Genomic DNA, 57,671 nt, shown 5'->3' with positions numbered 1-57,671 from the left:
TTCCTTATACTTTCCATCAATTTGCCATTGCACCTGATGATCGCAGTGAATTACATCAGCGAATTGAGAAAAGGTTTAAAATAATGCTCGACCAGGGGTTTGAAAATGAAGTTTCATCCCTATATAAACGTAAGGATTTACACCCAGACCTGCCTTCGATTCGTTGTGTGGGTTATAGACAAATGTGGGATTACATTGCTGGCGAAATTGACTATGATGAAATGGTCTTTCGTGGTATTGCAGCCACACGGCAGTTAGCCAAGCGACAACTCACTTGGTTAAGAGGTTGGCCTGAAGTAACTTGGTTGACCACGGGTGATGAAGAAAACTTGCAACGTGTAGTAAGTTCGCTAAGCTAGTAGTAGCTGGAAGTTTTTTAGCTTTGTTAAATTAGTTCAGCTACTTAATTATAATAACACCTAGAACGAAGGAAAATAACATGGCAAAAGGCCAGTCGTTACAAGACCCATTTTTAAATGCGTTACGTCGTGAGCGCATTCCAGTATCAATCTTTTTGGTTAATGGCATTAAATTGCAGGGTAAAATCCAGTCATTTGACCAATTTGTTATTTTACTTGAAAACACCGTAAATCAAATGGTGTATAAACACGCTATTTCAACTGTTGTTCCAGCGCGTTCTGTTAACTTCCAAGGCGTTCAAGGAAGTGATGATTCAGAAGAGCAAGAATCTGGAAATTTTTAAACTTAGGAGCGTAATGCTTGTTTGACCGTTATGAAGCCGGCGAACAGGCAGTTTTAGTTCATATCGACTTACCTAAAGAGGGGGATCGCGAAGATCTTCACGAATTAGAGTTGTTGGTATCTTCTGCTGGTGTTAGTAGTTTGGCGATTGTGCAAGGCAGTCGTCAAGCACCACATCCGAAACTTTTCGTCGGGACCGGAAAAGCAGAAGAAATAGCTGAAACTGTCAAAATCCACAATGCAGATGTCATCATTTTCAACCATCAACTTAGCCCGTCACAGGAACGCAATTTAGAAAGCGTTTGCCAGTGCCGCGTTCTTGATCGTACGAGTTTGATCTTAGATATTTTTGCGCAGCGAGCGCGTACTCACGAAGGTAAACTTCAGGTTGAGTTAGCTCAGTTACGCCACATTTCTACTCGATTGATCCGTGGTTGGACTCACCTTGAAAGACAAAAAGGCGGGATAGGTTTACGTGGCCCAGGTGAAACCCAGCTCGAAACCGATAGACGATTACTGCGCGCAAGAATTAAAAACATTCGTGCCCGTTTAGATAAAGTTGCTGTTCAACGTGAGCAGGGACGACGTGCGCGTACGCGCAATGAAATTCCAACTGTGTCACTGGTAGGTTATACCAATGCGGGTAAATCAACGTTATTTAACCGTATTACAGACTCAGATGTGTATGCTGCTGACCAGCTATTCGCAACCCTAGATCCAACCTTACGTAAGTTGGATATCGGCGATATAGGTCCAATTATTTTAGCTGATACGGTAGGTTTTATTCGTCACTTACCACACGACCTTGTTGCAGCATTTAAAGCAACCTTAACAGAAACTCGTGAAGCTGATTTACAGCTACATGTTATCGATGTGGCAGACCCTCGTCGAAAAGAAAATATTGAGCAAGTACAATCTGTTTTAAAAGAAATAGAAGCAGATGAAGTGCCGCAATTATTGGTTTATAACAAAATTGATGCGCTAGATGACGTTGCGCCACGTATAGATAGAAACGACGAAGGTCAACCGGTACGAGTCTGGTTGTCGGCGCGCACTGGCGTTGGTTGTGAACTGTTAAGTGAGGCAATTAATGAGTTACTTGCCAAAAAGATGTTTGCTGATGAGCTAAAATTACCACCACAACATGGTCGTATTCGCGCAGCATTATTCAACTTAAATGCAGTTCATCAAGAATGTTTTGATGAGCAAGGAAACTGGTTATTATCGGTACGCTTGCCAATGGCAGAATGGAATCGCTTGAAAAAAGAGATGGGACAAGACCTCGACTCTTTCGTAGTGACTGATTAAAAATCACCAGCATTTGTCTTTTTTAGTATGAGAAATGCTGCAGATTTGATAGATTTAACCTAATTCATTTAGATAACAATGGAGTATAGCTATGGCCTGGAATGAACCGGGTAATAATGGCAATGATAAAGATCCGTGGAATAATAAAGGCGGAAAAGATCAAGGCCCACCTGATTTAGACGAGGTAATGCGTAAGTTCGGCAACAAGTTTGGCGGTTTATTTGGTGGTAATAAGCCAGGTAAAAACGGCGGTGGACTTGGTGGCGCAGGCATTTCTTTCATCCTTATTATTGCCATCATTGTATGGGCATTAAGTGGTATTTACACGGTAAAAGAAGCTGAGCGCGGTATTGTTTTACAATTTGGGCAATACGATCGCATTGCAGAACCTGGCTTACGTTGGAAAATGACCTTCATTGAACGCGTGATCCCTGTTGATATCGAAGCGGTACGCTCGTTATCTGCTAAAGGTTTTATGCTTACCGAAGACGAAAACGTGGTAAATGTAGAGTTTGAAGTACAGTACCGTGTTATCGACCCACATCTTTACAAGTTCAGCGTTACTGATGCTGACCACAGCTTACAACAAGCACTTGATAGTGCATTACGTTATGTAATTGGCCACGTAAAAATGGACCAAGTACTAACAACAGGTCGTGAGTTAGTGCGTCAACAAACGTGGGATGAGCTTAACAAAATCATCGAGCCATACAATCTAGGTATTATTGTAAGCGATGTGAACTTTAAAGATTCACGTCCGCCGGGTGAAGTAAAAGACGCGTTTGATGACGCTATTGCTGCACAAGAAGATGAAGAGCGTTTCATCCGTGAAGCAGAAGCCTATGCTCGTGAAATTGAACCTCGTGCCCGTGGTCAAGTTACTCGTATGACGCAAGAAGCAGAAGCGTACCGTGAACGTATTACATTAGAAGCACAAGGTGAGGTAGCGCGTTTTGAAAAGCTATTACCTGAGTACCAAGCTGCTAAAGAGGTAACTCGTAAGCGTCTTTACATCGATGCGATGGAAGAAGTGTTAGGCAACAGCTCTAAAGTGTTAGTTGATGTTGAAGGTGGTAATAACATGATGTATTTACCGCTTGATAAAATCATGGAAAAGCAAGGTACAGCAACACGTGTTGCATTACCAAGCTCAAGTGATATCAAAGACCTTCGCAATAAAATAAACACGTCGCGTAACAGCACGGTAAATTCAAGCAATGACCGTTTCGCAACTGACCGTTTTAATGAGGGGAGATAAGCAAGATGAAAAATTTTAGTTTAGTAATACTTGCCCTTGCAGTTGTGCTGTCTTTCTCAGCGATTTTTGTTGTGCAAGAAGGCGAGAAGGCAATCGTACTGTTATTCAGCAAAGTTGAAAAAGACAGTGATGATAAGGCTGTAGTATACGGCCCTGGTTTACACCTAAAAGTGCCTTTCTTTAGCCAAGTACGTCGTTTAGATGCACGTATTCAAACGCTAGATGGTGCACCTGACCGTTTCGTAACAAGTGAGAAAAAAGACTTAATCGTTGATTCTTACGTTAAGTGGCGCATTAATGACTTTAGTGCATTCTACCTGCGTGCCCGTGGTGATAAGCAATACGCTGAAACACTACTTAAGCAAAAGGTGAACAACGGTCTGCGTACTAATTTCGGTTCTCGTACTATCAGAGAGATCGTTTCTGGTGAGCGTAGTGAGCTGATGGAAGAAGCATTAGTTCAAGCGTCTGAAAGTGCACAAGAGCTAGGTATTGAAGTACTTGATGTACGCGTTAAGCAAATTAACTTACCACAAGAAGTGAGTAGTTCAATCTTCCAACGTATGCGTGCTGAGCGTACTGCGGTTGCAAAAGAGCACCGTTCTGAAGGTCAAGAAAAAGCTGAAACAATTCGTGCAGAAGTCGACCGTCGTGTAACAGTAATGCTTGCAGACGCTGAGCGTAATGCGCGTACTGTTCGTGGTCAAGGTGATGCCGATGCCGCAGCTATCTATGCTAACGCTTATAACAAAGATGCAGAATTCTTTGGTTTTATGCGCAGCCTAGAAGCGTACAAAAATACCTTTAAAAATAAGCAAGACGTGATGGTGATTTCACCTGATAGCGACTTCTTTAATTATATGAAAGGTACAAAAGCACAGTAATTAATATTTGTGTGATAAAAAGCCCTGCAGTTTGTAGGGCTTTTTTTGTTTCTGCACGTGATTAATTTTTATCCTTAACTATTTTATAAACCCCTGTTCTGCATGTAGTTGTTTAAGTAATTAAGATGATATAAATTCAGGCGCAGAAAAAATAAGCTAAACGGGGTGATCTTTCACCTCGTTTTCTGATAAAATCTCGTCCTAATTTTTTCTAAGTGAATTTGCAATGGGTAAAAACGTTGTTGTACTAGGCACCCAATGGGGTGACGAAGGTAAGGGTAAGGTAGTTGACCTCCTTACAGACAAAGCATCTTTAGTAGTTCGTTATCAAGGTGGTCATAACGCAGGCCATACTCTGGTAATCAACGGTGAAAAGACGGTTTTACACCTTATTCCATCGGGTGTATTACGTGACAATGTTAAGTGTGTGATCGGTAACGGTGTTGTTTTATCACCAGAAGCATTAATGAAAGAAATCGGCATGCTAGAAGAGCGTGGCGTACCAGTACGTGAGCGCTTATTAATCAGCGAAGCATGTCCATTAATTTTACCTTTCCACATTGCATTAGATTTAGCCCGTGAAAAAGCACGTGGCGATAAGCCAATTGGTACTACAGGTCGTGGTATCGGTCCAGCTTATGAAGATAAAGTAGCACGTCGTGGTTTACGTGTAGGTGACTTATTCAACCCTGAACAGTTTGCTAGCAAGCTTAAAGAAGTATTGGAATACCATAACTTCACATTAGAGCATTACTACAAAGCTGAACCAGTTGACTTCCAAAAGACATTTGACGATGCAATGGCTATCGCAGATATCTTAAAAGCAATGGTTGTTGATGTTACTGAGCTTCTTGATCAAACGCGTTTAGCGGGCGACAACATCTTATTTGAAGGTGCGCAAGGTACATTACTTGATATCGACCACGGTACTTACCCGTACGTAACATCATCAAACACAACGGCTGGTGGTGTAGCAACAGGTGCTGGTTTTGGTCCATTACACCTTGATTACGTGCTAGGTATTATTAAAGCTTACACTACACGTGTAGGTTCTGGTCCATTCCCTACAGAGCTTTACGACGGTCTTGATAAACAAGATCCAGTTGGTAAGCACTTAGGTGATAAAGGTCATGAGTTCGGTGCAACGACAGGTCGTTTACGCCGTACAGGTTGGTTAGATGCAGTGGCAATGCGCCGCGCAGTGCAAATCAACAGCATCTCAGGTTTCTGTTTAACTAAACTAGACGTTTTAGACGGTTTAGAAACATTAAAAATCTGTACTGGTTACCAGTTAGAAGATGGCACAGTAACGAACGTTACACCATTAGCAGCTGAAGGTTACGAGAAAGTAACACCAGTATACGAAGAGATGCCAGGCTGGTCAGAAAACACAGTAGGTGCTACGTCAGTTGATCAATTACCGCAAGCGGCACTTGATTACATCAAACGTATTGAAGAAATCACTGGTGTTCCAGTTGATATCATCTCTACTGGCCCAGATCGTGTAGAAACTATGGTATTACGCAGCCCGTTTGCATAATCGTCATAGTGACTGAAAAAGCTGCCTCGGCAGCTTTTTTTGTGCCCAAAATTCACTCTGGAATGATAATTGTATATTATTTGCTAAGACTGACTTTATTTAAGTGATTTTGATGCGTGTTTTATTGCCTTTAACATTACTCTTCTCAAGCCTAAGCATGGCTGAAGAGCCTATAACAGCAGTGCCTCTGTACACAGAGAGCGAGTTAATTGGCTTGATCAATAAAAATGCACACCTAGCACGTGTAAAGGCAGATGATTGCCAGTTAGTGCAAGATATCGAGGCACGAGCCAATAAAATGGCACTACCATCATATCAGTTCCTGTATGGCGATATGCTAGCTTATGCAGTGTGTGTAGACCGCAATGTAGAGTTAGGGGTTTATTACATGCGTCAGGCTGCTCAACAAGGGCTAGGCGCGGCATTAGAGCAACTTGGTCGCTACTACGATGTAGGCCAGTTAGTGCAGCAAGATAAAGCGATGGCGGTAACCTATTTACGAGAAGCATCAGCCCAAGGCAACTTAAAGGCACAAATGCGACTGGTTAACCTATTTAATCAAGGTTATGGCAGCCCGCGCGATTATGAAGATGCCTACCGTTGGTTATTTCATTCAATGGTTGCCGATAAAGCAACTCACAAGAAAGTCGAAAGTTTACTCGCTAAGCTTGCCGAAAAAATGCCAGACAGCGTCGTTGCACGCGCCCGTTTACCTATGTAGGCAAATAAAAATACATGCAAATAAAAAGGCCAGCTAATGCTGACCTTTTTTTATTTCTCTTCTTTAGTTTCTTTTGGTTTGCCGCTGTTCGGGTCTTTTAGTACCGATAATTTAGGTGGCTGTAGTGCCACAATACGTTCACCTACTTGAGGTGTTTTTTCCATATTTGTAGTGAACGGGCGAATTTTAATAGGTGAATCGTCATCATCACTTTTCTCACCATTTAAAATAAACAGCGGGATAGCTTCGCTATTAACGTCTTTGTATTGCTCCCAACTAAACTCTTCTGAAATACGTGTTGCACTGACTTTGCCGCCTTTGGCAATTAAGCTACTTAAGCGCGCATAAGCGCCATTGTCGCCAAACAGAATTTGTCGCGATAAGAAGGTCGCACTGTCTTTATTTGCTTTAGCGTGGTTGGTTGAAGAACGCAGTGAAAATACATCTTTTTCGTCAAGTAAATGCGAGAAATACTGCACGCCTAATGCGTTGTGGTGACGGTTAGGCGAAAGCGCGAGTACGCTACGAATCGTCGTTAACGGTAAATAACGCTCAGCATGCTCTGACTGCGGATTACCATAGTAACAAGGTAAGCCATCCATGCGTGCCATTTTGCAGTTCTCCCATGCAGGATCAGACAAGTGCACCGGAATGTTTTGATCTTTTAAACCGCGTGCGATGGCTCTTGCTACATGGTTAGCACCAATAATCAAAATTGTATTTGGTGCAGGTTGGCGCACTTTTAACAGCTTTGCCAATGGTGTTGCCGTTAAGCTTTGTAGTACTACAGTGACAATGATCACCGTGAATATGAGTGGTACCATTTTTTCAGCATCGGCAATGCCAGCTTCCACCATACTTAACGCGAATACAGAGCCTACCGCAGCTGCAACAATACCTCGCGGAGCAATCCAAGCCAGCACTAAACGAGACTTGATAGGTAAGTCGGTTTTAAAAGTCGATATTGCAATACACGCTGGGCGAGCCACAAAAAGCACGATGGCTAAGAAAATAAACACATCGCTATGTAACATCATTAAATCTGATAGCTGTAGGCGGGCTGCAAGTAAGATGAATAACGATGAAATCAAGATCATCGAAAGGTCTTCTTTAAACTCAAGTACAGAGTCAATTTCAAGTTCGTCTTGGTTGGCAAGCCAAATACCAAACACGGTAACGGCGAGTAGGCCAGATTCATGGCTTAGGTGGTTTGAAACCGTAAAACTGATGAGTACTAAGGCAAGAATACCAAACTTGTGTAACTCAAACGGCAGCCACTCTCTACGAATAAGCAGCGTTGTAAGCCAGCCTGCAACCACACCAATGGTTAAACCTACACCGAGAGTTTTAAATAACGCGATAATGGTATGACTTAGTACCTCGCCTTGGCCTACCAGCATGACAGCTTCAAAAACCAATACAGCAAATAAGGCTCCAATAGGGTCTATTACTATGCCTTCCCAGCGTAAAATGCGGTCTATGTCTTGGTTTGGTCTCATAGAGTTTAATAACGGTGCAATAACCGTAGGGCCTGTTACAACAAGTACCGCACCAAGTACAGCGGCAACACGCCAATTAAGTTCTAGGATCCAATAGGCACTTAAACTTATCACCAAACATGTTGTGATCATTCCGATTGAACAAAGGTTACGAACTACCTTGCCAATCCCTTTAAGTTCTCGAAAGTGCAGAGTGAGTGAACCTTCGAATAAAATCACTGCCACACTTAAAGAAACCACTGGGAATAATAAATCTCCCAACAATGCATCTGGTTCTAGTACGCCACTAAAAGGCCCGAGAATTAAACCTGTTAGTAGTAAAAATAAAATAGCCGGTACACGAAACGCCCAAGCTACCCATTGTGCTAATACTGAGCACAAGGCGATCCCTGCTATAAAAATTGCTGACATAGAATGAATTATCCTTTAGTTACTACAATTTAAAATGCCAACGCCTTAGATAATCGCGTCATTAGTTGCTGACATTATTAAAATAATGCTTGCCTATTAAAGCCTACTCACCGTCATGGATACAAGCAAACTCGTTGCTTCAAATACGATTTTAGTCGTTATTAATACTTTTTGGGTGTGTTTATGAAATTAAACCCTGCTAGGGTCGTTAAAAATTATTACACAATAAAATTGCGCGCCTAAGGTACTGTTAATAAATGTGTATTTTCTATGTTTATGGTAAGTATAAAAGTTATGACTACTTTTTGCACTTGATCTTTGCCCCTGATTTCCCGTATTATAGTTCGTGTTCAAACAATTTGATATCTAAATAGTTATTAGCTTTAGAGACACTCTTTATAGCTTAGCTTTCTGAAAAGATACTTGTTTGCGACATTATTAGTGTTTTATACACTTTGTTTTCTAATTAAATAGAAATGAGCTCTAAGTTGTTCAGTGCATATTTATTACGTGTTGAATAGAATATAAGTTCATTATCTGGTCAATGTTTAGCTCCCATCGTGGCAGCTAAATCTCGGTCATACAATCTACACCCTATCTGTTGGTGTACCAGATTGTATAGGCTCTATGTATGTTGTTATTAATAAAAGCCGCACACAGCTTTTTACAGCGATACATAAACAACACTTATCTTTTTTTATCAACTTATGGTTTATAACCGTTTGGTCTACTGACTGAATAAAAGTTGTGCTATATCTAATCGCAGTACTTGCGTGGCGTAGTCGTGTGCATAGATAAGTGGTTTGGCAAAGTGATAATAGTCAGTGCGTTTAGTAAAGCTAAGCGCGAGTCTTTTAATCAGTGGCAAATTGGCACTGAACAGATAGTAAAATGGAAAGTTGAACAGTTATGCAAAAGTTAAATTGGCGACGTATAGTACTAAAAGTAGGTAGCGCATTAATCGCACCCGAACAAGACGGGTGTCGCTCTCGTTATTTACTGACCATTGCACAGTTCATCGTTCGCTGTCGAGCGCAAGGTATCGAAGTAATTTTAGTATCATCGGGTTCGGTAGCTGCTGGTTCGCATTTATTCCCTGAACAAGAAAAACGTTCAGTGACGATGAAAAAAGCAATGGCTGCTGCCGGTCAGACAGAAATGATGGCAATGTGGGATCGCTTCTTCGATTTCCCATCAGCACAGATTTTATTAACTCATGGTGACTTACGTGACCGTGAGCGTTACACAAGTATCCGTGAAACCGTTTTCACCTTACTTGAGCATGGTGTATTACCTATCATTAATGAGAATGACACGGTAACTACCGACGATTTAAAAGTTGGCGACAATGATAACTTGTCGGCAATGGTAGCCGCAGCGGCGGACGCAGATGCATTGATGATTTTTTCGGATGTTGATGGTCTTTATGACAAAAACCCGAATTTGCATGAAGATGCAGTTCTATTACCTGAAATTGATAGCATCGATGAATCAATTTACGCCATGGCCGGTTGTGCAACCAGTGCCGTTGGTACAGGTGGTATGAAAACGAAAATCGAAGCGGCTGAAAAAGCCACTTCACATGGTATTACAACCTTTATTTTAAATGGTTTTAAAGAAGAGACATTTAACCGACTGCTTGCGGGTGACAACCCAGGTACTATCTTCACACCATACGAAAAACCAATGCAAGAAGCAGTGCATTGGATGACTCACACCGCTAATGAGCAAGGTGAGGTTGTCGTTGAAGGTTCATTCGATGAATCATTAACAGATGAAGACGGTTGTATTCGTAGCGATGAAATCGTTGCAGTACACGGAGAATTTGGCGTAGGCGATACCATATTAGTTCGTAGTGATGATGGTACGCGTCTAGCAAAAGCAACAGCGAACTACAGTAGCTGTTTATTGAATTTTATTGCTGACAACGAGCAAAGTGAATTTAGCGAAAAAATGCAAGATTCAATCGGCCCAGTTGTTTCAGAGAAAGATATCGCATTATTGGAGAAGTCATGAGTTTAATTACGGATATTTCGAGTCAAGCTGCAAAAGCTGCAACCCAGTTAGCTTTACTTGATACTGCTACTAAGAATCAAGTGTTAACTGAGATGGCAGAGGCGCTACGCGAAAGCAAAGCCTTTATCATCAAAGAGAACGAAAGCGATTTAGCGGCAGCACGTGATAACAACCTTGCAGCATCGATGATTGACCGTTTAACGCTTAACGATGAGCGTATTGAAGCAATGGCCGAAGGTATCGAAGTAATTGTTAGCCTTGATGATCCTGTAGGTCAATTACGTGAAATTTCAGAGCGTCCAAATGGTATTAAGATCAGCAAGATGCGCGTACCACTTGGTGTTGTGTGTATGATTTATGAAGCACGTCCAAATGTGACGGCTGATGCAGGCGCCCTATGCTTTAAATCGGGTAATGGTGTTATTTTACGTGGTGGTAAAGAAGCACTTCGTAGCTCGCAAGCAATCGCAAGTGTAATGCATAAAGTACTTGAAAAGCATGGTTTACCTGCTGCGTTGATTTCAGTGATCCCAGATCCAGACCGTGGTCTACTCATGGAGCTGATGCAACAGCGTGAAACAATTGATTTAATCATTCCGCGTGGTGGTGAAGGTTTAATTAATTTTGTAACAGAAAACAGCACTATTCCAGTGATTCAGCACTTTAAAGGTGTATGTCACCTTTATGTCGATAAAGACGCTGATTTGAATGTAGCAATCAACTTACTATTAAATGGTAAAACTCAGCGTACTGGTGTGTGTAATGCCCTAGAAGGCTTAGTGGTTCACCAAGATATCGCTGATGAGTTTTTAAACCTGTGTGCAGTTGTTCTTCGTCAAGAAGGCGTAAAAGTAAATGCAGATGCGAAAGCTGCCGAGTACTTTGATAATGCAACAGTACTCGCTGACGACGAGTTTGGTGAAGAATATTTAGATTTAGAGATCGCAATTAAGGTTGTGCCTGACTTTGCTGGTGCCATTGATCATATTGCTAAGTTTGGTTCAAACCACACCGAAGTGATTTGTACTAAAGACCAAGCTGCAGCGCAGTTATTCCAACGCAGCGTGGATGCATCAGTGGTGATGGTCAATGCGTCATCGCGTTTTTCTGATGGCTCACAGTTAGGTTTAGGTGCTGAGATTGGTATTGCGACAACTAAGCTACATGCTTATGGTCCTATGGGTCTAGAGTCACTTACAACTGAAAAATACTTAGTGAATGGCGAAGGCCAAATTCGTGAATAATCACTAAAAAGTAATTGCTTAAAAAGCCGGGCTTTGCTCGGTTTTTTTGTGTTTAAAATAAAACGAAGACGGCAGAAAGACTAATAAAGTCGCTTTAATTTAGATTGTATTGGTTTTTATTAAGTATTTGGCAGATTGCCTAAAGAGAGGTAGGAAGGTGGTGGAGCTAAGCAGGATCGAACTGCTGACCTCCTGCGTGCAAGGCAGGCGCTCTCCCAGCTGAGCTATAGCCCCACATTCCTAAATACAGGATGCTTAAGTCTTGCGTCTCAAGCGGGGTGAACTTTAAATATTTTTGCATTTGTGGTCAAGTATTTTTTTTAAAATGTTCGATTTTTTACTCTGTTGTTTTATTTTTGGTAGACTAAAGCGCATTCACTGTTCAAGGCTTATCCAATAATGAAAAAAATAGCATGGCTTTTGGTTGTTTTACTTGCCGGTTGCGCAAGCCAAGAAGAAGCGCCTCCTTTTGAAATCAATAATAAGCAGTTTTACGAAAAAAATGATGAGCAAGGCAATAAAATCTTTGCCTATGTGGTGTCAGTTAAAGCACAGGGCAGACGCCCGATTAACCTTGATAAGCCAATGACACGCAGGCAGTTTAAAGATTTTGCCGAGCAAGAAGTATTTGAAGAGTCGAGCAACTTAAAACTTATGCTCGAAGACCAAGCGGTTGAATTATTAAATGAAGAGCTTAAAGAACGACAATACTGCGACGATAAACACGTTATTGACGAAGTATTATGGCGTGATTTAAGTGTGCAATTACGAGGACGTTGTTTGTAAATGTATGCAGATAAAAGCAAGTTAGCTGCTACGCTAGCTCAATTAGATATTAATTATGATGTGATTGAGCATCCACCATTACACGGCAGCTTAGATGCCGATAAGTTTATGCTCGATAGACCGGGCACACGTTTAAAAAACCTGTTTTTACGAGATAACGAAGGTAAGCGCCACTTTTTAGTGATCACCGCTCACGATAAGCAGCTCGACTTAAAAGCCATTGCTCAGCAGCAGGGGTTATCGCGTTTAGGGTTTGCATCCGATGAGCGATTAGCGCGTTATCTTAAAGTGCCACCGGGCTGTGTTTCTATGTTGGCACTGTTAAACGATAAGCAAAATAATGTCACTCTTTGGCTAGACCAAGAAATTTGGTTTAACGAGCTTTTTCATTGTCACCCTTTTGAAAATACCGCTACTTGGCTGATGAAAAAAGGCGACTTAGAGCTGTTTTTTGAAAATACCGCTACTTGGCTGATGAAAAAAGGCGACTTAGAGCTGTTTTTTGAAAGTACCGGGCATCAACCGCGTATCGTATTTCTACCTGCCAAATAAACTAAGCTTAAACCTACTAAGCAGACTAAAAGTAGCACGGTCATAAAGGCAACTTGGCCGTGTTGCTGATATACCAGCCCTGGCAATAATGAACCTAATGCGCCACCGCTATAATAAAACGATACATAACCGCCATTGGTGACACTTGCAGGTGCGCTGCTGATTTTATTTACCAGTGGAGCGGCACTTGAGTGGATAACAAACATTGCACCGCAAAAGCCAGTAAAAGCAATAACAAAAAGTAATAACTGTTGGCTCATCAATAGCACCATCGTCAGGCTATAGAATACAAAAACCCAGGTTAGTAAACGCCAAGGTGTTGATGACTTTCGTAACAGCCAAGGTGTGGCTATAGAAGCTAGTGCACCAAGCAAATAACCGCTGTAAACCAGTCCGATGTCTCGGGTGTTAGTGATAGCAAAACTGTCTTGCAGAATGAAAGGTAAATAATTTAACAGTGCCGCAAAACAAAAGAACATACAAAACACCGCTCCGTAGAGCTTTAATACCAGCGGATCTTTTAATTGCTTTAGATACAATAGCGGCGACTTTGCAGCATGAATACTCGCGCCTTTGTTTGATTTAGGAATGGCGAGTGCAAACAGTACTAAGCCAAGCGCAATCACATAATAAAAACTTTGCCAGCTTAAAAAGTCAGTAAACAAAGCAGCGAGCATACGTCCGAAGTAGCCACCAACAATGGTACTGCCAATGTAAAGCGTCATATTACGTTGCAATTGGTCAGCCTGAAAAGTCACACCAATATAACTGGTCATAGCGGTGAGCGCTGCGGGTAGGGTGATCCCTTGTATAAAACGAACCAGTAATAGCAACTCAAAGCTTGGTGCTAAAGTAAAAGCGATACAGCTGATTGCTAACACAAGCATAGCAATCTTTAAAATTGTTAGTGGGTTTCGCTTAGCTAAAAACAAGCCATACACTAAAGGAGCAATGGCTAGTGGCAACATAGTTGCGGTCATTAAGCTACCAGCAGTGGCTGGCGATACAGAAAAATGACTAGCAAATAATCCAAGTAAGGGTTGTGGGGCGTATAAAACAAAGAAAATAAACACAGAGCAAAGTAACAAATGTCGCAGCTGCATTTTTAGCTCCCAAGAGGAAAAGCCCTAGCTTATCGGGTACAGGTTTTTTTACAAGTTCAAAGGCGACTAAAATGATAAATCTTGCGTTAAATCAATATGTCATGATTTCATCGCGTGTTAATCTCACATCAATATACTCGATTGCTGTGAATCAAGTGGGCTCAGTACTGTTATTTGTTGGCAGAGCTGATTAAAATAACCCTAATACGCATTAATAAATTGGAATTTCGTCATGGGTTCATTACAAGATCAATTACTTAAAGCTGGTCTTACTACGGCACATAAAGCTAAAGTAGCCAAAACAGAAAAGCGCAAACAGCAAAAGAAGAAAAAGAAAGGCGCCACGAGTAATCCTAGCGATCTGCAAAAACATATTGAACAAACTAAGCTTGAGCAGCAGAAAAAAGCCGATGAGCTTAATAAAGCGCGTTTAGAAGAGCAAAAGCAACGTGAGCAAGTAGCGCGCGTTAAACAGATTTTAGAGCACCACAACCAAGATGAGATCCGTGGTGATCGTACATTTAACTTCACTTATCAAAATAAAGTGAAGGAACTCGAAGTAAACGAAAAAACACAAAAGGCCCTAGCTGGTGGCCGCTTAGCAATTTGTGTTTTAGAAGGCCAATTTTTTGTACTGGAAGACGAACCAGCACGAAAAGTCGCTGAAGTCAGCGAAGATTACATAGTGTTCCATGTTGAGCCTGAAGATAAGCAAAAGGATGAAGATGATCCGTATGCTGATTTTGAAGTACCTGATGATTTAATTTGGTAGTGACTGTTTCTATTGCCGTTACAATTTTCGGGTGCAATATTGTTAAATCATGGTCTACACTAAAGAAAATGTTTAATAACCCGTCAAAAAAGAGAAGATACAAATGAGCAAGATCACGAAAATTTTATGTGGGGCTGGCATTGCAATGGCTGCAAGCCTATCTTTCAACACTATGGCTGCGGATGGTGCAACACTATACACAGCTAAGCTTTGCCAAACTTGTCACGGTGCAGAAGGTAAAGCGCCTATCATGGCTCAGTACCCTAAATTAAATGGTCAAAATAAAGAGTACTTACTAGCACAGATGAAAGACATTAAGTCAGGTGCGCGTAGCAACGGTATGGCTGCTGCGATGAAAGCAATGGTTGCAAACGTATCTGAAGAAGAAATGGCTGCAATTGCTGATTACTTATCACAAGTAAAATAAACACCATTTTAGCGTGAAAAGGCCACATCAATTGATGTGGCCTTTTTGTATCACCTATTGATCATCTATTAATAGTAATTTAGACTTCTATACATCTATTTGTGCAGTGTCACATATACAAGGTTTTCCATGTTTGACTTACCAAAACTCGATTTAAAAAATAAAGTATCTGAACAAGAATGGCAGCTTCGTGTTGATTTAGCAGCATGTTACCGTTTAGTTGAGCACTTTAGATGGGGGGATTTAATTTATACCCACCTATCGGCACGTTTACCGGGCACAGATCACTATTTAGTTAATGCATTTGGTCTTAGTTTTGATGAAGTGACGGCATCTAACCTTGTAAAGGTGGATTTAGCTGGCAATATTCTTGATGACACGCCATTTAAAATTAATCCGGCTGGTTTTACTATTCACAGCGCTATTCATGAAGTTCGTGATGACGCTCACTGTGTTATTCATTTACACACAAAAGAAACCATCGCCGTTGCAACGCAAGAAAAAGGCCTGTTACCACTTAGCCAATACTCAATGTTCTCATTGCCATCATTGTCTTATCATGGCTACGAAGGGTTAGCGGTAAACAGTGATGAGAAAAAGCGCTTGCAAGATGATTTAGGCACTACTAATCACATGCTATTGGTTAACCACGGTGGCTTAACTGTTGGCCCAACAGTGGGAGATGCCTTTATGCGATTTTATGATTTGCAGCGTGCCTGTGAAATTCAATTGGCTATTCAAGCCAGTGGTCAAACGGCAATTCCAGTACCACAACCTATTATCGATAATATTTATAATCAAGCGAATGTCGTGCATAGCGGCAGCACCGGTGGCCAGTTAGCTTGGCCAGCCATGTTGCGTAAAGCTTATCGTCTTGATCCTAGTTTTGCTCAGTAAGGAGTAACCATGAAAGTTAATCGCGTCGAAGTGTTCGATATTCATTGTCCAGACAGACCTGCTTGGACACCTGTTTTTGTGCGTATTCACACCGATGAAGGTATTAGCGGTGTGGGTGAAGCGGGTCTGGCTTATGATTTAGGTCATAGCGCAGCTGCGGCAATGATCAAAGAAATGGCTGATGCCTTTTTAATTGGTCATGACCCATTTCAAACAGAAAAACTGTGGTCACGAATGCTACGCGAAAGCTTTTGGGGTTTAGGTGGCGGTCCTGTTGTGTATGCAGCAATGAGCGCCATTGATACTGCACTTTGGGATATTAAAGGCAAAGCATTAGGCTTACCTGTTTACCAGCTATTAGGTGGTAAAGTTAACGATAAGCTGCGTACTTATGCATCACAATTACAGTTTGACTGGGACAGCGAATTTAAAGCGCTAGTGCACCCAGAAGAATACGCAGAAGCAGCGCTTAAGGCGATGGCTGAAGGGTATGATGCGGTAAAAGTTGACCCAATTCAGTACGATAAAAACGGCAATACTTATTACGATCGCACTAATATTATTTCTCGTGCAGAAATGAAATTATACCGTGCGCGTATGCAGGCTATTCGTGAAGCAGTCGGTGACGAAGTTGACATTATTTTTGAATGTCACAGTTTACCAGGCGCGACATCAGCAATTCAAATTGGTGAAATTGCTGAAGAGTTCGATTGTATGTATTACGAAGAGCCTGTGAATTACTTAAATCATTCATTACATGCAAAAGTTGCTGACAAAGTAGCGGTGCCAATTGCAGGTGGCGAACGTTTGTATAACCGCTGGGGTGTGCGTCCATACTTAGAAGATCAAAGTATTGATGTGCTACAGCCAGACTTAGGCCTGTGTGGTGGTTTCACTGAAACTAAAAAAGTGTGTGATTATGCAGATATCTTTGATGTGCGTATTCAAGCTCACGTGTGTGGCGGTCCAGTAGCAACTGCAGCTTCGTTACACTTAGAGACCGCAATTCCTAACTTCTTAATTCACGAACATCATACCTATGCTATTAAGAAATGGAACCGTGAATTGTGTATTCAAGATCCACAACCTAAAAATGGTTTCTTCCAAGTATCTGAAGAGCCAGGTATCGGTATTGAATTAAATGATGAAGTCGTTATGCGCTCACAACGTGTTGAGATTAAGTAATACTCACTAATATATTTTAAAAAAAGCCCGTAAGGGCTTTTTTTATATCTGTTTTTTAGTTTAGGTTAGTTTATCGGTTTACACTTTACCAAAGGTAATGGCTCAGTCGCTTTACTATCTAAATGGCGCACAAAACACATTTTATTTTTAATCAGCAGCTCAAAACGTTCTGGCATATTAGGGTATGAACCACTACGTAGTTGCCCTTGAATATCAATTTCATTCAAGGTTTCAATAACAAGTATGCTGGTTTTGGTAAACGCATCTTCAGCAATGTGAACTGGTTTACTGTGCATTAGCCTTGCAATGCCAAGTGCTATTAGCTCGTTTTGCGGCTCAGTTAGCCTTGCATGTTGAAGTTTTGGAGTGGGTTCTTGCTTAGAGCTACAGCCAAATAAAACACTAATTAGTAAAAGGCTGGTAATAGAGGCTTTCATTAATACTCCTGAGCAAGCAAACAGGTTTTAGACTTGATGCTTGTTCATTTTACAAGCTTTAACTTATTTAAATATAGCTAGTTTTTATACAATTTGATAGATTTCGCGGGCGTTTTTATAGCTTAGTTTATGCCATAAACTCGACTGCGAGCACAGTGAGTGATAGTGCTGCCAGCAGTTTGTGTAACTGGTATTTATTTGGCAAACAGGGAAGTTACTGGCAAACATCACGCGATGCTCACCAAAGTACTTAACTAAATTATTAACCAGCCAAAGATGTTTGTTTACAGCTATTTGCGTGAATTCTAAGCCTGAGAACTTTATCGCGATATTATCGCAGCGGCTGAGTTTAATGATTGCTTCGAGCCATCTTTGCTCATTACTAATAAAGCCTAAATGATTAATTACCACACGTAATGACGGCAGTGCGGTGCAATATTTAATAAGCTGCTCGGTTACCTGCATGTTTTCAATTTCAAACTGTGCTTCAAAGTGTAAGTTTTCGCTTGCGAGCATGGCTAGGTTATCTTGGCAGTGAGGAGTTAATAAGCGCTTTGCTTCATCACCTTCGGTTATATCGCGAATACCAACCAAAGATGAGTGCTTTAACTCATTGAGTGACGCTTCAAAGTGTTTGCTAGATGCGTCAATCGCGCTGTAGCTGATTGCGCGATAGGGAATGTCATTTAAATGCGTTGCAAGCCAATTAAGCTCATTCACTGGCGCTTGGTTATCAAAGCCAGCTTCAATATGCACCAGTGCTTCTAGTTGAAATGGGCAAGCGGCTTTAAGCTCTGAAGCAGTAATTTGCTTTTTTATTTTATCTAGATTTGGCCAAGCGGGGGGATTGTTACCTTGTAGCCAAGTGTATTGACCCTCAGTGAGGTTAAAAAAGTGCACATGGGGGTCAATAATTTTGTCGCTCATTGCGTGGTGTATCCACCATCAATACTTTGTAAGCTACCAGTAATAAAGCTTGCTTCTGGGCTTATTAAAAAGTTCACCAAAGCAGCAATTTCTTCTGGTTGCCCTAAACGGCCTAGCGGTTGCAGTGCGGCTTCTTCAGCAACAATTTCTGCTTTATCGGCACCACTGCGCTGACAATATGCATCAATCGCATTATGAAACAGTGGTGTTTCTATCGTACCCGGACAAACCGCATTAGCACGAATATTAAACGCGGCATAATCGAGTGCTGTCGTTTTTGCCATTGAAGCTAGCGCATGTTTGGTGAGGTTATAAGCAAACGAGTTTGGTTTGCCAATGATTGCCTGATCAGAGGCAACCAATACGATACTGCCGCCTTGCAGGCTTTTCATGCTAGGTAATACAGCTTGAATTGCAGCATAGGCACCTTTCACATTGAGCGCAAACAGGGCATCAAACGTTGCTTCATCGGTATTTTCGATGTTGGCACTTAAATGACGACCCGCATTAGAAATTAAGGCATCAACGCGGCCCGTCTCGGCAATAATTTCGGCAATAACCGACTTCACTTGCTGAATATCACTAACGTCACAGTGGCGATAGTTGCCCTCAGACGGGGTGATATCTAAGTTATATACTGTGTAGTCTTCACGTTCTAAACGCTCAACAATAGCTTTGCCAATACCTTTACTGCCACCAGTGACAATTGCAACGTTTGTCATCATTTACCCTTAGTGGCTGTGGCCACAACCGCCTTCACCGTGCACGTGGCCGTGTGATAATTCTTCGGCAGTTGCTTGGCGAACATTAATCACTTCAACATCAAACGTTAGTGTTTTACCAGCAAATGGGTGGTTTAAATCACAATCTGCATTGAAACGGCCCACTTTAACGATAGTCACTTGGTGACGACCTTGGTTTGAATGAACGATTGCAGTCATACCTGGCTTCCACACTTTTGTGTTACCTTGTAAGTGCTTAAGTGGAATACGTTGAATAAGGTTATCAACGCGCTCGCCGTAAGACTCGCTAGGCTCAAGTGTTACGCTAAAGTTATCGCCAGCCGATTTACCTTCAAGGGCTTTTTCAAGACCAGGAAGCATGCCTTCAGTACCATGGATATATGAAAGTGGCTCGCCATCTTTACTTGATTCGATTTGCTCGCCTGCTTCACTAAGTGTGTAGTGAAACTCAACCGCTGCGTCTTTACTGATCTGCATGTTATTTCTCTTTAGAATTTAAATATAGGCGCTGATTTTACGCTAACCACAAAGAGTGAGCAATCAAGGCTTTTTCAACGAGCTTTCGATGCCTGACAACATAGCTTCACTGGCCGGTACTTGCGGCTCAGCGGGTTTTGCTTGCGGTAGGTGCAATGTCAAAATGGTGCCTGGTTTTAAAATGCTGGTGGCACTGAGTTTATTCCATGTTGCAACGTCTTTATGAGGCACGTCGTATAGCTGACTGATACTCCAAATGGAATCACCTGGTTTGACGAGGTAATCAACCGCAATGGTTGCGATAACTTCCTCATGCTGTTCAAGGTAAGGGCTAATATTGTAATCAACCAGTAATGATTCAGGCATGGTTTGGGGCTGTGATAATCGCAATTGTTCACCGACTTTAATCAGGTTACTTGTTTTGCTATTAAGCGCTTTCAGATCCTTTACAGACATATTAAAGCGTCTGGCAATGCCATAAAGGGTATCGTCTTTTTGCACTATATACTCACCGGCAAAGTTGTTGCGAAACAGTTTACTATGCAACAAGGTGCGGCGCTCCATAGGTAAAAGCAGAGTATGTGGACCATTTGGCGAGCTTTGGTTTTTTAAATATCCTGGGTTTAATTTGTGGAGCTGGTTATGCCCCACGCCAGATAAGTTAGCGATCACCGAAAAATCAAATTGCTGGCCAACATCAAATTCTGTGGTGAGTGCTTTATTCGCTAATTTAGGGCGCTTTAAGCCTTGTTCAGGATGCTTTAGTAAATAGCTAAGTGCCAAAAGTTTAGGTATATATTCAGCGGTTTCTTTTGGTAGTGATAATGACCAATAGTCAGTTTTTTTGCCAAGCTTTTTATTTTTTTCGATAGCTTTTTTAACGCGTCCTTCCCCACTGTTATAGGCTGCAAGGGTATGCAGCCAGTCACCATCAAAGCGTTTATGTAAGTAACTTAAATAAGCTAAAGCGGCATCGGTTGAAGCGAGTATGTCTTGGCGGCCGTCATACCATTGGTCGCTTTGCACACCAAAATGATAAGCCGTTGCGCCGACTAACTGCCAAACACCAACGGCTTGCTCTGATGATCGTATTGTTGGTCTAAAATCACTTTCAACAAAGGGTAATAGGGCCAGCTCCATCGGTAGCTTCTGTTGCTCTATACGTGTGACGATATGATACAAATAAGGTGCCGCACGTTTATTTACTTTAATCAGGTAATTGGGTTGTTTTAAATACCACTTTACTCGTGCAGATGTATGTTTATTGGTTTGAAATACCAGCGTTAAATTGTTGGCGATATGCTGCCATAGATCTTTCGAACGAGGCTTTGCTAGCGGGGTATTATTGACTGCTATGGGCGCAGCAACAGGACGTGGTTCAACAGCTGTTGAATCGACAAACTCACTAGGTGCTTGTTGGGTTGTTAAATCGGGCTCATAATGGCTAAAAATCTCCGGCCTTGCCCGTTGTTGTTCTGTTTCTTGCTGAGTTACTTGGCATCCTTGTAAGCCAATAAACAAGCTCAGCAAAAGTAAATATTTCAAACTTACTCGAGCCATATAATAAAATCCTTTTACTATTTTAGCTCTATTTTGACAACTTGCTCTGTTTAAGTCCAGCTTCTAGAAACATAGAAAACGCTCTTTCGCCCACTTCATCAAGTTGGTATTGCTGCTTTACCTCTGCAGGAAAAAGCGGGATTAATTCATTAACTGACTTATCTGGCGAGGAATTTGTCATCTCTTGAATGGTTGTTAAAAACCTTAAAGGGAGCGCAAGTTCAGCAGGTGTGAGCGGCTTACCGTGGCCCGGTAAAATAGTTGTCAGTGTGGTATTTTTTTGGATACCTTGCAGCGCGGTTATCCAGCTAGAAAACGTACCATGCCCTGGGTAGGGTAAGCTGTCGACTATATCGCCGCCTAACAGCACGCGACCTTGATCTGCACTTAAAGTAAGATCGCCCTTAGTGTGCGCCTGATACGGTGTAATAACGATGGGGTAGTTACCCAGGTTTAGCTTTGTTGATTCAATAATGCTAATCGCCGGTGGCTTTAAGGTGAGCTCTCGCCAGCGAAATAAGCGTTTTTTAGCAAGTTCAAGTTTGTCGCGCCAAATAGCTTGTTGATCTTTAGGTTGACTGGCAAGGCGTTGATAGCTCAATTCAATACTTTTTTCATAACCATCTAACTTATCAGTTAATGCTTGCTGCATTGCCACAAACTCAGTCGCTATCTGCTGATGCACAATAAGTTTAGCTTCAGGGAACTCAGCCTGTAAAACGGCCAAGCCTAGCAGGTGATCATCATGATAATGGCTCGCTACTAAATAACATAATGGTGTTTTTAAGCGTTTTTTTAACTGCACTGCGAGCTTTTCTACTTCGGCAAAGTTACCACTGGCATCAAACATTAATGCGCATTCTTTACCCTCTAATAGCACTTGATTCGAATCGTAAAAACGTAGTTTATTTTGTTGTTGTAGAAATTGGATTTCGGGAGTGATGTTATGCCAGCTAACGCTTGCTTGGGCGCTATAGCTTACGAAAAGACAGATCAAAAAAGCACAAAATCGCATAGTGTTTCGCTCTGATAGTGGTTAGTACAATTGATTGTAAACAAAAAAAGCGCAGGATGCGCTTTTTTCTAAATACTAAGGTGCTGGCTGAGCTTATCTATTAAGCTGTCATGTTGTTGCTCTTGTTCTGCTTGTTGCGATTTAACTTCAAGCAATTCATGACTTAAATGTAATGCTGCCATCAGCAACGCTTTTTGGTCATTGCGAACCGATGAGCGTTGTTTCATTTGCTCCACTAAGTCATTTAAATTTTGTGCAGCAGCAACTAGGGCGTGCTCTTGCCCAGGTGGGCAAGAGAACTCATGTTCTTTACCTAGTAGCTCTACGGTGACCCGCTGACTTTGTGGGCCGCTCATTAGCTAGCCTGTTGAACGCTTTGTAATTTCTCAAGCAGGCCAGTTAGTGTGCTGCTTGTGTCTTTTTGTTTCTCTTCGTTTTCTAGTACTTCTAGTTGCAGAGTTTCGTTCTCATCTAAAAGCTTAGAGTTTTGCTCTTGTAAGCTTTTAACTTCGCTTTCAAGTTCACTGTTGCGAAGAATTAACTTGTCGATCAGTTGTTCGAGTTGGGAAAGAGTTTCGTTATTCATAAATGCGCTCATAAAACTGTGATTATTGTCATGCAAATGTAAAGGAAAGTGTCTTGATATGCCAGCATTTACGGCCGTTTTAGAGGATTTTTATTTATTATTAAGGTGTAATTCAGCGTAGCGGCTTTTTTATTCATTTATGATTCACCAAAGCGCCAGATGCTAGGATCATTTTCTGTTTATCATGTACAATATGGCTATTCATTTTTAATGCAGATTTGCATTTGGCGATTTATAAATATGCTTAGTTATCGACACTCTTTTCATGCAGGCAACCCTGCTGATGTGCTAAAACACCTTGTTCTAGCTGAAGTTCTTAAATACCAAACAATTAAAGACAAACCGCTTGATTATGTGGACACCCACTCAGGTGCTGGCTTTTTTGAACTTGCAGGCAGTGATGCACAAAAAACACAAGAGTATTTAGATGGGATTGCTAAGCTTTGGCAGCATAACAGTGAACACAATGCACTTAATGAGTACATTGAGCTGATTAAATCATTTAACTCAAATGGTAATTTAGACTTTTACCCCGGTTCGCCAAAAATTGCAGAGCACTTTTTACGTCGCCAAGATAACGGTTGGTTCTTTGAGTTGCATCCACGTGACTTAGAGTTACTGCAAGACAACGTGAAAGGTAAGCGTTCTATTCGCGTACGTGGTGAAAACGGCTTTCAAGGCTTAATTGGTTTATTACCACCAGCATCACGTCGAGCTTGTGTGCTTATTGACCCTCCATACGAAATTAAAAACGATTACGATACGGTTGTTAATACTCTTGTTAAGGCGCATAAACGCTTTGCAACTGGAACGTACATGATTTGGTATCCGGTTGTAGATCGTGAGCGAATTGACAGAATGGAAGCGGGTTTAATCGCATCGGGTATGCGTAACATTCAGCTTTTCGAGCTTGCAACAGAGGCAGACACCGACGTTCACGGTATGACAGCATCGGGTATGATAGTGATCAATCCGCCATGGAAACTAAAGCAAACAATGGATGCGGTATTACCAGAGCTTGTTTCATTACTAAGCGATAGCAGTGGTTTTTATCGCAGTGAACAGTTAGTTGAAGAATAATTTCTGCAATACAAAAACGCCCAGCAATTGCTGGGCGTTTTTTATTTAACTGGTGTTAATTCATATAAGTCGCTGCGAAGGTCGCAAGTGGTTCGTCACTATCATCTAACAAGGTTAACTGTTCACCATTGATAGAGTACTTAGCTGTTGCCGCAAGCGCTGCAGACATGGCCGCTTCAATATCCATTTGTGATACACACATTTTTTTGGTGCTTGCTAATGGGTTGAATGTAAGCGTCTGCTCGTTAACCTCGTAACTACCTGAGAAGTTATTACATCCTAAGTGACCATTGGTTGAACCATCGTCTTTAAACTGTACGAAAGGTTCTTTATTTTCAACGGTGATAGCCTCACCGCTGATTGTAACTGCTTTCCAATACGTATTGGTCAATGTCACGTCTGGCTTTTTCGCTGATACTTTTGTCACTGTCACCTTGTACACATCACCAGAGGCATCTTCGGCAAATGGATTATTATGAGTGGTGCTGATGTAAAGTAATTTACCTTGATTCTCAATGCGTGCACTCACGCTGTAGCGGTGACGGTCAGCAATTTTGCTTTCGTCATACTCAAGTGCCACGTTGTATGGTGGTGCACCATTTAATTCAATTTCTTGTTCGCTGATAACCTCTGCTTTGGCATCCATTTTTGATACATCAGCAAGTTGTACTTTTAATACTGAACCCGGTGGCAGCATGCTGCGGTCTAAATAAATAACCTGAGTATTGAGGGTTTTCATTGTTGATTGCTCAGCTTGTGGTGCGGCAGAGTCTTCACCACAACCTGTTAATACTAAGCTGCTCCCTAAGATCATTAAACTGCATAGAGAAGCGCGTTTGAAAGATGAGATGGTATCCGAAGCCATGATTGTTTCCTTGCGTTTTAGGGTTATGCGTCTTTGTAATTGAATAAGCATAAAGTTCGCTGACTTAATCATAGCTTAATTAACAAAAAATGGGCACTAGGCCCATTTTCTTAATTACGGATTCGCTTTAAAAAGCAAATTTAGTGCTCGTTATTTTTTCACGTATTTGGTTAGAATAACAATGCGTTGACCATCAACACGGCCTTCAATATGTTCTGGGTTGCTCGTTAAGCCAATGTTTCTTACTGCTGTGCCACGCTTGGCAACAAGGCTGCTGCCTTTCACATCAAGATCTTTAATAAGTGTCACAGTGTCACCCGCTTGAAGTACAACACCATTACTGTCGATGTGCTTAATATCGTCATCTTCAGCTAGGGCTGTTTGCGCCCATTTTAACGTGTCTTCTTCAAGATAAATCATATCTAGTGCATCTTGTGCCCAGCCGTTATCAGCAGCTAAGCGCTTTAACATGCGATAAGCCACAACTTGTACAGCAGGAGTTTGACTCCACATGCTGTCATTCAAGCAGTGCCAATGATTTGCAGTCAAATCAGCATTGTTTTCGATTTGATCTTTACAAGTTTGGCAAACGTAAATGCATTTATCAGAATGAGCCTCTGTAACAGGCGGCACTTCGTATACAGACAGGTTATCTGTAGCGGCACAAAGTTCACATTGGTTATTACTGCGTTCGATTAGGGCTTGTTCAATGCTCATAGGAGGCTCTTTTTAGTTAACAAGGTAAGAAAAACAGAGCGCATTATAGCAAAAGCAGGTCCAAAGCGGAATATCCCTAGTCATTGTAGGGGTATGAATATAATGATTTAGCAAGGCAAACATCTTTCACTATACTTACAACAATAGTAATGTGGAGTTAGCCACATCTAAGTGAGAAGTAGAATGTCAGAATTAAGTATGGAAGGTAACAAAAGTCAGAGCATGACTCAGTATATAGCCCGGCAGCCAATATTTAATGCTGATAGAAGTTTATATGCTTACGAATTATTGTATAGAGAATCGAGCGATAATGTCTTTCCAGTAGGCACAAGTGATGGCCAAGCAACGGGGCGACTGTTTTTTAACGCGTTAATGTTGATGGGACTCGAGAAGCTAACGGGTTTTCAACCTGCGTTTATCAACCTATCGACTGACGCTATTTTGGATGACTTTCCTAAGTTGCTGCAACCACGCAGTGCGGTTATCGAAATAGTGGAGCGGGCTACTAGTATTCCAAAAGTAGTAAACCGCGTTAAGCAATTAAAACAAGAAGGCTATTTGTTCGCGCTTGATGATTACGATGGCACAGATAAATGGCAAGATGTTTTGCCTTTGATGGATTTTATTAAGCTTGAAGTCACGCAGCCGATTATCAAAACCAACATGATGATCAAAAAGCTTAAACGCAGCTTCCCAGAAACCACTATCATAGTGGAGCGCATTGAAACTTATGAAGATTTTAAGCAACTAAAAGCGGCTGGTTGCGATCTGTTTCAAGGCTACTTTTTTGCCAAGCCAGAGCTTTTAAGTTTTGGTAATGTTGAACCATCAAAAGTTGCCGTGCTTGAATTACTTAACTGTACTGCGCAAACAGATTTAAATTTTGACGCAATTCAACAACGGGTTGCTAAAGATATAGGCCTTACAGCACGCATTTTAAAATTAGTTAATGCGCGGATCAGCAATAGTCAGCAAACAATTCGTTCGATTTCACAAGCGGTTATTTACCTTGGTGAAGACGCGATTAGACAATTTGTACGGGTATTAGCGCTGAGCGAGTTAGGCAATGATAAACCGCAAGAGCTAACGAAACTGGGCTTAACAAGAGCTAAATTTATTGCGCTGATGCTTGAACCTGGTGGTAAAGACCTAGCTGAGCAAGGTTATTTAGTTGGCTTACTCTCTGTTTTAGATGCAATTTTAGATATGGAGCTTGATATCATTGCCAAAGAGTTTTCACTGGGTAGTGAGCTTTCGAGCGCATTGTTAAACTTTAATGGCATGCAAGGTGCGAGCTTACAACTTGTTAAGGCGATGGAAGAAGAGCAATGGCAAACTGCTCATGAGCTGCTAATGATGATCCGCCCTGCGTCAAAGATGGATGTGGTTTTTCAAGCTATGTACGATGCCCGTGCTTATGCCGATGAAGTGTTCGCAAGCTTATCATCGGTTACAGACTAAAAGCGCAGAGTTCGTTATTATGCGGGCTCTGAGTATTAAAAAGGTTTGTAACTAATGCGTGTTGTTTTTCCAGTACTGGCTATTTTAATTGCCTTGGCGTTACTAATTCCTGGTGTAACCCAGCCTGTGCTCACCCTAGAAGGAAAAATCGATAAATCTAAGCTTGCCAAAACAGGTATTGAAATGATTGCGGATGAAGGCGATCGCAATACCCGTAGCGTGTTAATGATGGCTTCAAGCATGTTGGGGCTTGATAAACTTGAAGGTGAAATAGATGCCTACAAAAAAACACGCAGCATTTGGGGCACCGTGAATGAGCTAGCCAATAACAAAAACTACCTTGTTGCCGCGCTTGTTGCAGTGTTCTCGATTGTTATTCCCACTTTAAAACTCCTGATGCAATTGCTTTATTGTTTTTTACCTGCGAATAGATTTAAGCATTTGCTCGGTCAACTCATACAGGGCCTAAGTAAATGGAGCATGGTCGATGTGTTTGTGATTGCATTGATCGTGGCCTATTTAGCAGGTAATGCCGATGGGCAAATGGGCGAGCTAATCAAAATGCATGCCGAATTAGGTGATGGTTTTTGGTATTTTACTGGTTATTGCCTGTTTGCTATTGCTGCCAGCAGTAGCATAAAAATAGATAAACCCTTGTCGAGCGCGTAAATTTCGGGCTACAATTTGGGCAATTAATTTTTAAGGTATGATGATGACGCGACTTTCAAGCTACTTATTGATAGCTATGATACTGCTCACTTTTGTGGGTCAGTCAGTTGCGTCTGTTGCTATGGTGTGTGATATGCCACATGCCAGCATGCAAATGGATCATCATGCTAATATGAATGCTGACAACGACATGAGTGATATGGATTGTTGCCATGAAGACGTAATGGATAACAGCGATTGTGCGTGTCCGTTCAATGCCTGTACAGCTCACTCACTCCTGCCGCTAAATGATTTAGTTGTTAAATCAATTAAGCAATCAGAAAAAGTCACCGTGTTAGGCGCCAGCCAGCTTAGTTTCCACGCAAGTTCTTTATATCGTCCACCTATTACTGCTTAAGCAGGATAGGTCTGTCTAAAATTCAGTAAAACGCTGAAATAATCCTTATTCTGCAACCAAAATCTATTGTTTTTTAACCATTTTTAAGATTTTTGGAGCATGTGATGATTCACAGCAAATTGATTAAGGCGCTTTCTCTAGGCGCAGTATTGATAACCTCAAGTTTAGTGAAAGCAGAGCCATTGGCGCTCAATCAGGTAATTGATTATGCATTGACTCACGAGCCTTGGTTACAGGCAAATAAATACCAGCAACAGGCGATAGAAGCGCAAAGCATTGCGGCAGGTACCTTGCCAGATCCAGTGTTAACCGTTGGACTCATGAACTTACCAACCGATGGCTTTGCCTTTGACCAAGAGGGTATGACGCAATTCAAAGTGGGCTTGTCACAACAATTTAGCCGAGGTGATAGTCTTGCCTTACAGCAACAAGCTTTAAAACAATCGGCTGAACAATACCCTTGGCTTAGAGCAGACCGCCAAGCACAGGTTAAAGCCATTGTTAGCGAAGCATGGCTAAATGCCTATCGCGCGCAAAAAAGCATTCAACTGATCAGCCAAGATAAAGCCTTATTTAATCAGCTTATTGATATTACAGAGGCAAGCTATGCCAATACACTTGGTGCGACTCGCCAGCAGGATATTATTCGCGCCCAGCTAGAGCTGACTCGTCTTGAAGATAAACTGGTGATGTTAGAGCAACAGTTTGATAGTGCCAAAAAGCGACTAGCTCAATGGCTACCTATTGAAATGCTAAACGGTGCAGTGAGCGATGAAAATACCAAGGTGGCTGCACTAATGCCCTATCAAGAGCTTGCGCCATCGGGGGTGACTGAAGTGCTCATGAATCACCCGGCAATTATCGCTATTGATCATGCTATGCGTGCCAAAAACACCCAAGTGCAAGTGGTTAAAGAGGCGTATAAGCCGCAATTTGGTATGAACCTAGGCTATGGCTATCGTGATGATACCCCGATGGGTGACTCTCGCGCTGACTTATTCTCTATAGGAGTAAGTGTTGATTTACCGCTGTTTACTGATAATCGTCAAGATCAACAAGTCAATGCGGCAATAGCTAATGCCGAGGCGGTAAAAACCAACAAACTTATTACCCTACAAAAACTGCAAGGTCAGTATTTTAAAGAGCTTAGCCAACTAAGCCGACTTGCTCAGCGCAAAGCGCTATATCAACAGCAGCTTTTACCGCAAATGGCGGAGCAAGCCGAAGCGACTTTAAATGCTTACACCAACGATGATGGTGACTTTTCAGAAGTGATGCGTGCACGCATCAGCGAACTTAACGCAAAAATTGATGCATTGAATATCGAAATAGACAAACAAATTACCCTCGCTCGCCTTAACTATTACGCAGCAGCAAAAGATAACCAAATAAATGCAGCACAAAGCCAAGGAGCTATCAATGAATAATACAGTGAAATTAGTTATCGCCTTGGCGGTAGGTGCGGCATTGGCAACGGCTGTAAATAAACTAGCTGAGCCAGATCATGAAGCTATGCCAAGCGCGGAGAAAAAGCCGCTATATTGGGTGGCGCCTATGGACAGTAATTACCGCCGTGATGAACCGGGTTTATCACCAATGGGTATGGAATTAGTCCCCGTTTATGAGGATCAAAGTAGCGCTGAAGACAGCCCTGGTACTGTGAGAATCTCACCAGCAGTCGTTAATAACTTAGGGGTAAGAACAGCGCCCGTTCGCTTTAAATCATTACAAACGACGGTTGATACGGTTGGTTATGTGCAATACGACCAAGACCAACTCGTGCACATTCACCCTCGTGTCGAAGGTTGGATAGAAACCTTATATGTAAAAGCCGCTGGTGACCAAGTTAAGCAAGGCGAGCCACTTTATACCTTGTATTCTCCACAGCTAGTGAATGCACAAGAAGAGCTATTGCTTGCCCTTAAACGTAATAATGCGGTGCTAATACGTGCAGCAAAAGCACGCTTAGCCTCACTGAATGTTTCTGACGATTTTATTGCGCGATTAGAGCAAAGCCAAAAGGTCAGACAAAACATTACCTTTTATGCCAAGCAAAGTGGCGTATTGGATGAGTTAAATATCCGCGAAGGTTTCTTTGTGAAACCGGGCACAACCATGATGAGTATTGCTCACCTAGAAGAAGTGTGGGTTGAGGCTGAAGTTTTTGAGCGTCAAGCAGGGCTTATTCATAAAGGCTTGCCAGTTACTATGAGCTTAGATTACTTACCGGGCAAACGCTGGCAAGGCAAGGTCGATTATATTTACCCAACCCTTGATGAGAAAAACCGTACCCTGCGCGTGCGTTTACGCTTTGCTAACCAAGATGGCTTCTTAAAACCGAATATGTTTGCTGAAGTGAGCATTACTACGAAGCCAACTGAGCCGCAATTAGTGATAGCCAAAGAAGCGGTGATCCGCACAGGTAGCCAAGACCGTGTCGTGATTGATTTAGGTGAAGGTCGCTTTAAATCAGTGATTGTGACGCTAGGCCGTAGTGATAATCATGATGTCGAAATTTTATCAGGCTTATTGAAAGACGATAACGTAGTGGTTTCAGCGCAGTTCTTAATAGATTCCGAATCAAGTAAGAGTTCTGACTTTATGCGTATGCAAGAACCGGATAGTGAGAGCGCAATGGTGAATGGCGTGATCAACAGTATTGACCGCGAAGCTCGCACTGCTGTGATCAGTCGTGAGGCTATCCCTAAGTGGGGACGCGAGGCTGCAACCATGGAGTTTCATTTTTCGCCGCGTATCGATATGTCTAGTTTACAAAGCGATGATGAAGTGCATTTTACCTTTAAGTTGGTAGACGGTGAGTTTGTGATTTTTGACATCATGACCATGAGCCACCCTATGCAAGGAGAAATGCAATGATAGCTGCCGTGATCCGTTGGTCAGTCGGTAATCGCTTCTTTGTATTACTGCTGTCTTTAATGTTGGCGGGCTTTGGGGTTTTTTCTTTAAAGAATACCCCAGTTGATGCCTTGCCTGACTTATCTGATGTACAGGTTATTGTAAAAACGTCTTACCCAGGACAAGCGCCTCAAGTGGTGCAAGACCAAGTAACGTTTCCTATCACTACAGCCATGTTGTCGGTGCCGGGAGCTGAAACGGTAAGGGGCTTTTCGTTTTTTGGTGACTCTTATGTATACGTTATTTTTAATGAAGACACCGACCTTTATTGGGCTCGTAGTCGGGTGCAAGAGTATTTGAGTCAAGTAAGTGCTCGCTTACCTGACTCAGCAAGGCCTGAACTTGGCCCTGATGCAACAGGGGTGGGTTGGATTTACTTGTATGCGCTGGTGGATAAAACCGGTAAGCACGATATTAGCCAGCTACGAAGCTTGCAAGATTGGTTTTTAAAGTTTGAGCTGCAAACGGTGCCGGGCGTATCAGAGGTCGCGTCTGTAGGCGGTATGGTTAAGCAGTATCAGGTGAATGTCGACCCAGATAAATTGCGTGCTTATGGTATTCCGCTAAGTTTAATTCAAACAGCAATTAAGCAAGGTAACCAAGAGCGTGGTGCCTCAGTGGTAGAAATGGCTGAAGCCGAATACATGGTATCGAGCACAGGTTATATTAAAAGTGTCGCAGATTTAGAAGCCATTCCGCTGGGTACTAATGCCAATGGCACGCCACTGCAATTACGTGATGTGGCTGATATAAAACTTGGGCCGCAAATGCGCCGTGGTATTGCCGAACTAAACGGCGAGGGTGAAGTAACCGGTGGGGTGGTAGTGATGCGCTTTGGAGAAAATGCCGAAGCAACCATCAAACTAGTAAAAGAAAAACTAGAGTCGCTCAAAAAAGGCCTACCTGAGGGAGTTGAAATCATCCCTGTGTACGACCGCTCAAACCTTATTACCCAAGCGCTTGATAACTTAAGCTCAAAGTTAATTGAAGAGTTAATCGTCGTGGCCTTAGTGTGTGTGGTGTTTTTATTCCATATACGTTCATCGATCGTAGCCATTATTACGTTGCCAATGGGTATTTTAACGGCTTTTGTGGTTATGTATTGGCAAGGTATAAACGCTAATATCATGTCGCTTGGTGGGATAGCGATTGCTATTGGTGCAATGACAGATGGTGCTATCGTGATGATAGAAAATATGCATAAGCATATGGAGAAAACCCCACTGACCGATGAAAACCGTTGGCAAGTAGTGATGCACTCAGCCGCAGAAGTCGGGCCCGCGTTATTCTTTAGTTTATTGATCATCACTGTTAGCTTTATGCCTGTGTTTATTCTTGAAGCACAAGAAGGACGCATGTTCTCGCCTCTGGCTTACACAAAGACTTATGCGATGGCAGCTTCGGCTGGTTTAGCGATTACACTGGTGCCGGTATTAATGGGCTACTTTATTCGCGGTAAAGTTATTTCGGAGCAGAAAAACCCTGTAAACCGCTTATTGGTGGCAGCCTATAAACCCTTGTTAAATGCGGTATTAAAAGCGCCGAAAACAACACTGGTACTGGCATTAGTGTTGGCTGCTATTGGCTTTTACCCGGTTAATAAAATTGGTAGTGAGTTTATTCCTCCCCTTGATGAGGGCGACTTAATGTATATGCCTACTACTTACCCAGGTATTTCAATTGGTAAGGCCCGTGAAATCTTACAGCAGACCGATAAGCTAATTGCCAGTGTGCCAGAGGTCGAATCGGTATTTGGTAAGGTAGGTCGTGCAGACACTGCCACAGATCCTGCGCCGCTGACCATGATCGAAACCTTTATTCAGTTAAAGCCAAAGTCACAGTGGCGAGAGGGTATGACAACCGAGAAACTGAAAAAAGAGCTCGATAATCTGGTTAAGTTCCCAGGGCTTACCAATGCGTGGGTTATGCCAATCAAAACCCGAATCGACATGCTTGCCACTGGGATTAAAACGCCTGTGGGGATCAAAGTAGCAGGGCCAAAGCTGAGCGAAATTCAAAAAATCGGTGAGCAAATTGAAGTCATCTTAAAAGATTTACCGGGCACGGCTTCGGTTTATTCAGAGCGCGTTGCTGGTGGTCGCTACATCAAAGTCGATATTAACCGTGAGAAGGCTGCGCGTTACGGTTTAAACATTGCTGATGTACAACAGGTTGTGGCTACTGCTATCGGTGGTATGAATGTGACCGAAACGGTTGAAGGGCAAGAGCGTTACCCGGTTAACTTGCGTTACCCACAAGCTTATCGCGACTCGCCTGAAGAGCTTAAGTTGTTACCGATAGTGACACCAAACGGACAGCGTATCGCATTGGCCGATGTAGCTCATGTCTTTATCGAAGATGGCCCGCCGGGTATTAAAAGTGAAAATGCCCGCATTAATGGCTGGAGCTTAATCGACATTGAAGGCAGTGATATCGGCAGTTATGTTGAGCGTGCGCAACAAGCGCTGCATGAGCAACTTGAGCTACCTGCTGGTTACTCAATTACGTGGGCGGGGCAATATGAATATATGGAGCGCGCAAAAGCCAAACTCAGTTATGTATTGCCACTCACCTTGGCAATCATTGTGGTGCTGTTATACCTCAATTTTAGAAGCTTTATTGAGGTGGCAATGATCATGCTGACCTTACCGCTTGCTATGATAGGCGGTATTTGGCTGATGTACCTTGAAGGCTTTAACTTCTCGGTTGCTGTTGGGGTTGGTTTTATTGCCCTAGCTGGGGTTGCTGTGGAAATTGGCGTGATCATGCTGGTTTATCTCAACCAAGCTTATCAAGATGCCAAAGCGCAATCGTCGCAGTTCACGGTTACAGAGCTGCGCCAAGCAATCATCAATGGTGCGGGCCTTCGGGTTAGGCCCGTGATGATGACAGTTGCTACCATTATCATTGGTCTACTGCCAGTACTTTATGGTACTGGAACGGGCAGTGAGGTGATGAGCCGAATAGCAGCGCCTATGGTCGGCGGGATGCTCAGTGCCATAGTTTTAACGCTACTTGTGTTACCTGTGCTTTATTTTATATGGCGTAAACGTTACCTATAAATTTTACAGTCACTGTGTAACTTGTACGCTTTTACTTGCTGCAAGTTACACACTTTATTTTTAAAGTGCTGAAAATTAAAGGTTTTATTGCTGGTGTGATTTATGCAAAATCATATTAAATTGATTTTAATAAGGAATGCACATGCAAGTTAAAACAATACAACAAGTTTATGATTGGACCGTGTTATTTCATACTCAAATGGCAGCTAACTTCCACAGTGTTAAAGACTTACTGGACGAGCATAATCAAATGCTGGTGGACTATTATCTGCAATATGAGAAGAAACTAGCAGAAGATCTCGTTGGCTTTAAAGCCATTACTGAAATAAACACGCTTGATACCTATTGCTATGAGTATTTTGCTGAAAACCCAGAGCTAATTACTTTTAACGATATCAGCACAGATCAGCAAATTGATGAAAAGGCGATTCAGGTTTACTTAACCACGCAACACCAAAAAGTAATCGACTTATACGAGTACTTGGTATCGCGAGCTGATACAGAGCAAAGTAAAGAAAAGCTCGAACGTTTACTTGAGCTTGAACATCAAGGCCTTAAGCAAATGATGCAAAGCTCAAACCGCCATATGGATATGTAATCGATTAATCTATTAATCTATTAATCAGCTTAATGAAAATCGAGTAAGAAGCCGACCTTTTTAAGGTATTTTTGCTCTTGCTGTAAGTCAGCTAAAAGCAAGGTATGTTCTTTAAGCCACTTATTGTGAAACTTTAAGAACATACTATTTTGCTTGGCTGTTACCTCAAGTTTAAAACCTTGATCGGTAATACGCTTTTGATTTAGCAGTACTGCTAAGCGCAAAATCACAATAAGTTGCAATATTTCATAATGCTGCATGGTATGCAGTGCCGGAAACTCTTCTAAACGAATTTTTTTACGATAAAAACGGATCATGCAACTAAGCAAGGTTTGTTGTTGCTGCGTAAAGCCAGGTAATTGGCTATTCGCAACGATATACGCACTGTGCTTATGTATCCCTGATGAATTAACCCCTAAGCCAATTTCATGCAGCTGCGCGGCCCAATCCAGCAAGTTGATGTAGTCAGGATCGGTAAGTTGCCATGCCTCTTTTACTTGTTCAAACAGCCACTTTGCAGTTGTCGAGACGCGGTTAGCATGCTCTTTATCTATGGCGTTACGCTCAGATAGGTTCGCGATGGTATTAGTGCGAATATCTTTGTGGGCGAGCTTTTGCTGCATTTCATGTAGCAGGCCTTCACGAAGTGAAAAGTCGCTGTATTGCAACGCTTCGATTTTAAACAGCCTAAATATCGCAATTAAAATAGCTAAACCACCACAAATACTCACTTGCCGCTCAGGTGTAAGACCTTCAATTTGTAGCGCTTTTATTTGTTTAGCTGCAATAAACTGAGTTTTTAGTTCTAATAATCGCTCTAATGTAATCAGCTCTTGCTCGGCATCGTTAGCATTGATCATGGCAAGGATAGATTTAATAGTGCCTGATGTTCCCACCACAGATTGCCAGCCAGCCGATAAGTAGTTGGCGAAAATCACTTCGAGTTCTTGCTCTGCGCGAACTTCAGCTTTGGCAAAGCGCTTAGCAGTGATTTGTCCATCTGCAAAAAACTGCTTGGTGTAACTAACACAGCCCATATTACGGCTAGTAAGTAATTTATGTTTAAAGTGTTTGCCAATGATGAGTTCGGTACTGCCGCCGCCGATATCAATGACTAAGCGGTTTTCATCGTGATGAATGTAATGGGCAACACCTTGATAAATTAAACGCGCTTCCTCCTGCCCCGATATTACTTCAATTGGGTAAGGAAACACTTTACTTGCTTGGGTTAAGAACGAATGAATATTTTTAGCGCGGCGTAATGTGTAAGTTGCCGCCACTTTAACGTTCTCTAAGGGGAAGTCCTGCAAGGTAGTCGCAAACTGCTTAAGAATTGCCAGCGCGCGTTCGATTGCTTCTTGGCTTAAATGATTTTTATCATCTAAACCGTCAGCTAAGTAAACGCGCTGCTTTTCTTTGTGTAAGATTTGCAAAGAGCCATCGACCTCTCTTGCCACCACTAAATGAAAACTATTTGAGCCTAAATCAACGGCAGCAATTGAGGGATAATCATTCATTATTATAGTTACTTTCCCATTTCTTAAGGTGGTCATAAATGGCAATTTGCGAGCGAATTTTCTTACGATTGCCGCGGCGCACATAGCTGTTTTTTTGTTCGCTATCGATTATGCGTGCTTTTGTTCTATCTTTAAACTGTAGCTCAAGAATATCAATAATAAGCTGTTTTAATTTTTCATCATAAATCGGTGCGGCTACTTCAACGCGATGATCAAGATTTCGGGTCATCCAGTCTGCCGATGAAATATAAACCTTTTCGTCGCCATTATTATGAAACACCATCACCCGAGGGTGCTCTAAAAAGCGGTCAACGATACTAATAATGCGAATATTTTCGTTAACGGCAGAAGGCACTAACGAGCACATGCCACGCACAATAATGCGAATTTTCACGCCGCGTCTTGCGGCAAAGTAGAGATGATCAACCAGCTCTTTATCAACAAGGTTGTTTATTTTTAGCGTAATTCTACCAGCCTTACCATGTTCTACATTGGTTATTTCAGCATCAATTAGCGACATAATAGTTTGTCGTGCGTTGACTGGCGAAATCATCAAATGATCAAATTGAAATGGTTTATAGCTGCTTTCGATAAACTTAAACACACTATCGCACTCTTCACTAATGCCCTCAAACTTGGTGAATAAGCTAAAGTCAGTGTAGACTTTGGCGGTTTTTTCGTGGAAGTTACCCGTGCCTATATGGGCATATTTCACTATGTTGTTCTTTTCTTTACGGTGAATAACGCATAACTTACTGTGAACTTTCAACGCAGGAATACCAAAGATCACTTTAACACCGGCATTGCTTAGGGTTTTTGCCCATTCAATATTGTTTTGTTCATCAAAGCGCGCTTTCAGCTCAACCATAACGGTTACGTGTTTGCCATTTTTGGCGGCATTAATAAGCGTAGAGACAAGTCGAGACTGACTCGCAACGCGATAAATATTGACCTTAATTTGGGTTACATCTGGGTCAAATGCTGCTTGGCGTACAAATTCAAGTAAGTGGTTAAAGGTGTGGTAGGGGTAATACAGTAAAATATCTTGCTCTGAAATGGCATCAAACACACTTGAGTGATTGTTAAAAGCCGTACTTTGTAATGCAGGCAGTGGTTTGTTTTCTAAATACTGACGGCCAACATTCGGAAAGGCAATGAAATCGCGGAAATTACGGTAACGGCCGCCGGGGATCAGCGCATCATGTTGGCTTATATTAAGGCGCTTTTTCATCACTTTAAGCATCTCAGCTGGCATGCTCTCGTCATAAACAAGGCGCACAGGCTCTGCAGAAATACGTTGTTTTAGACCTTTTGACATTTTATCGAGCAAGCCTTCTTCAAGCTCGTCATCTAAGTTGTATTCGGCATCACGGGTCAATTTGATGGCATAACATTGAATATCATCAAAGCTAAAAAAGCTGCTAAACACATCGCGAATAAAGTAGGCGATAATGTCATCAAGCATCACAATGGTTTTGTGACGGCGCGTTTTCTCTGGTGGCAAAATAACAAAACGAGATACGCGGTCGGTTGGCACTTCCATCATGGCATAATGACTTTTTTGGTTGGTCATCTCGACAAACAAATAGGTCATGGTGTCGTTGATTTGATCTGAGTAGTCTTTCTTTTCAGAGAGTAAAATCGGCAATATGTGTTGCAGCACATTGTCGTGGAAGAATTTTTTCAGCCAACTCAAGTGAAATTCAGATAGCTCCTCAGGTAACTCAACGTGAATATTGTGCTCGTTTAAGTCATTTAAAATGTCTTTATGAATTTGGTTAAACTTTTTACCAAGCTGCAGCACCTTACTTTGGATCTGATGAAGTAGTATTTCGTCTTCTTCAAAGTTCGCATCAGGAATTTTATTAAGTAATATTCGGCGTTTTACATCGGCAACACGAACACGGAAAAACTCATCCATGTTGTTTGAGTAAATACCTAAAAAGCGCATGCGCTCAATAATCGGGTTAGATTTATCTTTAGCTTCTTGCAGCACGCGTTCATTAAAAGACAGCCAACTTAGCTCTTTGGCAAAGTAATTAACGGCTTGAGAAGAAGAATGTGATGCGTTCATCTGGTTTTCCAACGTTTATAGCTAGTTAGAATATAGAGGATGCAGATGACGTTTATATGACGTATTTATCACTTTTATGACATACATGTCAGTTATGTGACATGTATGTCATTAATTTTAAAGCTTAGTTTAAGTTTAAATATCCCTATAAACTTGCTTGTTATGCGTCCTCAATATCAACAATTAAGTCTGTGGTAATAGACTCGAGTGCCGTGATTACTTCGTCTTTGTTCATGCCTATTGGCAAAGCAACGGTGGCAACAGCACTAAAAATTGGCACACCCCAGTTTGGTGCACTTTGTTGTTTCGAATTTAGGTGAGTGATATTCGCCCCTTTGTGACGAATAACGCTGGCAAGCTCTTGCACAATGCCAGGTCTGTCGTTGCCAGTAATGACAAAATTGATTTGTTCAGATTTTTCTTCTGAAAGTGTTTCGGCGCCGCGTTCAATTCTGATTTCTAAATACGGCAAACTATGCAATGCGTCTTGCAGCTCTTGCAGGTGCTCTTCAGGCACTGCTGCCTCAATGATCCCTGCAAAGTGACCTGCAAGGTGGCTCAAATTACTGCTTAACCAGTTACCATGATGGTTTAAAATTGTGGCTGAAAGGTCTTCAACTAGGCCGGGTTTATCTGGCCCCAAAATAGTAATTACTAACTGCTTCATACTTATATCTCTATAAAAATGCCTCTGAAAAATGCAATAAAAGGAAGGAGGCGTTGGTTAAAAATGATTCTTATTGTCGAAAAAAATAAGTCATCTTGAGTATTGATGCAGTTTTATTGTTTGTCCAATTTTTTCCATATAGTTATAAAAAATTAGTTATAACAGTTTGTTAGCTTGTCAATTTGGTCGTTATAAATACGCAGAGCAATGTCGCAATTTGGTCATTTTTTAACTTTAAAATACGTCCCTGAAATACTTGCTTTATTACACTGAATTATGACGTTTGTAACATTACTGTCATCTTGGTGAAATATAATGCGCGCAACGTTAAGATTTAAGGGTGTTTTGATGACTTCCAATCCGAATAAACCTACCTTTCATACGGATAGAAGCCGTCTATTTAAAGACAGGTTTGCCAAGTGGGGTATTTCCGCAGGTGGCGTAATGGTGCTAGTAGCACTGCTACTTATATTCTTTTACCTTCTTTATGTTGTTCAACCTATTTTTGAGTCAGCAAAAGTAGATACACGTAACAGTGTAAAACTACAAAATGCGTCAGAAGTTGTGGGTCTTGGCATTGAAGAACAAACAGAAATTGCCTTTTTACTCGGTGAAAAAGGTAATGTGGACTTTTACAATGTTGAAAAAGAGCAATTTGGTAAAAAGATCACCACTCTTAATACAGAATTACCAAGCGATGTAAGCAGCTTCGCAAGCTCTGCACCGTTTCAGGGGCAATACGCATACGGCCTAGAAAATGGCTCTGTGGTTGTGGTTGCGCCAAAATTCCTAGTGACATTCCCGAACAATCAACGCCAATTAACACCACGTTTAGATTACCCGCTGGGTGATATGGCGCTTGAAGTTGATGAGCAAGGTGCGGCAATCACTAAATTTGCATTTAGCCACTACGAAGATAAAACAGCTGTTGTTGCTTTAACGGCTGACAAGCGCGTTATATTCAGCAGTTTTGTGGGTGAAGAAAACATGTTCACCGGCGAAGTAGAGTGGGTTGTTGAGCGTACTGAGCTTGATATCGAAGGTCGTGTTGATGAGCTATTAATCTCACCAGATACAACACGTACATTCGTGCGTTCAGCAAATCAAATTTACGTATACGATACTCGTTACCCTTCTGAAGTTGAGCAAATCCAACTGCTTGCAGCTAACGAAGAAAACGCGAACCTAGTTTCAACTCAGCTATTGGCTGGTGCCAACTCACTGATGCTTGCTAACGATAATGGCGAAGTTTCACAGTGGTTTGAAGTAAACACTGAAAATGGTCGCCAGTTCCAAAAGATCCGTGCTTTTGAAACCAGCAAGCAATCGAAACTAAACATTTTTACAGAGTTCTACCGTCGTACCTTCTTCACAGCAGGCGCTAACGGTGAGCTAGGTATTTATTACACAACTAGCGATGCCAAACTGTGGCAAGGTAAAGTAAGCGAAGGTCCAATTCAAAACTTTGCAATAGCGCCACGTTCAAATGCGGCACTTATTCTTGCTGATGATGCGCTAAAAGTAATTGAAATTCATAACGAGCACCCAGAAGTAACTTGGTCTGCCTTGTGGCAAGAAGTATGGTACGAAGGTTACCCAGAGCCGGGCTACATTTGGCAGTCAACGTCTGCAAGTGATGACTTTGAATCTAAGTTCTCATTAGTGCCAATTTCATTCGGTACAATTAAAGCGGCAATGTACGCAATGTTATTTGCGGTACCAATTGCGCTTTCAGCGGCAATTTACACGGCGTACTTTATGTCGAGTGAATTACGTAAAGTGGTTAAGCCGACTGTAGAAATCATGGAAGCATTACCAACGGTAATCCTAGGTTTCTTAGCGGGTCTTTGGTTAGCACCATTAATTGAAGAACATTTACCAGCGATTGTCGGATTATTAGTATTGCTGCCAATTGGTATCTTATTAACCGCATTTGGTTGGAATAAGCTACCGGCGTCAATTCGTCACCGTATTCCTGAAGGTTCGCACTCAATTTTACTTATTCCAGTGGTTATTTTCATCGGCTGGTTATCGTTTGCGATGAGTAACTCAATTGAGCTTTGGATGTTTGACGGCAATGTGCGTCAGTACTTAACCAATGAACTGGGTATGACGTTTGACCAACGTAACTCACTAGTTGTTGGTATTGCGATGGGCTTTGCTGTTATTCCAACTATCTTCTCAATTGCTGAAGATGCGGTATTCAGTGTTCCTAAGCACTTATCAAACGGTTCATTAGCACTAGGTGCAACACAATGGCAAACATTGGTTCGCGTAGTATTACTAACAGCAAGCCCGGGTATCTTCTCAGCAGTAATGATGGGTCTAGGCCGTGCTGTAGGTGAAACAATGATTGTACTAATGGCAACAGGTAATACACCTATTATGGACTGGAGTATCTTCCAGGGTATGAGAACACTTGCAGCGAATATCGCGGTAGAAATGCCTGAGTCTGAGGTAGGTAGCTCGCATTATCGCATTCTATTCTTAGCAGCATTTGTATTATTCATATTCACATTCATTTTCAACACAGTGGCTGAGTTTGTACGACAGCAACTGCGTGATAAATACAGTTCAATGTAGGTGGAGAGACACGACATGGTAAAGCAGTGGTTTAAGTCTGGTTCTCCTTGGATTTGGATGACCGGCGGTGCGGTAAGCATCAGTTTAATCTCGGTTCTTGGCTTACTAGCCATGATTGCTTGGAAAGGTTTAAGCTTTTTCTGGCCATCAGAAGTAGTGCAATTTGAGCTGCAAGGCTCAGTTGAAAAACAAACAGTTATCGGTGAAATTTATGACCGTGAACTAGTTGCAAAATCACTTATTGAGGCGACGGGTGTTGATTTATCTAATTACGATAAAGAGCAACTAGAGCGTTTATTGATTAAAACAGGTAACCGTGAGTACGTAGCTCTAGATTTCCGTTGGGTACTAGAGACAGACATCACATCGCGTACTGCGCCAGCTGAGCTTGCTGTATTCGAGCGTAGTAAAAACGGTAACTTCTACGGTTATGTAGAGCAGGTTATTAAAGACGGTGAAGTTATCACAGATAACAAAATCGACGTGCTTTATGAGCTTGTCGACCGTGCTGTTGACCTGAATGACCAAGCGTTAGACTTACAAAATGGTGATATTGGTCATATTAACTATGAACTTGAGCGTTTACGCTTAAGAGAAAAAGCATACCAGCTTGATAACGAACTAACCGATGAGCGTGTTGCTGAGCTTGCACAAGCGCGTGCTGAGCTACGTGCTGAGTACACAGTGTTAGAAAAGCAGTTATTTGCGCTTCGTAAACAAGCAAAGCGTGACCAAGTAACTGTGAGAGACATGCGTGGTGAAGTGGTTACTTTACCTCTGTATCAAGTTCTTGATGTGTGGTTCCCTAATGACATGGGCTTCTTTGCTAAGCTTGGTCACTACTTTGTACAGCTTGGTAAGTTTGTAGCAGATGACCCGCGTGAAGCTAACACTGAAGGTGGTGTATTCCCGGCAATTTTCGGTACCGTGTTCATGGTATTACTAATGGCAGTGATTGTGACGCCGTTTGGTGTTGTTGCAGCGATTTACTTACACGAATACGCAGCAAAAAATGCCGTGACTAAGATGATCCGTATCGCGGTAATCAACCTTGCGGGTGTACCTTCGATTGTATACGGTGTATTTGGTCTAGGTTTCTTTGTATACATGCTAGGTGGCAGTATTGACCAATTGTTCTACCCTGAGTCATCGCCAAGCCCAGTATTTGGTACGCCAGGTGTGATTTGGTCTGCTTTAACGCTAGCAATTTTAACGCTTCCTGTTGTTATTGTTTCGACTGAAGAAGGTTTATCACGTATTCCAAGTACGGTTCGTCATGGTTCATTAGCACTTGGCGCAACAAAAGCAGAAACGCTATGGCGTATCATCATTCCGATGGCAAGCCCAGCGATTATGACAGGTTTAATCTTAGCGGTTGCACGTGCAGCCGGTGAAGTAGCACCACTAATGCTTGTTGGTGTTGTTAAGATGGCGCCAACACTGCCACTTGACGGTAACTTCCCATACATACATTTAGATAGAAAATTTATGCACTTAGGTTTCCACATTTACGATGTTGGTTTCCAAAGCCCTAACGTAGAAGCGGCACGTCCGCTGGTATATGCCACGGCATTCTTACTGGTATCAGTAATTATCGCCCTGAATATCACCGCGATTGGTATTCGTAACCACTTACGCGAAAAGTTTAGAGCTCTTGAGCATTAATACAGAATTTTTATAGGTAGACAGAGATGATTACAGTTGCACCACAAGTAAACCAAGCGAAAAGCGCGGCAAAGCTAGATTTAGATAACCTAACTGCAGAACAAACAGCGTTAGAGATTAAAAACTTAGATCTATACTACGGTGATAAACAAGCGCTTAGCGGCGTAAATATGAACATCCCAAAAGGTCAGGTAACAGCATTTATCGGTCCATCGGGTTGTGGTAAATCAACACTTTTACGTTGTATCAACCGTATGAACGACCTTGTTGATAGCTGTCGTATCGATGGTGAGATCTTACTACATGGTCACAATATCTATGATAAGAATGTAGATGTTGCTGCACTACGAAGAAATGTCGGGATGGTATTCCAACGTCCTAATCCATTTCCAAAATCAATCTACGAAAATGTCGTTTATGGCCTACGCTTACAAGGTATTAAAGAAAAGCGTAAACTAGACGAAGTGGTTGAACAATCTTTACGTGGCGCGGCGTTATGGGATGAAGTTAAAGACCGTTTACACGATAGTGCATTTGGCCTATCGGGTGGCCAGCAACAGCGTCTTGTTATTGCTCGCTCAATTGCTATCGAGCCTGAAGTACTACTTCTGGATGAGCCTACATCGGCACTAGATCCAATTTCTACTTTAGTTATCGAAGAGCTAATTAACGACTTAAAGAATAAGTTTACCGTGGTAATCGTTACTCACAACATGCAACAGGCTGCTCGTGTATCAGACCAAACTGCGTTTATGTACATGGGTGAGTTGATTGAGTATTCAGATACCAATACGTTATTTACAACACCAAGCAAGAAGAAAACAGAAGACTACATTACAGGCCGTTACGGTTAGTCAATAAAGTCACTTGGTACCGTAAACGAAATTTATAGAGGTAGACAATGGAACATAATATCAATAAACACATTTCGGGCCGCTTTAATGAAGAGCTTGAAAATGTGCGTAACCATGTATTAAACATGGGTGGTTTAGTTGAGCAACAACTAAACAGTGCACTGGATGCTGTTAGTAATGGTGATGCCGATCTTGCACAAAAAGTTCGTGAAAACGACTATAAAGTAAATGCAATGGAAGTGAACATCGACGAAGAATGTACACGCATTATCGCTCGTCGCCAGCCGGCAGCGAGTGACTTACGTCTTGTAATTGCTATTGCAAAAACAATTGCCGATTTAGAGCGTATTGGTGATGAAGCTGAGCGTATTGCTAAAGTTGCGCTGGACTCATTCACTAAAGATCAGCAAGACCTACTGGTGAACATTGAAAACATGGGTCGCCAAGTATCAAAAATGCTTCATGATGTACTTGATGCATTTGCACGTATGGATGTGCAATGTGCGTTTGAAGTACATAAAGAAGACGCCAAAGTTGACCGCGAATACGAAGCAATTACCCGTCAAATTATGACATATATGATGGAAGATCCACGCTCAATCCCGAAAATTATGGATTTAGTGTGGTCAGTTCGTTCATTAGAGCGTATTGGCGACCGTTGCCAGAATATTGCTGAATACATCATCTATTTTGTTAACGGCAAAGATATTCGTCATACATCTCAAGAAGATATCGAAAAGTCGCTGTAAATTTAACCGCAACTTTTCATTATTAAACCGAGCGGCCTTTGGCCGCTTTGTCTATTATTGGTGATGTAAGGCAGAAAAAGCGTTCACAATCGAACACAATGCTGTAAAATTCGCAGCTGCCAAAGCATACTAATTTATAAAGGGTCAGTTATGCCTACAAATGCATTTTTAGGGGTTTTTGCTAAATCACCTATTAAGCCTATGGAAGATCACATTAAGAAAGTACATCAAGCAAGTAAAGCATTGATCCCTTTCTTTAATCACGTGTTTAAAGAAGAATGGCAAGAAGCGGAAGAAATCCGTCTAAACATTCGTAATTTAGAGCGTGAAGCTGATGAAATGAAACGTAACATCCGCCTTCAACTACCTCGTGGCTTATTTATGCCAGTTGAGCGTACCGATTTGCTAGAGCTTGTTACTCAACAAGACAAAATTGCTAACAAAGCAAAAGATATCGCAGGTCGTGTAGTTGGTCGTGAGATGATCATACCTACCGAAATCCAAACAGATTTCCTTGCTTATGTAACTCGTTGTGTTGATGCGACTAAACAAGCGTCAAAAGCAATCAATGAGCTAGATGAGCTGCTTGAAACGGGCTTCAAAGGTCGCGAAGTGACTTTAGTTGAAAAAATGCTCGTTGAATTGGACGCTATTGAACAAGACACGGATGACATGCAGATCAAAATTCGCCGTCAATTGCGCGCCATCGAAAATGAACTTAACCCTGTTGACGTGATGTTCTTATACAAGATCATTGAGTGGGTAGGCGAGCTTGCAGATATTGCAGAGCGCGTAGGTTCTCGTCTTGAGCTGATGTTAGCTCGTTAATTAAAAATCAGTTCAAACACGAAAAAAATTAAAGGTTCACACAATGGATATCATTGCAAATTACGGCACGTTATTGGTTTTAACTGCCGCCGCAGTCGGTTTCTTCATGGCTTATGGTATTGGTGCAAATGACGTTGCCAATGCGATGGGTACATCAGTAGGCTCAAAAGCACTTACAATTAAACAAGCAATCATCATCGCGATGGTGTTTGAATTCGCTGGCGCATACCTTGCCGGTGGTGAGGTTACATCTACAATCCGTAAAGGGATTATCGATGCCACGCCGTTTATGGACATACCTGAGTTAATGATACTCGGTATGATTGCCGCGTTATTCGCTGCAGGTAGCTGGTTATTAATTGCCTCTTTCTTAGGCTGGCCAGTATCTACGACTCACTCAATCATAGGTGCCATCATTGGTTTCGCATTGGTTGCAGTAGGTAGTGAAGCAATCCAATGGAACAAGGTAATGGGTATCGTAGGTAGCTGGATTGTTACCCCTGCTATCTCTGGTTTTATTGCTTATTTGATTTTCATGAGTGCGCAAAAGCTAATTTTTGACACTGATGCACCTCTTAAAAATGCTAAGCGTTACGTGCCTATCTATATGGGCCTAGCGGGCTTCATCATGTCGCTTGTAACAATCAAGAAAGGCTTAAAGCACATTGGTATCAACTTAGGTGCTGTTGAAGGTTATGCCCTTTCTATCGCGATTGCTGTTGTAGTTGCTATCATCGGTAAGATTGCGATTGCTCGCCTTAAAATTGACCCTAAGGCTGACAAAGCAATGCAGTTCAACAACGTTGAGAAAGTGTTCGCAGTACTTATGGTACTAACGGCATGTTGTATGGCTTTCGCGCACGGTTCAAACGACGTTGCTAACGCAATTGGTCCACTAGCTGCTGTTGTAAACATTGTTGAGCACAACGGTGAAATCGCTAAGAAAGCGGCTATCGCATGGTGGATCTTACCACTAGGTGGTTTAGGTATCGTTGCTGGTCTTGCTATTTTAGGTAAGAAAGTAATTAAAACAATCGGTGAAGGTATCACGCACTTAACACCAAGCCGTGGTTTTGCTGCTGAACTGGCTGCTGCTTCTACTGTTGTTATCGCATCAGGTACTGGTTTACCTATCTCTACGACACAAACACTTGTAGGTGCGGTTTTAGGTGTAGGTATGGCACGCGGTATTGCCGCACTTAACATGGGTGTTGTAAGAAACATTGTAGTTTCTTGGGTAATTACATTGCCAGTTGGCGCAGCCCTTGCTATTGTTATTTTCTATGTACTGAGAACTGCCTTCGGGGTATAAAAAAGTACTAAAAGACTTTTAGCTTGAAAAGATCTCAATGCCTTAGGTATTGGGGTCTTTTTATTTGCAGGTAGAGAATGAATAACTTACCAAGTATTAAACAACTACAGTATTTATTAGCAGTCCACCAACATCAACACTTTGGCCGCGCAGCAAGCGCCTGTTTTATCGGTCAATCAACCTTAAGTAGTGCAATTCAAAACTTAGAAGAAACTTTAGGTTGCCAGCTTATAGAGCGTGAAAACCGCAGCTTAATGTTTACCGCAATTGGTGAAGAGGTTGTCGAAAAAGCACGTAAGATTATTGACGACACCCTTAGCCTTAAAGAGCTGACAAAAAGCTTTTTAACGCCTTTAAGTGGCACACTAACGCTTGGTGTGATTCCGACGATTGCCAGCTTTATTGCTGCGCCTTTATATCATTTCTGCAAACAGACCTTTACCGAGTTAGAGTTAGTTTTGGTTGAAGACACCAGTGACAAGCTACTCGATAAACTTGAGCATGGCCAAATTGATATGGCATTACTTGCTTTACCTTATGACACTGAAAAGTTTCATACCCAAGTACTCGCTAAAGATCAGTTCAGCCTAGTGCACCATAAAGATTACACACCAGCAGATGGCGTGGAAGACTTTAACCTATTACCAGATGCGAGTGTGTTCTTACTAGAGCGTGAGCACTGTATGACAGGCCACGCGTTAAGTGCCTGCCATTTGAATCGCTCAAGCTGTATTAATCCATTTGAAGCGGCAAGCTTACATACCTTATTAAGTATGGTTGAACACCAGCTTGGTGTTACTTTCTTACCGCAAATGGCTATTAATGCCGGTATTTTAGATAAAAAAGATATGGTTGCTACGCCATCACAAGGCGATGCATACCGAGATATTGGCATTGTGTGGCGTAAAACCACAGGCCGGATCAGAGACTTTAGGCTGTTTAGCCAGCAGCTAGAGCTGTTTCTTAATAAGCAGTGTAGCTTAGACGGTCAATGAACAAAAAAACCCCAAATAAAAAATATTTGGGGTTTTTTATTATTTAAGCAAACTATTTTTTTCCTTCCCTCGACTAACATAATAACAAAACCATTAAAGGCAGATCAGATGACGAGGCTAGCGTGTTTTTTCAATCACTTGAGACACTAATTGCTAAAGCGCAACAGGGCAATAAACGGGCGTGGTTGAAATTAGTCAAGCAGCACGAAACACAGGTATATAACTATTGCCTAAGGATGTTAAGTCACCCTGATGATGCAATGGATTTAATGCAAGAAGTGTTTATTTCTGTTTATAAAAGCTTGCCGAGCTTTCGTGGTGAATCGAGTTTTAATACTTGGCTCTATCAAATTGTGCACCGGCGTAGTGTTGAATATTACCGCCGCCGTAAGCTGCATCAAGGTTTAGATGGTATACCAGAAGAAAACTGCGAGCATAGTGAGTTAGAAACCAATCAACTGCAATCTGAGCAGCATCATGAACTCAAAGAAATGATGAACAATTTACCCTGGGAGCAACGCTTGGTGGTGGAATTAAAGTTTTTTCAGCACTGTACGTTTGAAGAAATCGCTGAGCAATTAGGTATTTCGACCAATACAGCTAAATCAAGACTATACAGTGCGCTTGGTAAGTTAAAAGTGCATTTGGAGGCCGTAGGTGGCTAATTTAGATTCATTATTTACCGCATGGTTAGAAGGCGAAAGCCTCACTGAAGAGCAAATTGCGTTGCTACAAGCCAATGCTGAGTATGCATCAATGATGAACAATGCAATGCAGTGGCAACAACAAAGTCAACATTATGAAACGGTACCCGTACCAAATTGGGATCGAGAGTCTACGATGCCGAAAGTGCAAAAAACGAGTCTGTTTTTTGGTGCTGGAATGTGGGCAGTGGCTGCTTCCATTGTATTTTGCGCATGGGTTTTTGTTAGTAATCCACAGCAAGGAAATCAGCAGTTACTTGAGCAAGTGGCCAAGCAAACCAATTTACTAGAGTCACAACAAAAGCAAATTGATCAGTTGCAAAACATCATTACTGCGCAAAACGAAGTGCAGCAACAACAAATGTACCAACTGGCCAAAGAAGCAATTAAAACCGGGCGAGTCGAGCGCCAAGAAGATATTGCCAGCGTACTTGCATATATCAAAACGCAGCGCGCCCAAGACCAAGCGTACTTACGTATGCAGTTAAATGATTTAGCAGAGCAAGTGGACGGCGGACCATTGCCAACCGTTGCCAACAATTTGGAGTATTAAAATGTCAAAATACAAATCAACTACGGCAGCCTTATTGCTTTGCACAGCAGTAAGCTTACAGGCACAAGCAAGTGATGAATTAGATAAAATTCAGCGTGAAGTCGGGATTATGGAAAAAATCCTCTCAGCGGCGTTAAAACAAGATACCGATAACAAGGTAAGAAATGTGTCTTCGAGTTATTTGCAGCATCAAGGTGTGGTGTTTAGCTTTGATGTACGAGGCAGTTCGCGCTGGTCTACAGTGTTTGCTTCTGTACCCGATGCGCCGCTGCCACCTATGCCTGATATCGACTTTGAAGAACTAACTGAAATCGAAGTGTTAGGCGAACATGTGCAAGTGATCAGCGATGCAGTAGTCGTGAAAACGCAAGAAGCCTATCAGCAAGCTATGGAAGTAATGCGCGAAAGCGCAGAACGAGTACGTGAAGTGGCTGAGCAAGAACGCGATGTGAGCCGTGAAATTCGCGACCTTGAACGTGAAAAGCGCGACCTTGAATTTGACCGTCGCCACGATAAAGATGCCAAAGAGCAAGAGCTCGAGAAGCGCAAACAAGCATTGCAAGCATCGATTAAAGAGCTTGAAAAGCAGCAGCAAAAGTTATCACAAAAGCAGCAACAAATGCGCAAAGAGTTAGCCGAGAAAAAACAAGCTCGTGTTAAAGAGCAAAAGCAACAGCTGGCTTCTTTAGCTAAGCAAGTAGATAAGAGCTTATCACTGACTTTATGTGATTATGGTAGCGGTTTAAGAAATCTGCCTAACGATGAACATGTCAGCTTTATCATCCGTGGTGTTAGCGAAGGTAAAACTGAGCAAGTAAAAGTATTTAAAAAGTCAGACATTAAAAAGTGTGTGGTTGGCGATATAAAAGCCGCGCAATTACTCGAAAAAGCATCAACTTATAGTTTTTAAATTCTCCCAACTAAAAAAGCAGCCTAAAGTGGCTGCTTTTCATTCATTGAAAATGGTTTTAAATCGGGTAAAAACAACAAGTAAACCCACACGACTAAATTAAAGTAAGGTACTAAACCTAGCCCTGTAAATGTTTTTACTGGATACCCCTTAAAGGTCGCATTACGGTAACATTGATACGCTATCCCTAGATTCACAATCAGCAACAAAACGATTAGTTGTGTCATCACTTTTCTCCTTTATACCGCTAATAGATGGACTTAACGATGTTAAGTCATACTCAGTATGTTTAATGTAATAAGTAATGTCATGTTTATTGTAGATAATCACTATAAAAACACGACATTTTATCTTGCTGTGGATTTAAGTATAGATGAGTATTGTCAGTATGGAAGTTTAAAAACTAAGAAAAAATGTTTAAAAATGTATTAAATTTAGGCTTTTTAAGGCTAGATATTTGTTAGTTAAAAAGATTATTTTCAGATATTTTTTTCAGCTCGTCGCTAATTTTTTCAACCGGTACTGGGCGGGCAATAAAGTAGCCTTGACCATAGTCGATACCAATTTCTTTTAGCGCTAAAAAGATTTCTTTGTTTTCAACATATTCAGCAACAGAGCGCTTATCAAGCGAACGGCTAATATCATTAATCGCTTTTACAAGCGCTAAATCGATTGGGTCGTTCAACATGTCGCGAACAAATGAACCATCAATTTTTACGTGTTGAGCCGGTAACTGTTTAAGGTAATTAAAGGTACTAAAGCCGGTACCAAAGTCATCAATAGAGAAGTGACAGCCTAAGCCATTCAAACGCTCGATCATGGCACGGGTTGCAACTAGGTTATTAATACTCGCAGACTCGGTGATCTCAAAAATAATGCGTGTTGGTTCAACATTGTATTCTTTTAAGCTCGATTCAATGTGCGGCAGTAAACGTTCATCTAAAAACGACTGTGCTGATAAGTTAATTGCGACTTGGTTAAGCTCTGGGTACTCGGCAACGCTCTTAATGGCATTACGAATAACACATTGGTCCATCAAAAAGGTGTCGTTTAAAAGCTCTAAAGCAGGAATAAACTGATTAGGGTAGACAAGCTCATCATCAAGCTTTAAGCGCAGTAGTGCTTCAAAGTAGGCGACGTGACCGCGTTTAAAGTCCCAAATCGGTTGATAGTGCAGTTCGATAGCATCATGTTGTAATGCTTGGCGAATACTATGACCCCATTCAAGACCTGCTTGTAAACTATTGTGATGACTATCTTCTTTTGAATAACAGTGTACTAAGTTACGGCCTAAGCTTTTTGCTACATAAAGGGCGATATCAGCTTGTTTTAAACACTCACTTGGGTCGTTATTTTGTTCGGTGATTTGTGTTAAACCAATTGAACAGCTAATTGAGTACTCTTGACCTTCTGAATGAAAGCGGTGCTTTTCAATCGCCATACAAATACTTTCTGCCACCAAGTGTGCATCGAGTAAGTTAGTATTTTTTAAGATCACGGCAAATTCATCACCACCGATGCGGCACACTAAGTGCTCATCACTAATATTCGCAGTGAATAACTGGGCAACTTCTTTTAAAACAATGTCACCTTGTTGGTGACCTTTACTGTCATTGATGATTTTAAAGTGATCTAAATCGATATAAATCAGCGCGTGCTCTGTATCGTTACTGGTGTATTGTGCTTTACAAATACGTTGTAATTGTTGGTCAAAGTAATAACGGTTATGCAGCTCTGTGAGCGTATCGTGCAAGGCTAAGTGACGAAGTTGTAGCTCTGCCTGCTTACGCTCATGAATGTTATCTATGGTGGCGGTAATAGTTGCTGAGTTTTGGCTGTTTTTAATCAGCTGTAAGCGACACTCAACCCAAATGGCATTGCCATTTTTATGTTTTAGTTGGATCTCTACCTGTTGCTGTTGCTCACCACCATGCAAAATACGCTGAATAGTATCTTGTAGCTTTGTTTTACACTCAGGTAAACAAAAGTCAGTTAATGACTTTGCTAAACTAGACTTAATGCCATAGCCCGTTAAATGCTCCCAAGCAGGGTTAATAAAGCGAATATTACCCTCTTGGTTAAACTCAAGTACCACAGTATTTAGGTGTAATAAAATACGTTGGTGGGCAGAAAACAACTCTTTATAGCGGCTTTGACTTTGGCTTAGTTGTTCTACTTTTTGCGCAAACTCTGCATAGCTCACCATGAAATCTTCACGACGGGCAGCGTGGTCACACACTTTACTCAATAACGAGTGATCGTACGGGGCGCGAATAAAATCAGTTACGCCAGATAGCAACAACTGCTCTGCATAATCTGCATCATTGTTATCAATGATGGTTACAATCGCTTGCTTTGGGTTGTGCTGCAGTATTTCGCTAATTAGCCCAGCAGCGGTATCAGAATGAGATTCGGTGGCGTCAATCAATACAATGGCAAATTTTTGCTGCAGATAGGTCGCAAGCGTTGCTTTTGTTGACGTGGTATGGGTTATCGCGAAGCTAAGTTTTAGCTGTTCGCTTATATCTTTTGCTTTACGGTTATCGGTTTCAAGTAGTAATAAATTAAGGCGACTACTTTTTTCAAGGTGAGTTGATAACACGTTGGCTAGCACTTGCGGCAGCATATCTTGGCGCTCAAATGGCAATACGGCATCAATGCCATAGCTGCGAGCCGTGGTTTCGGCTATACGTTCACAATAGATTGGCGGGGTAAGTAAAATTGGTGTGTTTTTTGGTGTTTTTAATAACCCTGAACGGATCATGCGCGAAAAGCGCCAACCATCAATCTTACCGACCTCAAGGCCTGTAATGATAATATCCACCGGGTGGCTTTTAAGAATTTTAAGCGCATCTTGAGAGTCACTGGCTTCGATAAACGTGAAGACATTAAGCTTGTTTAATGTGGTCTTAATTGTTTCACGCTCAGCAACGCTCGCGTTCAAAATTAGCAGCTTTAACTGCTTTGCCATGGCGCTACTACCTCTTACTTAACCCATGTTTAGTGAATAAGCTAGAATAATGACATTTTGCCTAATCTACAAGCAAACTTTACCCAAAAGCGGTTAATAAGTACTTAAGTTTGTAATCCTTTAAGCTAGTACCAAGTTGACGCAGGGCTTTGCTTGAGGTGGTGGGCGTATCAGAGTAAACTTGGCGCGTTTTTATTAATGAGAGATATGCTCTATGCGCGTAGCTGATTTTAGCTTTGACCTTCCTGATGAATTAATTGCTCGTTTTCCTAAAGCAGATCGAACTAGCAGTCGTTTACTGACGCTTGATGGCCCATCAGGCCAAGTTGAGCATAAAGTATTTAGTGATATTTTATCGCTCGTTAATGAAAATGACCTATTAATTTTCAATAACACCAAAGTGATCCCTGCTCGCATGTTCGGGCAAAAAGAGTCAGGCGGTAAGCTTGAAGTGCTAGTTGAGCGCGTACTCGACGAACACCGTGTGCTTGCGCATGTGCGAGCTAGTAAATCGCCAAAACCAGGCTCAAAAATCATTCTTGAAGGTAAAGCCGAAGCAACCATGGTTGCGCGTCATGGCGAACTTTTTGAGCTTGAGTTTGCCAAAGACGAAAATGTACTCGATATCCTAAACGACATCGGTCACATGCCATTACCACCTTATATTGACCGTCCTGATAACGAGTCAGATCGTGAGCGCTATCAAACAGTTTATGGTGAAAAGCCAGGTGCCGTAGCCGCGCCAACAGCTGGCCTGCATTTTGATGATAAATTAATGGCAGCCTTAAAAGACAAGGGCATTAACATGGCCTTTGTGACCTTGCACGTGGGCGCAGGTACATTCCAGCCTGTGCGCGTTGACTCAGTTGATGAGCATGTTATGCACTCAGAGTACATCGAAGTACCAGATGAAGTGGTTAAAGCGGTAGCCGAAACTAAAGCAAAAGGTGGGCGTGTCATTGCTGTAGGTACTACCTCAGTTCGCTCATTAGAGTCAGCTGCTAAAGTGCACGGCGGCAAACTAGATACTTACTTTGGTGATACCGATATCTTTATTTACCCGGGTTATCAGTTCAATGTGGTTGATGCCATGGTGACAAATTTCCACTTACCTGAATCAACGTTAATCATGTTAGTCAGTGCCTTTGCAGGCCAAGAGAACATAATGGGAGCTTATCACACGGCTATTGAGCAGCAGTATCGCTTCTTTAGTTATGGTGATGCGATGTTCTTAACGCGCAAATAACGAAAATAGTTTATACCCAATAAAAAGCCCAGTTTTTTAACTGGGCTTTTTATTTTCGAATTTAGCCCAATTTATAGTAATAAACCCGAAAACAGGGTAGAATCGAGCGGTTAAATTATAGCTTGTTGGACTGTTTTTCCGACACTGAGGATAATATGAAATTTGAATTAGACCGCACTGACGGTAAAGCGCGCCGCGGCCGCTTGATTTTTGAACGTGGTGTTGTAGAAACACCAGCATTTATGCCGGTAGGTACTTACGGTACTGTTAAAGGTATGACGCCTGACGAAGTGAAAGATACTGGAGCACAAATCTGCCTAGGTAACACTTTCCACTTAATGCTGCGTCCTGGCACAGAAATCATTAAGCAGCACGGTGACTTACACGACTTTATGAATTGGGATCGTCCAATTCTAACTGATTCAGGCGGTTTCCAAGTATTCAGCTTAGGCGCAATGCGTAAAATCACTGAAGAAGGCGTGATGTTCAGTTCACCAGTTAACGGTGAAAAAATCATGCTTTCGCCAGAAAAAGCGATGCAAGTTCAGCGTGATTTAGGTTCTGACATCGTGATGATTTTTGACGAATGTACGCCATACCCTGCGACAGAAAAAGAAGCTAAAGACTCTATGGAGTTATCACTTCGTTGGGCTAAACGCTCAAAAGAAGGTCATGGTGATAACCCAGCTGCGCTATTTGGTATTATCCAAGGTGGTATGTACCCTGAGCTTCGTGCACAATCACAAAAAGGCCTAGAAGAAATCGGCTTTGATGGTTATGCATTAGGTGGTTTATCGGTTGGTGAGCCGAAAAACGAGATGATCAATATTCTTGACCACTGTGCTTACAAAATGCCTGAAGACAAGCCTCGTTACTTAATGGGCGTTGGTAAACCAGAAGACTTAGTAGAAGCGGTTCGCCGTGGTATCGATATGTTTGACTGTGTAATGCCTACACGGAATGCTCGTAACGGTCATTTATTCGTAACTGGCGGCATTGTTAAAATCCGTAATGCAGTACATAAAACAGACACCGGTCCACTGGATCCTGAGTGTGATTGTCATACGTGTAAAAACTATTCACGTGCATACTTGCATCATCTTGATAAATGTAATGAAATCTTAGGCGCACGTCTAAACACGATTCATAACTTACGTTATTATCAACGCGTGATGGAAGGCTTACGTAATGCCATCAGTAATGGCAAACTAGACGAATTTGTTGCAGATTTTTATGCACGCCGCGGCCAAGAAGTGCCAGAGCTTGCAGATACATCAGATTAAATTTTTAGAAAAATTAAAGAGGAAGTGAAATGAGTTTATTCATCTCAAACGCCCACGCAAGTGCGGCAGGTGCAGCACCAGCAGGTGGTGGCATGGAAATGCTAATCATGTTGGGTATTTTTGGTCTGGTATTTTATTTCTTAATCTACCGTCCACAAGCTAAGCGTGTAAAAGAGCATAAAGCACTAATGGGCGCAATGGCGAAAGGCGACGAAGTACTAACGCAAGGTGGTTTAGTAGGTAAGATTGCTAAAATCGCTGATGACAAAGACTTCATCGTGATTTCATTAAACGACCAAGCAGAAGTAACAGTACAAAAATCAGCTGTTTCTGCAGTATTGCCAAAAGGCACTATGAAGTCGCTATAACAATAAAAATAAGGACTCACACGTGTTAAACAAGTTTCCATTATGGAAGTATTTACTTGTTCTAGTAGTGTTAGTCGTTGGTATTTTATATGCCTCTCCTAACTTGTATGGCCGAGATCCGGCCATACAAGTATCGGGCACTAAAGGTACTGATGCTGACCTCAGCGTACTCGATAAAGTAAATGCGACTCTCAAAGAACATAACGTTACTGTTAAATCAAGCAAACTTGAAGACGGACAAATCCTCGTTCGTTTTAAGAATGTTGAAGACCAACTAAAAGCGCAAGATCTACTGCGTGATTCCCTTAGTGAAGATTATATCTCTGCAATCAATATGGCACCTGCTCAACCAGAGTGGTTAAAGTCACTGGGTGGTAACCCAATGAAACTAGGCCTAGATTTAAGCGGTGGTGTTCACTTTACTATGGAAATCGACATGGCGACGGCGGTTGATACTCAGCTTGAGCAAATGGAACAAGATTTCAAAAGTGACTTACGTGAAGAAAAATTGCGTTATCGCACCATTCGCCGTGTAGCGAACAGTGAGCGATTACGTGTTGAAATGCGTAACGAAGAAGATAAAGATGCAGCAGAGCGTTTCTTATCAACACGTTACCCATTAAACGTTTACGTTGATGATAGCAGCAGCGACAATGCTTTTTATGCCAGCATGAGCGAGCAAAAGCTTAAAGAAATTCGTGACTACGCTATCAAACAAAACGAAACAATTATCCGTAACCGTATTAACCAAATCGGTGTTGCAGAGCCTAACGTACAGCGTCAAGGTGCTGAGCGTATCATCGTGCAACTTCCGGGCGTACAAGATACAGCGCGTGCTAAAGAGATTCTGGGTGCAACAGCAACCCTAGAGTTCCGCGAAGTTGACGAAAATGCAGATGCTAGTGCAGCCCTGCAAGGCCGTTTACCGCCAGGTACAGAAATGATCATGGCGCGTGAAGGTTACCCTGTGGTACTTAAGCAACGCATCATTCTTGAAGGTAGCCACATCACTGGCGCGCAATCAGGTATGGATGAGTATCAACGTCCACAAGTTAGTATTACGCTAGACAGCAAAGGTGGCGCAAAAATGAATGCGTTCACTAAGCGTGCTATCGGTAAACGCATGGCAACGGTATTCATTGAATACAAGCCATCAGGTAAAACAGATGAAAACGGTAAAACACTTCCACCAATTAAAGTTGAAGAAGTGATTAACGTAGCGACGATTCAAGCGCGTCTTGACCGTTCATTCCGTATTACTGGTATCGATAACCCAGCTGAAGCACATAATCTAAGCCTATTACTTCGTGCCGGTGCACTTGTAGCGCCAATTCAAATCGTTGAAGAGCGCACAGTAGGTCCAAGCTTAGGCCAAGAAAACATTGAAGCAGGTATGACAGCGGTTGTGCTTGGTTTTGTATTTGTTCTTGTATTTATGCTTTTCTATTACAAAGGTTTCGGCATGGTGGCAAATTTGGCACTGGGCGCAAACTTAGTATTAATTGTGGGTGTGATGTCGCTTATTCCAGGTGCAGCGTTAACGCTACCGGGTATTGCTGGTATCGTATTAACCGTAG

Annotated in this window: 54 protein-coding genes and 1 tRNA gene (2 of these 55 cut by a window edge); 37 read left to right on the top strand and 18 right to left on the bottom strand. The window is 41.9% G+C overall.

The annotated features are described in order from the left end of the window. From miaA to HUS62_RS08455, 7 genes are all read left to right on the top strand, one after another. Nucleotides 1-359, top strand: partial view of a tRNA (adenosine(37)-N6)-dimethylallyltransferase MiaA gene (gene miaA, locus HUS62_RS08485; protein WP_175079159.1) — the 3' end only. The gene continues 559 nt to the left of window position 1, outside the view; 359 of the gene's 918 nt are visible here — the last part of the coding sequence; the start codon falls outside the window, past its left edge; it ends in the stop codon at nt 357-359. A gap of 80 nt (nt 360-439) precedes the next feature. Next, complete coding sequence (hfq, locus tag HUS62_RS08480; RefSeq protein ID WP_054552435.1) at nt 440-703, top strand: RNA chaperone Hfq; 264 nt, start codon at nt 440-442, stop codon at nt 701-703. Nucleotides 704-720: 17 nt separating this feature from the next. Then, nucleotides 721-2,010 carry a ribosome rescue GTPase HflX gene (gene hflX / locus HUS62_RS08475; RefSeq protein WP_054563491.1) on the top strand — a complete coding sequence of 430 codons (1,290 nt, stop codon included), beginning with the start codon at nt 721-723 and terminating at the stop codon, nt 2,008-2,010. Nucleotides 2,011-2,101: 91 nt separating this feature from the next. After that, nucleotides 2,102-3,268, top strand: coding sequence for an FtsH protease activity modulator HflK (gene hflK / locus HUS62_RS08470; protein ID WP_054563492.1), 1,167 nt, complete (start codon nt 2,102-2,104; stop codon nt 3,266-3,268). Between the two features lie 5 nt (nt 3,269-3,273). Then, nucleotides 3,274-4,152 carry a protease modulator HflC gene (gene hflC, locus HUS62_RS08465; RefSeq protein ID WP_058583966.1) on the top strand — a complete coding sequence of 293 codons (879 nt, stop codon included), beginning with the start codon at nt 3,274-3,276 and terminating at the stop codon, nt 4,150-4,152. 226 nt (nt 4,153-4,378) lie between these two features. Next, the gene (locus HUS62_RS08460; protein WP_054552439.1) at nt 4,379-5,692 is read left to right on the top strand and encodes an adenylosuccinate synthase; all 1,314 of its coding nucleotides are present in this window, start codon (nt 4,379-4,381) and stop codon (nt 5,690-5,692) included. 112 nt (nt 5,693-5,804) lie between these two features. Continuing rightward, the gene (locus HUS62_RS08455) at nt 5,805-6,413 is read left to right on the top strand and encodes a tetratricopeptide repeat protein (protein WP_175079158.1); all 609 of its coding nucleotides are present in this window, start codon (nt 5,805-5,807) and stop codon (nt 6,411-6,413) included. A gap of 50 nt (nt 6,414-6,463) precedes the next feature. Here HUS62_RS08455 and HUS62_RS08450 read toward each other — a convergent pair whose 3' ends face one another. Next, nucleotides 6,464-8,323 (bottom strand): sodium:proton antiporter, encoded by a 1,860-nt coding sequence (locus HUS62_RS08450; protein WP_175079157.1) that lies wholly within the window; start codon nt 8,321-8,323, stop codon nt 6,464-6,466. 909 nt (nt 8,324-9,232) lie between these two features. Here HUS62_RS08450 and proB point away from each other — a divergent pair. Further along, the gene (proB, locus tag HUS62_RS08445) at nt 9,233-10,339 is read left to right on the top strand and encodes a glutamate 5-kinase (protein ID WP_175079156.1); all 1,107 of its coding nucleotides are present in this window, start codon (nt 9,233-9,235) and stop codon (nt 10,337-10,339) included. After that, nucleotides 10,336-11,583 carry a glutamate-5-semialdehyde dehydrogenase gene (locus tag HUS62_RS08440; protein ID WP_062566637.1) on the top strand — a complete coding sequence of 416 codons (1,248 nt, stop codon included), beginning with the start codon at nt 10,336-10,338 and terminating at the stop codon, nt 11,581-11,583. The genes proB and HUS62_RS08440 overlap by 4 nt, the downstream gene beginning before the upstream one ends. Nucleotides 11,584-11,741: 158 nt before the next feature. Here HUS62_RS08440 and HUS62_RS08435 read toward each other — a convergent pair. Beyond that, nucleotides 11,742-11,817 (bottom strand) — tRNA-Ala (locus tag HUS62_RS08435). 165 nt (nt 11,818-11,982) lie between these two features. Between HUS62_RS08435 and HUS62_RS08430 the strand changes: the two genes are divergently transcribed. Further along, the gene (locus HUS62_RS08430; RefSeq protein WP_054552444.1) at nt 11,983-12,369 is read left to right on the top strand and encodes a hypothetical protein; all 387 of its coding nucleotides are present in this window, start codon (nt 11,983-11,985) and stop codon (nt 12,367-12,369) included. Continuing rightward, the gene (locus tag HUS62_RS08425) at nt 12,370-12,921 is read left to right on the top strand and encodes a prolyl-tRNA synthetase associated domain-containing protein (RefSeq protein ID WP_175079155.1); all 552 of its coding nucleotides are present in this window, start codon (nt 12,370-12,372) and stop codon (nt 12,919-12,921) included. It begins immediately after the preceding gene. Here the strand turns inward: HUS62_RS08425 and HUS62_RS08420 are convergent. Next, nucleotides 12,888-14,024: an MFS transporter gene (locus HUS62_RS08420; RefSeq protein WP_175079154.1), complete on the bottom strand. Its 1,137-nt coding sequence runs from the start codon at nt 14,022-14,024 to the stop codon at nt 12,888-12,890. The genes HUS62_RS08425 and HUS62_RS08420 overlap by 34 nt on opposite strands. A 232-nt stretch (nt 14,025-14,256) precedes the next feature. Between HUS62_RS08420 and HUS62_RS08415 the strand changes: the two genes are divergently transcribed. From HUS62_RS08415 to HUS62_RS08400, 4 genes are all read left to right on the top strand, one after another. After that, on the top strand, nt 14,257-14,796 hold the full coding sequence (locus HUS62_RS08415; RefSeq protein WP_063701878.1) for a DUF2058 domain-containing protein: 540 nt from the start codon (nt 14,257-14,259) through the stop codon (nt 14,794-14,796). 103 nt (nt 14,797-14,899) lie between these two features. Next, nucleotides 14,900-15,223, top strand: coding sequence for a c-type cytochrome (locus tag HUS62_RS08410; protein ID WP_058583960.1), 324 nt, complete (start codon nt 14,900-14,902; stop codon nt 15,221-15,223). 129 nt (nt 15,224-15,352) lie between these two features. Continuing rightward, nucleotides 15,353-16,120 carry a class II aldolase/adducin family protein gene (locus HUS62_RS08405; protein ID WP_054552449.1) on the top strand — a complete coding sequence of 256 codons (768 nt, stop codon included), beginning with the start codon at nt 15,353-15,355 and terminating at the stop codon, nt 16,118-16,120. A 9-nt stretch (nt 16,121-16,129) separates the two neighbouring features. After that, nucleotides 16,130-17,305: a mandelate racemase/muconate lactonizing enzyme family protein gene (locus HUS62_RS08400; protein WP_054552450.1), complete on the top strand. Its 1,176-nt coding sequence runs from the start codon at nt 16,130-16,132 to the stop codon at nt 17,303-17,305. A 65-nt stretch (nt 17,306-17,370) separates the two neighbouring features. Here HUS62_RS08400 and HUS62_RS08395 read toward each other — a convergent pair whose 3' ends face one another. From HUS62_RS08395 to HUS62_RS08360, 8 genes are all read right to left on the bottom strand, one after another. Next, nucleotides 17,371-17,742 carry a hypothetical protein gene (locus HUS62_RS08395; RefSeq protein ID WP_220094995.1) on the bottom strand — a complete coding sequence of 124 codons (372 nt, stop codon included), beginning with the start codon at nt 17,740-17,742 and terminating at the stop codon, nt 17,371-17,373. Between the two features lie 84 nt (nt 17,743-17,826). Further along, nucleotides 17,827-18,669, bottom strand: coding sequence for an amidohydrolase (locus HUS62_RS08390; protein ID WP_175079153.1), 843 nt, complete (start codon nt 18,667-18,669; stop codon nt 17,827-17,829). Continuing rightward, nucleotides 18,666-19,391: an SDR family NAD(P)-dependent oxidoreductase gene (locus HUS62_RS08385; protein WP_175079152.1), complete on the bottom strand. Its 726-nt coding sequence runs from the start codon at nt 19,389-19,391 to the stop codon at nt 18,666-18,668. The genes HUS62_RS08390 and HUS62_RS08385 overlap by 4 nt, the downstream gene beginning before the upstream one ends. Nucleotides 19,392-19,400: 9 nt before the next feature. Next, nucleotides 19,401-19,889, bottom strand: a complete 489-nt coding sequence (locus HUS62_RS08380) for a peptidylprolyl isomerase (protein WP_054563509.1) — start codon at nt 19,887-19,889, stop codon at nt 19,401-19,403. Nucleotides 19,890-19,952: 63 nt separating this feature from the next. Next, nucleotides 19,953-21,449 carry a LysM peptidoglycan-binding domain-containing protein gene (locus HUS62_RS08375; RefSeq protein ID WP_175079151.1) on the bottom strand — a complete coding sequence of 499 codons (1,497 nt, stop codon included), beginning with the start codon at nt 21,447-21,449 and terminating at the stop codon, nt 19,953-19,955. Nucleotides 21,450-21,477: 28 nt separating this feature from the next. Beyond that, on the bottom strand, nt 21,478-22,464 hold the full coding sequence (locus tag HUS62_RS08370) for an MBL fold metallo-hydrolase (protein ID WP_175079150.1): 987 nt from the start codon (nt 22,462-22,464) through the stop codon (nt 21,478-21,480). Between the two features lie 68 nt (nt 22,465-22,532). Further along, nucleotides 22,533-22,820, bottom strand: a complete 288-nt coding sequence (locus HUS62_RS08365; protein WP_054563511.1) for a cell division protein ZapA — start codon at nt 22,818-22,820, stop codon at nt 22,533-22,535. Further along, nucleotides 22,820-23,050 (bottom strand): cell division protein ZapB, encoded by a 231-nt coding sequence (locus HUS62_RS08360; protein ID WP_054563591.1) that lies wholly within the window; start codon nt 23,048-23,050, stop codon nt 22,820-22,822. The genes HUS62_RS08365 and HUS62_RS08360 overlap by 1 nt, the downstream gene beginning before the upstream one ends. Before the next feature lie 240 nt (nt 23,051-23,290). Between HUS62_RS08360 and HUS62_RS08355 the strand changes: the two genes are divergently transcribed. After that, complete coding sequence (locus tag HUS62_RS08355) at nt 23,291-24,130, top strand: 23S rRNA (adenine(2030)-N(6))-methyltransferase RlmJ (protein WP_175079149.1); 840 nt, start codon at nt 23,291-23,293, stop codon at nt 24,128-24,130. A gap of 55 nt (nt 24,131-24,185) precedes the next feature. On the opposite strand, the gene HUS62_RS08350 is transcribed toward HUS62_RS08355, so the two are convergent. After that, complete coding sequence (locus tag HUS62_RS08350; protein WP_058583951.1) at nt 24,186-24,995, bottom strand: META domain-containing protein; 810 nt, start codon at nt 24,993-24,995, stop codon at nt 24,186-24,188. Between the two features lie 150 nt (nt 24,996-25,145). Continuing rightward, nucleotides 25,146-25,712, bottom strand: a complete 567-nt coding sequence (locus HUS62_RS08345) for an alkylphosphonate utilization protein (protein WP_058583950.1) — start codon at nt 25,710-25,712, stop codon at nt 25,146-25,148. 183 nt (nt 25,713-25,895) lie between these two features. On the opposite strand from HUS62_RS08345, the gene HUS62_RS08340 reads away from it, so the two are divergent. The 7 genes from HUS62_RS08340 to HUS62_RS08310 all read left to right on the top strand — a co-directional run bounded on the left by HUS62_RS08340 (nt 25,896) and on the right by HUS62_RS08310 (nt 34,815). Further along, a complete protein-coding gene (locus HUS62_RS08340) occupies nt 25,896-27,173 on the top strand; it encodes an EAL and HDOD domain-containing protein (RefSeq protein WP_252950347.1) in 1,278 nt (425 codons plus the stop codon). Nucleotides 27,174-27,227: 54 nt separating this feature from the next. After that, on the top strand, nt 27,228-27,842 hold the full coding sequence (locus tag HUS62_RS08335; RefSeq protein ID WP_175079148.1) for a paraquat-inducible protein A: 615 nt from the start codon (nt 27,228-27,230) through the stop codon (nt 27,840-27,842). Between the two features lie 43 nt (nt 27,843-27,885). Further along, on the top strand, nt 27,886-28,239 hold the full coding sequence (locus tag HUS62_RS08330; protein ID WP_175079147.1) for a hypothetical protein: 354 nt from the start codon (nt 27,886-27,888) through the stop codon (nt 28,237-28,239). A 104-nt stretch (nt 28,240-28,343) separates the two neighbouring features. Continuing rightward, a complete protein-coding gene (locus HUS62_RS08325) occupies nt 28,344-29,666 on the top strand; it encodes a TolC family protein (RefSeq protein WP_175079146.1) in 1,323 nt (440 codons plus the stop codon). Further along, nucleotides 29,659-31,116, top strand: a complete 1,458-nt coding sequence (locus HUS62_RS08320; protein ID WP_175079145.1) for an efflux RND transporter periplasmic adaptor subunit — start codon at nt 29,659-29,661, stop codon at nt 31,114-31,116. The genes HUS62_RS08325 and HUS62_RS08320 overlap by 8 nt, the downstream gene beginning before the upstream one ends. Further along, nucleotides 31,113-34,217, top strand: coding sequence for an efflux RND transporter permease subunit (locus HUS62_RS08315; protein ID WP_175079144.1), 3,105 nt, complete (start codon nt 31,113-31,115; stop codon nt 34,215-34,217). The genes HUS62_RS08320 and HUS62_RS08315 overlap by 4 nt, the downstream gene beginning before the upstream one ends. A gap of 142 nt (nt 34,218-34,359) precedes the next feature. Then, nucleotides 34,360-34,815, top strand: a complete 456-nt coding sequence (locus HUS62_RS08310; protein ID WP_054563522.1) for a hypothetical protein — start codon at nt 34,360-34,362, stop codon at nt 34,813-34,815. A 29-nt stretch (nt 34,816-34,844) separates the two neighbouring features. Here the strand turns inward: HUS62_RS08310 and ppx are convergent, their stop codons facing one another. From ppx to HUS62_RS08295, 3 genes are all read right to left on the bottom strand, one after another. Continuing rightward, nucleotides 34,845-36,332, bottom strand: a complete 1,488-nt coding sequence (ppx, locus tag HUS62_RS08305; RefSeq protein ID WP_054563523.1) for an exopolyphosphatase — start codon at nt 36,330-36,332, stop codon at nt 34,845-34,847. Beyond that, on the bottom strand, nt 36,325-38,406 hold the full coding sequence (ppk1, locus tag HUS62_RS08300; protein WP_175079143.1) for a polyphosphate kinase 1: 2,082 nt from the start codon (nt 38,404-38,406) through the stop codon (nt 36,325-36,327). Before ppk1 ends, ppx begins: the two co-directional genes overlap by 8 nt. Nucleotides 38,407-38,566: 160 nt before the next feature. After that, a complete protein-coding gene (locus HUS62_RS08295; protein ID WP_054563525.1) occupies nt 38,567-39,073 on the bottom strand; it encodes a glycine cleavage system protein R in 507 nt (168 codons plus the stop codon). A 348-nt stretch (nt 39,074-39,421) separates the two neighbouring features. On the opposite strand from HUS62_RS08295, the gene HUS62_RS08290 reads away from it, so the two are divergent. The 10 genes from HUS62_RS08290 to HUS62_RS08245 all read left to right on the top strand — a co-directional run bounded on the left by HUS62_RS08290 (nt 39,422) and on the right by HUS62_RS08245 (nt 50,226). Next, nucleotides 39,422-41,656: an ABC transporter permease subunit gene (locus tag HUS62_RS08290; RefSeq protein WP_175079142.1), complete on the top strand. Its 2,235-nt coding sequence runs from the start codon at nt 39,422-39,424 to the stop codon at nt 41,654-41,656. A gap of 15 nt (nt 41,657-41,671) precedes the next feature. Beyond that, the gene (pstA, locus tag HUS62_RS08285) at nt 41,672-43,321 is read left to right on the top strand and encodes a phosphate ABC transporter permease PstA (RefSeq protein WP_175079141.1); all 1,650 of its coding nucleotides are present in this window, start codon (nt 41,672-41,674) and stop codon (nt 43,319-43,321) included. Nucleotides 43,322-43,347: 26 nt separating this feature from the next. Next, on the top strand, nt 43,348-44,175 hold the full coding sequence (pstB, locus tag HUS62_RS08280; protein ID WP_054552475.1) for a phosphate ABC transporter ATP-binding protein PstB: 828 nt from the start codon (nt 43,348-43,350) through the stop codon (nt 44,173-44,175). Nucleotides 44,176-44,222: 47 nt separating this feature from the next. Then, nucleotides 44,223-44,924, top strand: a complete 702-nt coding sequence (gene phoU / locus HUS62_RS08275) for a phosphate signaling complex protein PhoU (protein ID WP_054563528.1) — start codon at nt 44,223-44,225, stop codon at nt 44,922-44,924. 150 nt (nt 44,925-45,074) lie between these two features. Further along, entirely contained in the window at nt 45,075-45,752 is a 678-nt protein-coding gene (locus HUS62_RS08270) for a TIGR00153 family protein (protein ID WP_054552477.1), read from the top strand. 43 nt (nt 45,753-45,795) lie between these two features. Beyond that, the gene (locus HUS62_RS08265) at nt 45,796-47,064 is read left to right on the top strand and encodes an inorganic phosphate transporter (RefSeq protein WP_175079140.1); all 1,269 of its coding nucleotides are present in this window, start codon (nt 45,796-45,798) and stop codon (nt 47,062-47,064) included. A 77-nt stretch (nt 47,065-47,141) separates the two neighbouring features. Then, a complete protein-coding gene (locus HUS62_RS08260) occupies nt 47,142-48,059 on the top strand; it encodes a hydrogen peroxide-inducible genes activator (protein ID WP_055020908.1) in 918 nt (305 codons plus the stop codon). Nucleotides 48,060-48,181: 122 nt separating this feature from the next. Further along, the gene (locus HUS62_RS08255; protein WP_175079139.1) at nt 48,182-48,724 is read left to right on the top strand and encodes an RNA polymerase sigma factor; all 543 of its coding nucleotides are present in this window, start codon (nt 48,182-48,184) and stop codon (nt 48,722-48,724) included. After that, nucleotides 48,717-49,316: a hypothetical protein gene (locus HUS62_RS08250; protein WP_054563533.1), complete on the top strand. Its 600-nt coding sequence runs from the start codon at nt 48,717-48,719 to the stop codon at nt 49,314-49,316. Before HUS62_RS08255 ends, HUS62_RS08250 begins: the two co-directional genes overlap by 8 nt. 1 nt (nt 49,317) lies before the next feature. After that, nucleotides 49,318-50,226 (top strand): hypothetical protein, encoded by a 909-nt coding sequence (locus tag HUS62_RS08245; protein WP_054563534.1) that lies wholly within the window; start codon nt 49,318-49,320, stop codon nt 50,224-50,226. A gap of 23 nt (nt 50,227-50,249) precedes the next feature. On the opposite strand, the gene HUS62_RS08240 is transcribed toward HUS62_RS08245, so the two are convergent. Next, nucleotides 50,250-50,453: a hypothetical protein gene (locus HUS62_RS08240; RefSeq protein WP_054563535.1), complete on the bottom strand. Its 204-nt coding sequence runs from the start codon at nt 50,451-50,453 to the stop codon at nt 50,250-50,252. A 233-nt stretch (nt 50,454-50,686) separates the two neighbouring features. Then, the gene (locus HUS62_RS08235; RefSeq protein ID WP_175079138.1) at nt 50,687-53,197 is read right to left on the bottom strand and encodes an EAL domain-containing protein; all 2,511 of its coding nucleotides are present in this window, start codon (nt 53,195-53,197) and stop codon (nt 50,687-50,689) included. 214 nt (nt 53,198-53,411) lie between these two features. Here HUS62_RS08235 and queA point away from each other — a divergent pair, with 214 nt between their 5' ends. From queA to secD, 4 genes are all read left to right on the top strand, one after another. Further along, entirely contained in the window at nt 53,412-54,443 is a 1,032-nt protein-coding gene (gene queA / locus HUS62_RS08230) for a tRNA preQ1(34) S-adenosylmethionine ribosyltransferase-isomerase QueA (protein ID WP_063528499.1), read from the top strand. A gap of 155 nt (nt 54,444-54,598) precedes the next feature. Beyond that, nucleotides 54,599-55,726, top strand: a complete 1,128-nt coding sequence (tgt, locus tag HUS62_RS08225; protein WP_058583935.1) for a tRNA guanosine(34) transglycosylase Tgt — start codon at nt 54,599-54,601, stop codon at nt 55,724-55,726. Nucleotides 55,727-55,755: 29 nt separating this feature from the next. After that, the gene (gene yajC, locus HUS62_RS08220) at nt 55,756-56,094 is read left to right on the top strand and encodes a preprotein translocase subunit YajC (protein ID WP_054563539.1); all 339 of its coding nucleotides are present in this window, start codon (nt 55,756-55,758) and stop codon (nt 56,092-56,094) included. A gap of 22 nt (nt 56,095-56,116) precedes the next feature. Then, on the top strand, nt 56,117-57,671 hold the 5' portion of the coding sequence (gene secD, locus HUS62_RS08215) for a protein translocase subunit SecD (RefSeq protein ID WP_175079137.1). It continues 305 nt past the right edge of the window; only the first 1,555 of its 1,860 coding nucleotides appear in the window; its start codon is at nt 56,117-56,119; its stop codon lies off the right edge, out of view.

This window comes from Pseudoalteromonas sp. 0303 (assembly GCF_013349995.1).
Taxonomy (GTDB): domain Bacteria; phylum Pseudomonadota; class Gammaproteobacteria; order Enterobacterales; family Alteromonadaceae; genus Pseudoalteromonas.
This window is presented reverse-complemented; position numbering and strand designations above follow the sequence as displayed.

Coding starts and splice junctions, on each gene's coding strand:
- hfq (WP_054552435.1), top strand. CDS start 440: ATGGCAAAAGGCCAGTCGTTACAAGACCCATTTTTAAATGCGTTACGT.
- hflK (WP_054563492.1), top strand. CDS start 2,102: ATGGCCTGGAATGAACCGGGTAATAATGGCAATGATAAAGATCCGTGG.
- hflC (WP_058583966.1), top strand. CDS start 3,274: ATGAAAAATTTTAGTTTAGTAATACTTGCCCTTGCAGTTGTGCTGTCT.
- HUS62_RS08460 (WP_054552439.1), top strand. CDS start 4,379: ATGGGTAAAAACGTTGTTGTACTAGGCACCCAATGGGGTGACGAAGGT.
- HUS62_RS08455 (WP_175079158.1), top strand. CDS start 5,805: ATGCGTGTTTTATTGCCTTTAACATTACTCTTCTCAAGCCTAAGCATG.
- HUS62_RS08450 (WP_175079157.1), bottom strand. CDS start 8,323: ATGTCAGCAATTTTTATAGCAGGGATCGCCTTGTGCTCAGTATTAGCA.
- proB (WP_175079156.1), top strand. CDS start 9,233: ATGCAAAAGTTAAATTGGCGACGTATAGTACTAAAAGTAGGTAGCGCA.
- HUS62_RS08440 (WP_062566637.1), top strand. CDS start 10,336: ATGAGTTTAATTACGGATATTTCGAGTCAAGCTGCAAAAGCTGCAACC.
- HUS62_RS08430 (WP_054552444.1), top strand. CDS start 11,983: ATGAAAAAAATAGCATGGCTTTTGGTTGTTTTACTTGCCGGTTGCGCA.
- HUS62_RS08425 (WP_175079155.1), top strand. CDS start 12,370: ATGTATGCAGATAAAAGCAAGTTAGCTGCTACGCTAGCTCAATTAGAT.
- HUS62_RS08420 (WP_175079154.1), bottom strand. CDS start 14,024: ATGCAGCTGCGACATTTGTTACTTTGCTCTGTGTTTATTTTCTTTGTT.
- HUS62_RS08415 (WP_063701878.1), top strand. CDS start 14,257: ATGGGTTCATTACAAGATCAATTACTTAAAGCTGGTCTTACTACGGCA.
- HUS62_RS08410 (WP_058583960.1), top strand. CDS start 14,900: ATGAGCAAGATCACGAAAATTTTATGTGGGGCTGGCATTGCAATGGCT.
- HUS62_RS08405 (WP_054552449.1), top strand. CDS start 15,353: ATGTTTGACTTACCAAAACTCGATTTAAAAAATAAAGTATCTGAACAA.
- HUS62_RS08400 (WP_054552450.1), top strand. CDS start 16,130: ATGAAAGTTAATCGCGTCGAAGTGTTCGATATTCATTGTCCAGACAGA.
- HUS62_RS08395 (WP_220094995.1), bottom strand. CDS start 17,742: ATGAAAGCCTCTATTACCAGCCTTTTACTAATTAGTGTTTTATTTGGC.
- HUS62_RS08390 (WP_175079153.1), bottom strand. CDS start 18,669: ATGAGCGACAAAATTATTGACCCCCATGTGCACTTTTTTAACCTCACT.
- HUS62_RS08385 (WP_175079152.1), bottom strand. CDS start 19,391: ATGACAAACGTTGCAATTGTCACTGGTGGCAGTAAAGGTATTGGCAAA.
- HUS62_RS08380 (WP_054563509.1), bottom strand. CDS start 19,889: ATGCAGATCAGTAAAGACGCAGCGGTTGAGTTTCACTACACACTTAGT.
- HUS62_RS08375 (WP_175079151.1), bottom strand. CDS start 21,449: ATGGCTCGAGTAAGTTTGAAATATTTACTTTTGCTGAGCTTGTTTATT.
- HUS62_RS08370 (WP_175079150.1), bottom strand. CDS start 22,464: ATGCGATTTTGTGCTTTTTTGATCTGTCTTTTCGTAAGCTATAGCGCC.
- HUS62_RS08365 (WP_054563511.1), bottom strand. CDS start 22,820: ATGAGCGGCCCACAAAGTCAGCGGGTCACCGTAGAGCTACTAGGTAAA.
- HUS62_RS08360 (WP_054563591.1), bottom strand. CDS start 23,050: ATGAATAACGAAACTCTTTCCCAACTCGAACAACTGATCGACAAGTTA.
- HUS62_RS08355 (WP_175079149.1), top strand. CDS start 23,291: ATGCTTAGTTATCGACACTCTTTTCATGCAGGCAACCCTGCTGATGTG.
- HUS62_RS08350 (WP_058583951.1), bottom strand. CDS start 24,995: ATGGCTTCGGATACCATCTCATCTTTCAAACGCGCTTCTCTATGCAGT.
- HUS62_RS08345 (WP_058583950.1), bottom strand. CDS start 25,712: ATGAGCATTGAACAAGCCCTAATCGAACGCAGTAATAACCAATGTGAA.
- HUS62_RS08340 (WP_252950347.1), top strand. CDS start 25,896: ATGTCAGAATTAAGTATGGAAGGTAACAAAAGTCAGAGCATGACTCAG.
- HUS62_RS08335 (WP_175079148.1), top strand. CDS start 27,228: ATGCGTGTTGTTTTTCCAGTACTGGCTATTTTAATTGCCTTGGCGTTA.
- HUS62_RS08330 (WP_175079147.1), top strand. CDS start 27,886: ATGACGCGACTTTCAAGCTACTTATTGATAGCTATGATACTGCTCACT.
- HUS62_RS08325 (WP_175079146.1), top strand. CDS start 28,344: ATGATTCACAGCAAATTGATTAAGGCGCTTTCTCTAGGCGCAGTATTG.
- HUS62_RS08320 (WP_175079145.1), top strand. CDS start 29,659: ATGAATAATACAGTGAAATTAGTTATCGCCTTGGCGGTAGGTGCGGCA.
- HUS62_RS08315 (WP_175079144.1), top strand. CDS start 31,113: ATGATAGCTGCCGTGATCCGTTGGTCAGTCGGTAATCGCTTCTTTGTA.
- HUS62_RS08310 (WP_054563522.1), top strand. CDS start 34,360: ATGCAAGTTAAAACAATACAACAAGTTTATGATTGGACCGTGTTATTT.
- ppx (WP_054563523.1), bottom strand. CDS start 36,332: ATGAATGATTATCCCTCAATTGCTGCCGTTGATTTAGGCTCAAATAGT.
- ppk1 (WP_175079143.1), bottom strand. CDS start 38,406: ATGAACGCATCACATTCTTCTTCTCAAGCCGTTAATTACTTTGCCAAA.
- HUS62_RS08295 (WP_054563525.1), bottom strand. CDS start 39,073: ATGAAGCAGTTAGTAATTACTATTTTGGGGCCAGATAAACCCGGCCTA.
- HUS62_RS08290 (WP_175079142.1), top strand. CDS start 39,422: ATGACTTCCAATCCGAATAAACCTACCTTTCATACGGATAGAAGCCGT.
- pstA (WP_175079141.1), top strand. CDS start 41,672: ATGGTAAAGCAGTGGTTTAAGTCTGGTTCTCCTTGGATTTGGATGACC.
- pstB (WP_054552475.1), top strand. CDS start 43,348: ATGATTACAGTTGCACCACAAGTAAACCAAGCGAAAAGCGCGGCAAAG.
- phoU (WP_054563528.1), top strand. CDS start 44,223: ATGGAACATAATATCAATAAACACATTTCGGGCCGCTTTAATGAAGAG.
- HUS62_RS08270 (WP_054552477.1), top strand. CDS start 45,075: ATGCCTACAAATGCATTTTTAGGGGTTTTTGCTAAATCACCTATTAAG.
- HUS62_RS08265 (WP_175079140.1), top strand. CDS start 45,796: ATGGATATCATTGCAAATTACGGCACGTTATTGGTTTTAACTGCCGCC.
- HUS62_RS08260 (WP_055020908.1), top strand. CDS start 47,142: ATGAATAACTTACCAAGTATTAAACAACTACAGTATTTATTAGCAGTC.
- HUS62_RS08245 (WP_054563534.1), top strand. CDS start 49,318: ATGTCAAAATACAAATCAACTACGGCAGCCTTATTGCTTTGCACAGCA.
- HUS62_RS08240 (WP_054563535.1), bottom strand. CDS start 50,453: ATGACACAACTAATCGTTTTGTTGCTGATTGTGAATCTAGGGATAGCG.
- HUS62_RS08235 (WP_175079138.1), bottom strand. CDS start 53,197: ATGGCAAAGCAGTTAAAGCTGCTAATTTTGAACGCGAGCGTTGCTGAG.
- queA (WP_063528499.1), top strand. CDS start 53,412: ATGCGCGTAGCTGATTTTAGCTTTGACCTTCCTGATGAATTAATTGCT.
- tgt (WP_058583935.1), top strand. CDS start 54,599: ATGAAATTTGAATTAGACCGCACTGACGGTAAAGCGCGCCGCGGCCGC.
- yajC (WP_054563539.1), top strand. CDS start 55,756: ATGAGTTTATTCATCTCAAACGCCCACGCAAGTGCGGCAGGTGCAGCA.